Genomic DNA, 57,456 nt, shown 5'->3' with positions numbered 1-57,456 from the left:
CGAGTCACTGCACAACGTGGCACTCGCCACCACAGGTCAGGACGAGTTGCTGACCGGGGCGCGAGATCGATGACCCGGTCCGACGAAGGAGGAGGCACATGAACGCACGACACCGTGCTCGTCGCGCACTCGCGGCGACAGCGGCGCTACTGGCAGTCGTCGTCGTGACCGCCGGATGTGCCGGGCAGCAGCATGATGCAACCCGACCGACTGAGAGGACATCCTCCGTGGACGCAGACACTGCGAAGCGAAACATGATCGACATCGTCGATCAGACAACGGCCGCGCTCGGCGGCGAGTGGGAGACGCGGACGTCTCCCGATTACGTCGAGAGCTGCCAGCTGTCGAGCGACGAAGAAGGAGCTCGGTGGGTGTACCGGGTTGCTCGAGCAGAGTCCGCCGACGTCGAGGCGGGCGTCGCTGCTGCCTCCGATGTCTGGAGGTCCGCCGGTCTGACCGTCGACCGACTCGCTGACTCCAAGGGGCCGGCGGTGGTCGCTCGCGGCGGCGATCGCGTCGAGATGATCCGTTTCTTCGCTTTCACCGGCAACTACAGCATCCAAGCGCTCTCGATGTGCTTCGCTGGCGACGCAGACGAGATCGAGGAGCAGCAGGCCGACGAATGACGCGCGATCCCGGGTTCGTGGTGTCCTGGCCGTGCCGGATCAGGGCGCGCGACCTCGCAAGCCTCATCGTCGTCCTCGCGCTCGCGGGACTGAGCACCGGGTGTGCGTCGCGAGTGGTCGAGACGAGGACGGCCAGCGCAACGGATCCGATCGTGGACGCAGCGACCGCGAAGCAACAGATGATCGCCGCTGTGGACGACGCCACCGAGCTCCTCGGCGGGAAGTGGACGGCGCGGACCGGACCGGACGCAGCGGAGCCGTGCTCGTTGCCGGACGGGGAGCGCGGAGCACACTGGCGGTACCTGACGGGGAGCGCGATCGAGGGGCGGCCGGAGGAAGACGGCTCGGCGACGGCCGACCACTGGCGTGCGCAGGGCAAGCGCGTGACCGCGCGGGACACGAGCACCGGGCCGGTGGTCTTCGGTGGGGGAGGCGGGGACATCGCGTCCATCAGCTTCTACGCGGTCTCCGGCAACTACACCGTCCAGGCCGTCTCGCTGTGCTTCCCCGGCGACGCCGACCGCATGGCCGAGGACGACGCCGACGAGGTCGTGTGAGCCTCCGAGGACGAGACGCCGAAGAGTCTCGAGAGGGAGACGGATGTCTGCCGAGCTGACGGCGCGGCGCCTGACGAGCGTTGCCCTGACCTCCTTGGCGCTGATGATCACCATCAGCGGTTGCACGCAACACCCCTCGGAGGGCGAGACACCGTCCGACGACGGACGGACGTCCCGGGTGGACTCCGAGACTGCCCAGCGCACGATGACCGAGTTCGTCGACAGGACTGCTGCGGAGCTCGGCGGCGAGTGGGTCACCACGCAGGGTCCAGACTACGTCGACAGCTGCACGCTCCCCGACGGCGGAGAAGGAGCCAACTGGGTCTACCTCGTCACCAGGACGCACGGGGATGGCAACCCCGAGGACGATGCCTCGACGGTCGCGAGTGCATGGCAGTCCGCGGGCATGATCGTCGAACGAGTCGCGGACCCGGACGGCCCGGTGGTCGTCGGACGAGGTGGAGCATCGACGGCCTTGATCGACCTCTACGCCTTCCCCGGCAAGTACAGCCTCGAAGCCGAGTCGACCTGCTTCCCAGGGAGTGCCAGCGAGATCGAACAGGAGCAGACGGACCGGTCCTAGATGTGCAGCGCAGCGCCGCGGTCTGGTGCTTCCGTGCACGATCGACGGCAGGTCTCGCCCGCTGTAGCGCTCCACCACGAAATCCCCGAATCGTCCCCCGGACCGGGTCTCCGGGGGACGTCGGCGTTACGGGCGCGTTTCGTCGGGGTCGCGATCGGGTAACTGATCCCAGCAGTCCCACAGGTGCGTTCTGTACCGGCCCGACGGTCGTGTACTGTCGCCACGATCGCCCGGAACGCACGTGGTCCGGGCACCGCCCCCCGGAGGAACCAACCCGTGACATCTCGTACCCGTCAGGTCCTGCTCAGCGGCCTCGCGCTCGCCGGCACCATGGCCGTCCTGGCCGGCTGCTCGGCCGCCCCGTCCGACACCGCCTCGGCGAAGAAGACCGACTTCCGCCCCTGCATGGTCTCCGACGCCGGTGGCTTCGACGACAAGTCCTTCAACCAGCTCGGCTACGAGGGCATGGTCGACGCGGCGAAGGACCTCGGCGCCGAGTACAACAAGGCCGAGTCCAAGGACGCCACGGTCTACGACTCGAACATCGAGCAGCTCATCAACCAGAACTGCAACATGGTCATCACGGTCGGCTTCAACCTGGCGGACGCCACGAAGAAGCAGGCCGCGGCGAACCCCGACACCGAGTTCGCGATCATCGACGACAACTCGATCGACGCCAAGAACGTCAAGCCGATCACGTTCGACACTTCGCAGGCGGCCTTCCTGGCCGGCTACGCAGCGGCGTCCTACTCGAAGACCGGCGTCGTCGGCACCTTCGGCGGCATGCAGATCCCGACCGTCACCATCTTCATGGACGGCTTCGCGGACGGCGTCAAGTACTACAACGAGAAGAAGAACAAGGACGTCAAGGTCGTCGGCTGGAACGTCGAGACCGGCAAGGGCTCCTTCACCGGTGGCTTCGAGGCGGGCACGCAGGCCAAGTCGGTCGCGCAGACGCTGCTCGACCAGGACGCCGACGTGATCCTGCCCGTCGGTGGCCCGATCTACCAGTCGGCTGCCGAGGCGATCAAGGACGCGAACAACGGTTCGGTCCTGATCGGTGCGGACAGCGACCTGTACGAGGCCGACCCCCGCTACAAGGACATCGCCTTCACCTCGGTGATGAAGGGCATGCGCCCGGCGGTCAAGGACGTCGTCGAGCAGGCTGCGGACGACAAGTTCTCGAAGGAGCCGTACGTCGGCACCCTGAAGAACGACGGCGTCGGCATCGCGCCGTTCCACGACTACGAGTCCAAGGTCGACTCGGGTCTGCAGGACGAGCTCGACACGATCAAGTCGGGCATCATCGACGGCTCGATCAAGGTCGAGACCCAGTCGAACAAGTAGTCGGGTGAACGCGGGCGGGGGATCGATCCTCCGCCCGCGTTTCCGCGCGTCCACCGACGGGTGGCGCGTTGACCAACAGGAACGCAGTAGACAACATGAAGCTCGAGCTCCGCGGGATCACGAAGCGGTTCGGCCCCCTGGTCGCGAACGACCACATCTCCCTCACCGTCGAACCCGGCGAGGTGCACTGCCTCCTGGGCGAGAACGGTGCGGGCAAGTCCACCCTGATGAACGTGCTCTACGGCCTGTACCAGGCGGACGAGGGCGAGATCCTCCTGGACGACGTCGTCCAGGACTTCGACGGCCCCGGCGACGCCATGCGCTCCGGCATCGGCATGGTGCACCAGCACTTCATGCTCGTGCCCGTGTTCACGGTCGCCGAGAACGTCATGCTCGGTCAGGAGCAGACGACCTTCGGTGGACGTCTCGACCTGGCCGGCGCCCGCAAGCGCGTCCGCGAGATCAGCGACCGCTTCGGGTTCGACGTCGATCCCGACGCGCGCATCGAGGACCTGCCCGTCGGCGTGCAGCAGCGCGTCGAGATCATCAAGGCGCTGTCCCGCGACGCGAAGGTCCTCGTCTTCGACGAGCCGACCGCCGTCCTGACGCCACAGGAGACCGACGAGCTGATGGGCATCATGCGCCAGCTCCGCGAGGCCGGCACCGCCATCGTCTTCATCACGCACAAGCTGCGCGAGGTGCGCGAGGTCGCCGACCGGATCACGGTCATCCGCCTCGGCAAGGTCGTCGGCGAGGCCTCGCCGACCGCGACGAACAACGAGCTCGCCGCGCTCATGGTCGGCCGTGCCGTCTCGCTCGTCGTCGACAAGACGCCCGCGACCGGCGGCGAGGACGCCCTCGTCGTCGAGGGCGTGACCGTCACCGACCCGTCCGGCGTCGTGCTCGTCGACGACGTCTCGTTCACCGTCCGCCGGGGCGAGGTCCTCGCCATCGCCGGCGTGCAGGGCAACGGGCAGACCGAGCTCACCGAGGCGATCATCGGGCTCGAGCCCGTGCACGCGGGCCGCATCACGCTCGACGGCAAGGAGCTCACCGGTCGCACGGTGAAGCAGGTCCTCGACGCGGGCGTGGGCTTCGTGCCCGAGGACCGCAAGGAGGACGGCCTGGTCGGGGAGTTCACGATCGCCGAGAACCTCATGCTCGACCGCGCCGACCACGACGAGTTCGTCCGGGCCGGCACGATCCGTTCCGCCGAGCGCGACGCGTTCGCCGACGAGAAGATCGCCGAGTTCGACATCCGCACGCCGTCCCGCACCACCGCGGCCGGTCGGCTGTCCGGCGGCAACCAGCAGAAGATCGTCCTCGCCCGCGAGCTCAGCCGCGAGCTGCGGCTGTTCGTCGCCGCGCAGCCCACGCGCGGCATCGACGTCGGCTCGATCGAGTTCGTGCACAAGCGCATCGTCGCCACCCGCGACACCGGCGTCCCGGTCATCGTCGTCTCCACGGAGCTCGACGAGGTCGTGGCGCTCGCCGACCGGATCGCGGTCATGTACCGCGGCGGCATCGTCGGCATCGTCCCCGCGGACACCCCGCGCGACGTCCTCGGCCTCATGATGGCCGGGGAGATCCCCGAAGGAACGGAGCAGGTCGCATGATGGCCGGCGAACTCCACAGCACCACCACAGCAGGAACGGAGCTGGCAGCGTGAGCACCCCCACGCCAGACAACACGCAGCCGGCCACCCCGGCCGAGCACGACCGCACGTCGGCGACCCCGGCCGAGGCGCCCACCGACGACCGCCTGCAGGACGTCGAGGGCACCCCGCACCTCATGACGGACTCGGCCGACGACGCCGAGCGCCGGGCCGGCGGCGGTGACCGCTGGAGCACCGCGCTGCAGAGCATCGTCAACGGCTCCGTCCTCGTCACGGTCCTCGCCGTCGTGCTCGCCCTCGTCGCCTGCGGCATCCTGATCGCCGTCACCGACGAGAACGTCCGCGCGGCAGCCGGGTACTTCTTCGCCCGCCCGACCGACACCTTCCAGGCCGTCGGCACCGCGGTCGGCGGGGCGTACAAGTCGCTCTTCCAGGGCTCGGTCATCAACTTCGGTGCGAGCTCCTTCGCCCAGGCGATCGCCCCGATCACGCGCTCGGTGGACTACTCCGTCCCGCTGATCGCCGCCGGTCTCGGCATCGCCCTGTCGTTCCGCGCCGGCCTGTTCAACATCGGCGGCCAGGGCCAGATCCTCATCGGCGCCGCGGCGGCCGGCTGGGTGGGTTTCTCGTTCGACGGCCCCGCCGCGATCCACATCCCGCTGACCGTCCTCGCCGGCATCGTCGGCGGTGCGGTCTGGGGCGGTCTGGTCGGTGTCCTCAAGGCCCGCACCGGTGCCAACGAGGTCGTCCTGACGATCATGCTCAACTACGTCGCGCTCTACCTGGTCAGCTACCTGCTCCGTACCCCTGGCCTGCTGCAGGCCCCGGGGAGCTCGAACCCGATCTCGCCCGCCACGAAGGAGAGCGCCGTGTTCCCGGCGCTGTTCGGCCCGCGCTACGGGATCGACCTCGGCTTCGTCGTCGCACTCGTCGCCGTGGTCGTCGTGTGGTGGCTCGTCAACAAGTCGTCGCTCGGCTTCCGCTTCCGCACGATCGGTGAGAACCCCCGCGCCGCCCGCGTCGCCGGCATGAGCGTCCCCGCACTGACCATCTGGGTGATGGTGATCTCCGGTGCGCTCGTCGGCATCGCCGGTGCGTACCAGGTGCAGGGTGCCGTGACCTCGGGCTTCACCTCGGGCATCGACGCCGGCATCGGCTTCGACGCGATCACGGTCGCCCTCCTCGGTCGTTCGAAGCCGTGGGGCGTGTTCTGGGCCGCGATCCTGTTCGGCGTGCTGAAGAACGGCGGCTACGCCATGCAGGCCGCGAACGACATCCCGATCGACATCGTCGGCGTGATCCAGGCGCTCATCGTCCTGTTCATCGCCGCACCGCCGCTCGTCCGCGCGATCTTCCGCATCCCGCAGCCGGGTGCGCGTCGTCGCGGTCGTGCCGCGAAGAACTCCCGGAAGGCGGTCGCCGCATGAGCACCACCACCACGGCGCCCGCACCGGCGCTGTCCGACCGTCCGATCGAGACGACCCGGAGCTGGAAGGCCCCGATCGGCTTCGGCGTGTTCACCCTGCTGGCGCTGCTGTTCTTCGGCGTGCTGCACCGTGCCGGCGACACCACGTTCCGCCTGGCGAACGGCGGCGACTTCTTCGCGCTGCCGAACGTCCCGCTCCCCGCGACCGGCACGGGCATCGTCGTCATCGTCCTGCTGGCCCTGGCCACGGTGTACGCCGTCGTCGAGGTCCGTGCATCCCGTCGGATCCCGCTCTGGCTGACCGCGGTCTTCGCGATCGTCTTCGTCGTCGGCTTCCTGACCTGGTCGGCCGCCGGCGACACCATCCCGGTGCCGGGCCTGCTCGTCGGTGCCCTCGGCCTGAGCGTCCCGCTCGTGTTCGGTGCCCTCGGCGGCGTCATCTCCGAACGCGTCGGTGTCGTGAACATCGCGATCGAGGGCCAGTTCCTCGCCGGCGCGTTCACCTCGGCGATGATCGCCTCGCTCACCGGCTCGGCGTGGGTCGGCCTCGTCGGCGCGCTCATCGCCGGCGTGCTGGTGTCCTTCGTCCTCGCAGCGTTCAGCATCAAGTACCTGGTCGACCAGGTCATCGTCGGTGTCGTCATCAACGCGTTCATCTCCGGCCTGACCGGCTTCCTCTACTCGCAGGTGCTCTCGCCGAACGAGCAGACGCTCAACGTCGGCGTCCGGTTCCCGAAGCTCGAGATCCCGGTCCTGCACCAGATCCCGGTCATCGGCCCGGTGTTCTTCGAGCAGACGGTCGTCGTCTACCTGGCCTACGTGGCCGTCGCGGTCGTCACCTTCGCGCTGTTCAAGACCCGCTGGGGCCTCCGCCTGCGCGCGGTCGGCGAGCACCCGCAGGCCGCGGACACCGTCGGCATCAACGTCGCGCGGACGCGCTTCTGGAACGTGTCGCTCGCAGGCGCGATCGCCGGTCTCGGTGGGGCGTACTTCACGCTCGACGCGGTCGGGCCGTTCACCAAGGACATGACCGCCGGCGCGGGCTACATCGCCCTGGCCGCCGTCATCTTCGGTCGTTGGGACCCGATCCGGGCGACGCTCGCGGCGCTGCTGTTCGGCTTCGCGTCGAACCTGCAGAACATCCTCGGTGCGATCGACTCGCCGGTGCCGAGCGAGTTCCTGCTCATGCTGCCCTACGTCGTGACGATCTTCGCGGTCGCCGGCCTGGTCGGGCAGTCGCGCGGACCGGCGGCCGCCGGCAAGCCGTACACCAAGAGCTGACGGACGGGAGGCACGGCACATGACCGACACGAATCCCACAGGTGACCACACGGTCGCCACCGACCCCGTGACCGGCGAGCCGTCCTGGACGGACCCGGCCGCGAGCCTCCAGGCCGACACCGACACCGACACCGACACCGACACCGACAGCGACACGGACACCGGCGCCGTCGACGCGGGCGTCGACGTGGACTGGACCGCCCTGCGCGAGGCGGCGACCGCCGCGATGCGGCGCGCCTACGCGCCGTACTCGTCGTTCCCGGTGGGCGCCGCGGCGCTCACCGACGACGGACGGATCGTCTCGGGCTGCAACGTCGAGAACGCGTCGTACGGGGTCACCCTGTGCGCCGAGTGCTCGCTCGTGTCGCAGCTGCACATGACCGGCGGCGGCAAGCTCGTCGCGTTCACGTGCGTGGACGGCGACGGCGCGACGCTCATGCCCTGCGGCCGCTGCCGGCAGCTGCTGTTCGAGCACTCGACCGAGGGCATGCTCCTCGAGACGGTCTCGGGCATCCGCACGATCGACCAGGTGCTGCCCGACGCGTTCGGGCCCCGCACCCTCGCCACCTACCAGCAGGAGCACTGATCACATGGCCGTCGAGCCCTTCGACACCGTCGACCTCATCCGCACCAAGCGGTCCGGCGATGCGCTGAGCACCCCCGAGATCGACTGGCTCGTCGACGCCTACACGCGCGGCTACGTCGAGGACCCGCAGATGGCGGCGCTCGCGATGGCGATCTTCCTGAACGGCATGGAGCGCCGGGAGATCAAGGACCTCACGCTCGCGATGATCGCGTCGGGGGAGCAGATGTCGTTCGGCTCACTCGGCAAGACCACGGTGGACAAGCACTCCACGGGTGGCGTCGGGGACAAGATCACGCTGCCGCTCGCGCCGCTCGTGGCGTCGTTCGGCGTCGCGGTCCCGCAGCTGTCCGGGCGCGGGCTCGGTCACACCGGCGGCACGCTCGACAAGCTCGAGTCCATCCCGGGCTGGCAGGCGTCGATCTCGAACGACCGCATGATGCAGGTGCTGTCGGAGGTGGGTGCGGTCATCTGCGCCGCCGGCTCCGGGCTCGCCCCGGCCGACAAGAAGCTCTACGCGCTCCGGGACACCACGGGCACGGTCGAGTGCATCCCGCTCATCGCGTCGAGCATCATGTCGAAGAAGATCGCCGAGGGCACGGGCGCGCTCGTGCTCGACGTCAAGTTCGGCTCGGGTGCCTTCATGCCGACGTACGAGGCGTCGAAGGAGCTCGCGCAGACGATGGTCGACCTCGGGAACGACGCCGGCGTGGCGACCTCGGCGCTGCTCACCGACATGGAGGTCCCGCTCGGGCTGACGATCGGCAACGCGCTCGAGGTCCGCGAGTCGGTTGAGGTGCTCGCCGGTGGTGGGCCGTCCGACGTGGTCGCGCTGACCGTCTCGCTGGCGGAGGAGATGCTGCGGCTCGCCGGGCTGCCGGACGCCGACCCCGCGGCAGCACTGGCCGACGGTCGGGCGATGGACACGTGGCGTCGGATGATCGCGGCGCAGGGCGGCGACCCCGCTGCCGACCTACCGGTCGCGCGGGAGCAGCACGTCGTCACCGCGACCGAGTCCGGCGTGCTCGTGCAGCAGGACGCCCTGCCGTTCGGCATCGCCGCGTGGCGCCTCGGAGCCGGTCGTGCCCGCGCGCAGGACCCGGTGCAGGCGGGTGCCGGCATCGAGCTGCACGTCAAGCCGGGCGACGCCGTCACAGTCGGGCAGCCGCTCTGGACGCTCCACACCGACGAGCCGGCACGCTTCGACCGCGCGCTGGAGTCGCTCGAGGGTGCCTGGGCGATCGGGACGACCGCGCCCGAGCGCGGACCGATCGTGCGCGAGCGCATCACGGGCTGAGCGCCACGGCCGCGACCCGGCCACGTCGACGACCGGAGGCTCCCTGCACGGCTGTGGGGAGCCTCCAGTCCGTCCGCCCGTCTGTTGTGCACAGGTACGGACGCGGCGTCGGCGACCACCGATAGCCTGGGGGCATGAGCGCCGACGCCCCCACCCACCGCCTGCCCGACGCCGGAGCGGTCATCGACGACCTGCCCAAGGTCTCGCTGCACGACCACCTCGACGGCGGCCTGCGCCCCGCGACGGTCGTCGACCTGGCGGACCAGGCGGGCATCGAGCTGCCGGTGACGGACCCCGAGGCACTCGGGGCGTGGTTCGCCGACCAGTCGAACAGCGGTTCGCTCGTCGAGTACCTGAAGACCTTCGACGTCACCACCTCGGTGATGCAGACCGCACCGCAGCTGCACCGCGTCGCGAAGGAGTTCGTGGAGGACCTCGTCGCCGACGGCGTCGTCTACGGCGAGATCCGCTGGGCACCGGAGCAGCACCTGCGGGGCGGGCTGACGCTCGACCAGACCGTCGAGGCGGTGCAGGCCGGCATCGAGGAGGCCGTGGACGCCGCCGGCGGCTCGATCCGGATCGGCCAGCTCGTCACGGCGATGCGCCACGCCGACCGGTCCCTCGAGATCGCCGAGCTCGCCGTCCGGCACCGCGACCGCGGCGTGGTCGGCTTCGACATCGCGGGGGCCGAGGCCGGGTTCCCGCCGGCGAACCACCGCGCGGCGTTCGAGTACCTGGCGTCGGAGCTGTTCCCGGTGACGGTCCACGCGGGTGAGGCCGACGGGCTCGCGTCGATCCGCTCGGCGCTGGTCGACGGCCGCGCCCTCCGCCTCGGGCACGGCGTCCGGATCTTCGAGGACATCACCCTGTCCGACGCCGGCGACGGTTCGACGCTCGCGTCGCTCGGCGAGGTCGCGTCGTGGGTCCGCGACCGCGAGATCCCGCTCGAGGTCGCGCCGCAGTCGAACCTGCAGACCGGCGCGATCGCGGCGTGGGGCGACGACCTCGCCGACCACCCGTTCGACGTGCTGTACCAGCTCGGGTTCCGCGTCACGGTGAACACCGACAACCGCCTGATGAGCAACACCTCGCTGTCGAAGGAGCTCGCGCTCCTCGCCGGCACCTTCGGGTACGACCTCGACGACCTCGCCGCGTTCCAGATCAACGCCGCCCTCGGCTCGTTCCTGCCGCTCGAGGACCGCGAGGAGATCATCGCGACCATCACGGCCGGACACCAGGAGGCGTAGCGATGGCCCTCCCGCCGCTGCCGGACGACGCCGTCGTGCTCGGGGCGAGCGCGTCCTCGTGGCGCGACGCGCTCCGGCTCGCCGGTGGTGCGCTCGTGACCTCGGGCGCCGCGACGCCGCCCTACACGGACGCGATGATCGACCTGGTCGAGGAGCACGGACCGTACATCGTGATCTCGCCCGGGCTCGCGTTCGCGCACGCCCGGCCGGGCCCCTCGGTGCTGCGTGACGGATTGGCCGTCGTGACACTGCGGGAACCGGTGTCGTTCGGGCACCCGCACAACGACCCGGTGTCGGTCGTGCTCGGGCTCGCGGTCGCCGAGGTCGGCACGCACCTCGAGTCCATCGGCGACATCGCGAACACCTTCAACGACGACACCGTGACCGCTCGCCTCGCAGCGGCGACCTCGGCGGACGAGGTCCGGACGATCATGGGGGTGCCGGCGTGAAGATCGTGACGATCTGCGGTGCGGGGATCGGGTCGAGCGGCATCCTCAAGGTGAACGCCGAGAAGGCCCTCGACGCGCTCGGGCTGTCGGCGTCGGTCGTCGCGGCGGACGTCGCCTCGGTGCGCGCCGTGGCCGAGGACGCCAACGTGATCCTCACCAGCCAGGAGTTCGTCGAGGCGATCGGGGACACCTACGCCGAGGTCATCGTGATCCGGAACCACTTCGACCAGGGTGAGATCACCGCCGCGGTGGACCGGGCGCTCGGGGAGCACTGAGCGGCTCCCGACGCTGCCTCTAGAGTTGGGGCATGAGCACGGAGAACCCGCTGAACGACCCCGCCGCCGACCCGTTCGAGGTCGCCCGCGACGCCGCCGCCGTCATCGCCGACCGGTCCGGCATCGAGCGGCACGACATCGCCCTGACCCTGGGGTCCGGCTGGGGCAAGGCCGCCGACATCATCGGCGAGACGGTGTCCGAGATCCCCGCGGCCGAGGTCCCCGGCTTCAGCGCCTCGGCGGTGCCCGGGCACTCCGGCACGGTCCGGTCGATCCGCCTGCAGGACGGCCGGCACGCACTCGTCATCGGTGCGCGGACCCACTACTACGAGAACCACGGCGTCCGCCGCGTGGTGCACAGCGTCCGCACCGCTGCGGCGACGGGTGCGTCGGTCATGGTGCTCACGAACGGCGCCGGCGGCATCAAGGAGCACTGGAAGCCGGGCACGCCGGTCCTCATCAGCGACCACATCAACCTGACGGCGGACAGCCCGCTCGAGGGCGCCACGTTCGTCGACCTGACCGACCTGTACTCGGCGCGTCTGCGCGCGGTCGCGAAGTCGATCGACCCGACCCTCGACGAGGGCGTCTACACGCAGTTCCGCGGCCCGCACTACGAGACCCCGGCCGAGGTCCAGATGGCCAAGACCATCGGCGGGCACATCGTCGGCATGTCCACCGCACTCGAGGCGATCGCCGCACGCCAGGCCGGCATGGAGGTCCTCGGCTTCTCCCTCATCACGAACCTCGCCGCGGGCATCCAGAAGACCCCGCTCTCGCACGCCGAGGTCCTCGAGGCCGGGCGCGAGGCCGAGCCGGTCATCGCCGACCTCCTCGCCCGCGTGGTGGCGGCGCTGTGACCCGGCACGAGGGCGCCTCGGACGGCGCGATCGCGGACGGCGACCTCGGCGAGGGGACCGAGCCCGCGACGGACGGCGCCGCTGCTGACGGCCTGGAGGCGGTGCTCACCGCCGCCAGGTCCTGGTCGGAGCAGGACCCGGACGACGAGACCCGCGCCGAGCTGGACGCGCTCGTCGCCGCCGCCACGGGCGACCCCGTGGACGAGACCGCGGTCGCGTCGCTGCGCGAGCGCTTCTCCGGGCGGCTGGCCTTCGGCACCGCGGGGCTCCGCGCCGAGCTCGGCGCCGGTCCGCAGCGGATGAACCGTGTCGTCGTGACGCAGGCCGCCGCGGGCCTGGCACGCTTCCTGATCGACACCGGGCGCGACCGCAGCGTCGTGATCGGCTACGACGGCCGGGTCAACTCGGACGTCTTCGCCCGGGACTCCGCCGAGGTCATGCGCGGCCTCGGGCTCGAGGTCACCCTGCTGCCGTCGGCGCTGCCCACCCCGGTGCTCGCGTTCGCCGTCCGCCACCTCGGTGTCGGCGCAGGCGTGATGGTGACCGCCAGCCACAACCCGCCGCGGGACAACGGCTACAAGGTCTACCTCGGGGGTGAGGACGACGGCTCCCAGATCGTCCCGCCGGTCGACGGTGAGATCGCCGCGGCGATCGACCAGGTCGCCGCCGGCGACCTGCGCGACCTCGTCCGCGCGACGGACTACACGGTGGCCGGTGAGGCCCTGGTGCGGGCGTACGTGGACGCGACGGCTGCGACGGTGCCGGCCCCGCGCCTCCCGGCCGACGCGCAGCCGACGGTCGTCTACACGGCGATGCACGGGGTCGGGTGGGAGACCGCACGCGCGGTGTTCGCCGCTGCGGGCTTCGCGGAGCCGGTCGTCGTCCCTGAGCAGATCGAGCCCGACGGGGCCTTCCCGACCGTGTCGTTCCCGAACCCGGAGGAACCCGGCGCGATGGACCTGTCGGTCGCGCGGGGCGTCGCCGTCGGCGCCGACCTCGTCATCGCGAACGACCCCGACGCGGACCGGCTCGCGCTCGCGATCCCGGACGGTGCCGGGTCCTTCCGTCGCCTGTCCGGCAACGAGGTCGGGTGGCTGCTCGGCTGGCGTGCGGCCGAGGCGTTCGCCGCCGGGTCGCCGGACACCTCTGGCACGCTCGCCGCGTCGATCGTGTCCTCGCCCGCGCTGTCCCGCGTGGCCGAGCGGTACGGGCTCGAGTACCGCGACACGCTGACCGGCTTCAAGTGGGTGTCACGCGTGCCCGGGCTGGTGTTCGGCTACGAGGAGGCCCTGGGCTACCTCGTCGACCCGACGGTGGTCCGTGACAAGGACGGCATCTCGGCGGCCCTGGCGCTGCTCGACCTCGCCGTGTCCCTGGCGGCGGACGGGCGGACGATCGCCGACCAGCTCGACGCGTTCGCGGCCGAGTTCGGAGCGTTCGCCTCGGGCCAGGTGTCGACCCGCGTGGACGACCTGTCGCGCATCGGGGCGATCATGGCGGCCCTGCGGTCGTCGGCGCCCTCGTCGCTCGGTGGTCTCGGCGTCACCGGCGTCACCGACTACTCGGACGGGGTCGAGGGCTTCCCGCCGTCCGACATCCTGCGCTACGACCTCGAGGGCGGCGCGCGGGTCATCGTCCGCCCGAGCGGCACCGAGCCCAAGGTGAAGGTCTACATCGACACCGTGGCAGGCACCCCTGCCCAGGCCCAGGCGCTCGTCGACGCCCTCGCCGCCGACGTGCGCCCGCGCGTGTCGTAGCGCGGCGCGGCGGCGGCGGCGGCGGCCCGCTCTGCGTCACCTCTGCACAACCGAAAGCACCTCGCGCCACCGTCTTCCCCGGCGCGGGGTGCTTTCGGTTGTGCCCGAGCAGCCGGCGCCGCGCGGAGACGTTCGCGCATCCCGGCACCACCGACGGCTGCTCGGTGTCGAGGACGAGTCCGGAAGTCCTCGTCGGTCGGTCCTCCTGCACAGACTCGAGACGAAGGGGATCCGCTCACAGGTGGTCCGAGCAGGCGGGGCAACAGCCTCCGGACGAGGCACGCTCGTGACATGGCGAGGTTGGAGATCCTGGTCGGTGGCGGCGCTGACGAGACAGGGCGACGCGGAAGGGCGCATCGTGAGCGCGCGTTGCGGGGCGAGCTCGTCCGACTCGCGCCGGGTCGGTTCGTCGTGGCGGACGAGTGGCGACGCGCGACCCCGGGTGAGCGGCACATCGCTCGGGTGAAGGCGTTGCACGATCGTCTCGCCCCGTGGTTGGTGGTCTCGCACGCATCCGCTGCGGCGCTGCACGGGCTGCCCTGGCCCGGCGAGTTCCCCGTGACGGTCGAAGTCATCGACCCGCTCCGTGCCACTGGCCAGTCACTGCGGTCGGTGCACAAGCGGGCGGGTCTCGGCCGGACGCTCCGGACGTCGTCCATGGTGGCGAACGGACGCGCACTGACCGACCTGGCGAGCACCGTGGTCGACCTCGCGGTGTCGTGCCCGCTCCGCACGAGCGTTCCGGCGGTGGACCAGGCGCTCGCTCGTGGATGCAGCCCGGAGGAACTCTGCACGGCGCTCGACAGCAGCGCCGCCGTCCAGTTCCGCGCCCGGGCCGAGCGTGCCCTCGTACTCGGGGACGGGCGCTCCGGATCACCGGGCGAATCGGTGGCTCGGGTGGCGCTCGACGAGGTGGGGGCCCCGCCGCCGGTGCTGCAGCACGAGTTCCGGGACGGATCCGGCACGATCGGCTTCGTCGACTTCTGGTTCCCGGACCAGGGGGTCGTCCTCGAGTTCGACGGACGGGTGAAGTACGCCGATGCCGCGATGCGCGCCGCCGGCATGACGGCTGCCGACGTGCTCGTCGCGGAGAAGCGGCGTGAGGACCGTCTGCGCCGACACCCCGACATCCGAGCAGTCGGCCGGATCGGTGTCGCCGAGACCGACGACACTGATCAGTTGCGAGCGGTCTTGCGCTCCCTTGGTGTGCCGACTGCGCGAGCCCGTTTCACGACGGTCCGATGAGTCGACGTCGAGCGCACGTCACACGGTGTGACGTGCCGGAGCACAACCGGAAGCACCTCGCGCCAGGAATTCGCGTGGCGCGAGGTGCTTCCGGTTGTGCTGAGGGCGCTGCGGCGCACCCCGCATTCGGCGGGGTGTGCTGCGGCGGCGCCGCGGGCGCGCTACGCGAGCTCGAGCAGCACGTGACCGGACGAGACCGTCTGGCCGACGGGGGCGTTCAGGCCGGTCACGACACCGTCGCGCGGGGCCTGGACGGGCTGCTCCATCTTCATGGCCTCGAGGACGACGAGCAGGTCGCCCTTCACCACGGTGTCGCCCTCGGCGACCGCGAGCTTCACCACGGTGGCCTGCATCGGCGACGTCACCGAGCCCGAGGAGGCGAGCCCGCCCTTCACGCCGGACGAACGGCGCTTCGGGGGAGCTGACGGGCCGGCGGGACGACGACCGGTCGCACCGGCAGCGCCACCACCGACGATCGAGGGCATGGTGACCTCGATGCGCTTGCCCTGGACCTCGACCACGACGCTCTCGCGCGCGGCCGGGGCGGGGAGCTCCTCGGGGGAGCCGCTCCACGCCGGGATGTCGTTCTGGAAGTCGGTCTCGATCCACTGCGTGTACACGGAGAACGGCGTCTCGTCGTCCGTCGCGAACGCGGGGTCGGACACGACCGCACGGTGGAACGGCAGCACGGTCGGCAGACCGGTGACCTCGAACTCCGCCAGGGCCCGACGCGACCGCTCGAGCGCCTCCTCGCGCGTGGCACCCGTGACGATCAGCTTGGCGAGCATCGAGTCGAACGAGCCCGAGACGACGTCGCCCGAGACCACGCCGGAGTCGACGCGGACGCCGGGGCCGGAGGGAGCGGTGAAGGCGTGCACGGGGCCGGGGGCCGGGAAGAAGTTGCGACCGGGGTCCTCGCCGTTGATGCGGAACTCGAACGAGTGGCCGCGCGGCGCGGGGTCGTCGTAGTCGAGCGTGCCGCCCTCGGCGATGCGGAACTGCTCGCGGACGAGGTCGATGCCCGTCACCTCTTCCGAGACGCAGTGCTCGACCTGCAGGCGGGTGTTCACCTCGAGGAACGACACGGTGCCGTCGGCGCCGATGAGGAACTCGCACGTGCCGGCGCCGACGTAGCCGACCTCGCGCAGGATCGCCTTCGACGACTCGTACAGCCGCGCTTCCTGGTCGGGCGTGAGGTAGGGCGCGGGCGCCTCCTCGACCAGCTTCTGGTGGCGGCGCTGCAGCGAGCAGTCACGGGTCGAGACGATGACGACGTTGCCGTGCTGGTCGGCGAGGCACTGGGTCTCGACGTGGCGCGGCTTGTCGAGGTACTTCTCGACGAAGCACTCGCCCCGACCGAACGCCGCGATCGCCTCGCGCGTCGCCGACTCGAACTGCGCGGCGACCTCGTCGCGCGTCCGGGCGACCTTCAGACCACGGCCACCGCCGCCGAAGGCAGCCTTGATGGCGACCGGCAGCCCGACCTCGTCCGCGAACGCGATGACCTCGGCGGCGTCCGCCACCGGCTCGATGGTGCCCGGCGCGAGCGGCGCGCCGACCTTCTCGGCGACGTGACGCGCGGAGACCTTGTCGCCGAGCTGCTCGATCGACTCCGGCGACGGGCCGATCCAGGTGAGCCCGGCGTCGATGACGGCGCGAGCGAAGTCGGCGTTCTCGGCGAGGAACCCGTAGCCGGGGTGCACGGCGTCCGCGCCGGAGCGACGGGCGACCGAGATGATCTTGTCGATCACGAGGTACGTGTCGGCGCTCGTGGTGCCGTTCAGCGCGTAGGCCTCGTCGGCGAGACGGGCGTGGAGTGCGTCACGGTCCTGGTCGGCGTACACCGCGACCGAGGCCTTGCCAGCGTCGCGAGCCGCGCGGATGATGCGGACGGCGATCTCGCCGCGGTTCGCGATGAGGACCTTGCTGATACGGGGCATGGTACGTCAGCGTATTCGTGCAGCGGCGACCGGATTTGACCGGCACGTACAAAGAAACGGTGCCGAGCAGTGTGGATGTCTACAGTGCCCACAGATCGTGCCAGGCGACACCGAAGCCGCGGAGCAGCATCGACCGCAGTACCGGCAGCGACAACCCGACCACGGCGGACGGTGCCCCGTCGATCCGGGTGATGTAGGCGGCGGCCCGTCCGTCGATCGTGAAGGCGCCCGCGACCTCGAGCGGCTCGCCCGTCGCAACGTACGCATCGATCTCGTCCAGGGACACGTCCTCGGCGAAGGTCAGCACCGCGCTGTCCACCGCGACGACGTGGTCGCCCGCGGCGACCAGCGTGGACCCACCAGGCGCGACGTCGCCCAGGTTGCCGGCGATGCCGAGCGGCCCGCCGCCCGGCGCGTCCACCCGTCGGACGGGAGGCACGGTGCCCGCCCGCCCCGCGCCTCCAGGCCGGTCGGTGGCCGCGTCGGCAGCCGTGTCGGCTCCGCGGTCCAGCCTCCTGTCGACGACGCAGTGGCCGCTCCACAGGGTGCCGCCGCCTGCGGCGAGCATCTGCCGCCACCGCTCCTCCGCCACCTCGGGGTCGTGCGGCTTGCCGTGCAGGACCCCGTCGACCTCGAACGCGGAGTCGCCGCCGAACACGAAGCCGTCGACGGCGGACCCGGCGATCCGGGCGTCGGCGACCGCGTCCGCCTTGGCGACCGCGAGGAGCCCGACGAGCTCCGGACCGGTGAGCTCCCGGCCGAGCTCCGCGCGGGCGGCGTCGACCGCGGCGTCCTCGTCCACCCCCGGTGCGACGAGCACCGGCTCGATGCCGGTCTGCGCCAGGAGGGCACGGCGGGCGGGGGACGTACTCGCGAGGTACAGACGCATGGGAACATCGAACCATGGGTGAATCCGTCGGAACGCTGCTCGAACTCGACGTCACCGGGATCGCCCACGGCGGCATCTCGGTGGCACGGCACGAGGGACGCGTGGTCTTCGTCTCGGACGCGGTGCCGGGCGAGCGCGTCGTGGCGCGGGTGACCGAGGACCGCAAGAAGTCGTTCTGGCGCGCCGACACGGTGTCCGTCCTGACCCCGAGCGAGCACCGCGTGGAGCACGTCTGGCCCGAGGCCGCGCTCGACCGCGACCCTGCCGTCCGCGCCGGTGGGGCCGAGTTCGGGCACATCGCCCTGCCGCACCAGCGCACGCTGAAGCACGACGTGCTGGTCGACGCGTTCTCGCGCTTCGCCCGCACGGACCTGACCGAGGTCCTCGGGCACGACGTGGTGGTCGAGGCCGCCCCCGGCGACGACGAGGCGAACGGCCTCGGATGGCGCACGCGCGTCCGGCTGCACGTCGACGAGGACGGCACGGCCGGTCCGTTCGCCGCGCGCTCCCACACAGTGGTGCCGGTGACCTCGCTCCCGCTCGCGACCCGGGTCGTGCAGGAGAGCGCGCCGCTCGACCGCGGAGCGATGCCGGGCTCGAGCGTCGTCGATGTCCTCGCACCGAGCGGTGCCGAGGGGGCCCGCCTCGTGATCGACGAGCAGAAGCCCACCGTCGTGACCGAGGCCGTGGGGGAGCGCTCGTTCACCGTCGACGACAACGGCTTCTGGCAGGTGCACCGCCAGGCCCCTGCCGTGCTGACCGCGGCGGTGCAGGACCTGGTGGACCGCGATCGGCTCGACCCGGAGGGGCAGCACCTCGACCTGTACGGCGGCGTCGGACTGCTCGCCGCGGCGCTCGGCGACGTCGTCGGCGCGAAGGCCCGGATCACGAGCGTCGAGAGCGCGCCCCGGGCCACCGAGCACGCGCAGGAGAACCTGGCGGAGTGGATCGGCGCCCGCGCCGAGACCGGTCGGGTGGACCGCTGGCTCGCCAGGACGGCCGCGGACGCGTCCCGGCCCGAGCTGCAGCGCTTCCGCGCCGGCACCGTCGTGCTCGACCCGCCGCGTTCGGGTGCCGGTCGCGAGGTCGTCGTGCAGATCGCCGCGCTGCAGCCCGCCCAGGTCGTCTACGTCGCCTGCGACCCCGTCGCCCTGGCGCGGGACGTCGCGACGTTCGCCGACCTCGGGTACCGGCTCGAGGCGCTGCGGGCGTTCGACCTGTTCCCGCACACCCACCACCTCGAGGCCGTCGCGCGCCTGGTGCCGATCGCCTGACCCGCGTCGGCGCGGCGGTCCCTGCCGCTGTGTGACGCGGTGTCCCAGAAAGCCGAGTCTGGGTCCGACCTGGGTATCCTTGGTCGGTGATCGCTCCCGGCGACAGGGGCTCGGAGCGCATCGGAACGAGAGGCCACCGTGGCAGCAGACACGAACACCAGCAGCGGAGCGACCGGACTGGCCACCAGGCCCGTCCGCGTCGCGATCGTCGACGACCACGAGTCCGTGCGGCTCGGCATCCAGGCGGCGTGCCAGAACGAGGGGTTCGAGGTGGTGCTCACCGCCGCGAGCGTCCCCGAGTACGTCGCGCAGCTCGGCGGCCGTGAGGTCGACGTCGTCGTGCTCGACCTGTCGCTCGGCGACGGCTCGACGGTCACCGCGAACGTGAAGGGTGTGCAGGGCACCGGTTCCGCGGTGCTCGTCCACTCGATCGCCGACCGCGTCGCGAGCGTGCGCGAGGCGCTGGCAGCAGGGGCAGCCGGGGTCATCCCGAAGTCGTCCGCGACGAAGACCGTGATGGCGGCCGTCGCGACCGTCGCCCGCGGGGACGTGCTGAACAACCTCGAGTGGGCGAGCGCGATCGACGCCGACCGGGACTTCGCCAAGGCGCAGCTCGGCCGTCGCGAGCGCGAGATCCTGCACCTCTACGCCTCGGGCCTGCCGCTCAAGCTCGCGGCTCAGCAGCTCGGCATCGGGTACTCGACCGCGCGCGAGTACCTCGACCGCATCCGCGTGAAGTACGTCGAGGTCGGCCGGCCGGCTCCGACCAAGGTCGACCTGCTGCGCCGCGCGGTGGAGGACGGCATCCTGCCCGGGCTCGACTCGGGCATCGACCCCGACACCGACGGTCGCTGACCCCGATGGCCACCACGGCCGGACCAGCACGTCCGTCGGGCGCGCAGCCGCGGGCGACCGGTGTCGCGGGTGCCCCGACGGACGGTGCGGCAGCGGTCGGGTCGGCGCCGTTCGGGGTCGACCCGCTGCGCGGCGTCCGGCCGACCATCACGCAGGCGTCCGTCGAGCGGCTCTTCGCGATCCTCATCGCGCTCGCCGCGGTCGGGTACGGCGCGGTCTACGCGCCGCAGGTGGTCCGACAGCTGCCGTACCTCGACCCGGTGTGGGGGCCCGTGACGGCGATCGCGTTCGGTGCCGCACTGGTGTTCGTCGGGGTGTCGGCGTTCGTCCAGCGCCTGGCGCAGGTCGCGCAGATCGTGTGCGCGCTGCTCTTCCTCGTCGTGCTCGTGACCTGGCCGCTCATCGCCAGCAGGCCGATCCCCGACGCCCAGTACCCGTGGCCGTGGTGGTTCTGCACCGTGGCGTCGACCGCGGCGGCGATGGGCTTCGCGCCGTGGCGGGCGACGGTGTACACCGCACTCGTCCCGGCCGTCTACGTCGTCGCGCGCCTGAGCCCGGTCGGCGGGGACGCCGGGCAGGCTGCGTTCCTGCAGGGCGTGTACACGGCGATCCTCAGCGGCGGGGTGCTCGTGATCGCGGTGCTCCTCCGCCGCGCCGCGGCCGCCGTGGACACCGCGCAGGCCACGGCGGTCCGCCGCTACTCGTCCGCGATCCGCGAGCACGCCACCGAGGTGGAGCGCGTGCAGGTCGACGCGATCGTCCATGACAGTGTGCTGACGACGCTGCTCTCGGCAGCGCGCGCGCACAGCCCCGAGGCGAAGGCGCTCGCCGCCCGGATGGCGCGGAACGCGATCGACCACCTGGCCGCTGCCGCCGCGGACCTGCCCGGCGAGGCCCCGCCGGTGACGGTGCACGAACTCCGCGGGCGGATCACCGCCGCGGTGGGCGCGCTGGCGGCACCGGTGCACCTCCGCGACGCGCCGGTCGGCGGGATGCGGGTCCCCGCGACGGTGGCCGACGCGCTGGCCTCGGCGGCACTGCAGGCGTCGGTGAACAGCGTGCAGCACGCCGGTGGGCCGGAGGTCGACCGGTGGGTGCGCGTCGAACAGCGCGGCGCCTCGGTCCACGTGGAGGTCGGTGACGACGGCGCGGGGTTCGACCTCGGCGCGGTCCCGGCCGCCCGCCTCGGCGTCCGTCGGTCGATCATCGAACGTGTCCAGGCCGTGGGCGGCACGGCCGTGGTCGCGAGCAACCCGGGCGCCGGCACCCGGATCCGACTCGAGTGGCACGCGGGGACGCAGGCATGAGGGTCTCGCTGCCCGCGGGCATCGCCATCGGACTCGCCGCGCTGTTCTCCGTCTTCCACCTCGTCCTGGGCGTGGCGTCCTTGGCGACGGTCAGCGAGGTCGGCCCGGTGCTCACGTGCATGGCGCTCTACGCGGCCGCGAGCGGTGTCGCGATCTTCCTCCCCGGCCGACCCCTCCCCGTCTGGGCCGCATGCTTCTCGCTCGCCACCGCCCTGGTCATGCCGGTCATCGCCGCCCCGGTCGTCGACCTCACGGACAAGAACGACTCGACCACCTGGTGGGTGGCCGCCGTCGGGACGCTGATGGTCGTGCTCGTCGTGCGGGGCCGTCGGGCCTTCGCCTGGGTCGGCGTCGTGTTCGTCACCCTCTTCGTCGTGGTCTGGGCTGGCCCCGGTGCCTTCGGCGACCTCGGCCTGGTCGGCGACCTGACGTGGGTGGCCGTCGCCACCGGGTTCGCCGTCGCGATGGACCGGGCGACCCGGACCACGCAGGAGTTCCTGCGCGCCGAGCAGGAGACGGCGGACTGGCAGGCCGCGCAGGACGCGCACGTGTTCGAGCGGCAGTTCCGGCTGAGCCAGACGACGAGGATGGCGCTGCCGATGCTCGAGCGCGTCATCGAGCGGGACGGCGACCTGACCGACGACGAACGGGCGGAGTGCCTGCACCTCGAACAGGCGATCCGCGACGAGATCCGCGGTCGGTCCCTGCTGTCGGACGACGTGCGCGACGAGGTGATGCGCCTGCGGCGTCGCGGCGCCACGGTGCAGCTGCACGACGACGGCGGGCTCGACGACCTCGAGGTGGACGACCTCCGCCGTGTGCACGCCGAGATCGCAGAAGCCCTGCGTGGTGCCCGCGACGCGGACAACGTCATCGTCCGCACGGTGGCCGAGGGGTCGGAGGCCGCGGTCACGATCGTCGGGCTGCGACTCGACACCGCCGCGAGCGAGTCCGCGGCGCTCGGCGCCGGTCTCGACGACGAGGACGAGGACGAGGACGACTCCGTGGTGCTCTGGACCGAGATCCCGCGCCGCGCGGCGGTCTGAGGCTGCACCGGGTCCGAGGCTGCATCGAGTCCGAGGCCGCACCGGGTCCGAGCCGGCTCGGACGGGCAGACGGAACAGGCTCTGGGGAGGACAGGGTCCCGGGAAACGGGGAACGGGCCGGTCCGAGGGACCGGCCCGTTCACGACCCGAGCCTGAGCGACAACCCGAATGTCGCCCTGGCTCGCAGCTGGTCGGAGGCGTCGTACCCTAGTCGGCCACCGACCAACGATGTTCTTCTGTGAAGGACACCGAACACGAACAATGATGCCCCCGGTGCGCTGCTGTGTCAGTCGTCATTATGGGGGACAAATCACGCACATCCTGCGCTCCGGCAGGGGCATTGTCCCCCGATCGAGGGGAGACCGACCGGGAAGTGCACCGTGCAACCGTGCGGCTCGGGCCGGGTTGCGTCGTGCGACAGGGGTACATCGTGCCTCCGGTACCCCCGGGCGCACAAGACCCCCGTCGGTGAACGACGGGGGTCCTGCGGCTGACGTGCGGGGTCCCGCAACCCAGCGGGGGCCGGCCCAGCGGGGGGGGGGGGGGGGGTCAGCGCAGGGACCGGCTCCAGGCGCCGTACCCGTGCTCGAGCGGCCGGCGGAGGCCCCGAGCGGACGCGTCCCAGCCCGAGCGCGGTGACTCGGTGACCTCGGCCCGGCCGAGCGCAGCGGCCTCGTCGGCCTGTCGCTGGAGGACGGCGACGACGGCCGCGAGCTCCTCCGGCGACGGGTCACCGGCGACGACGCGGACGTCCGCGACGACCGGACCGGTGGTCCCGTCCGGCCCGGAGCCGCCCGCCCCCTCGGGCACTGCGGTGTCGGCGGGGACGTGTGCTGCGTGCCTGCCCATCAGAGCGGGATGTTCCCGTGCTTCTTCGGCGGCAGCGACGCGCGCTTCCCCCGGAGTGCTCGCAGCGCCTTGATGACCGAGACGCGGGTCGCGTGCGGCTGGATGATGCCGTCGAGCTCACCGCGCTCGGCCGCGAGGTACGGCGACGCCACGTTGTACGTGTACTCGTTCGCGAGCCGGGTGCGGACCGCGGCGACGTCCTCGCCGGCCTCCTCCGCACGCTTGATCTCGGCGCGGTACAGGATGTTGACGGCGCCCTGGCCGCCCATCACGGCGATCTCGGCGGTCGGCCACGCGAGGTTGATGTCGGCGCCGAGCTGCTTCGACCCCATGACGATGTAGGCACCGCCGTACGCCTTCCGCGTGATGACGGTGACGAGCGGCACGGTGGCCTCGGCGTACGCGTACAGCAGCTTCGCGCCACGGCGGATCACACCGGTCCACTCCTGGTCGGTGCCCGGCAGGTAGCCGGGGACGTCGACGAGCGTCAGGATCGGGATGCCGAACGCGTCGCAGAACCGGACGAAGCGGGCGGCCTTCTCGCCGGCGTCGATGTTCAGCGTGCCGGCCATCGCCTGCGGCTGGTTCGCGATGATGCCGACCGTGCGGCCCTCGACGCGGCCGAAGCCGACCATGATGTTCGGGGCGAAGAGCGGCTGGACCTCGAGGAACTCGCCGTCGTCGACGATGTGCTCGACGATCGTCGTGACGTCGTACGGCTGGTTCGTCGAGTCGGGGATGACGACGTCGAGCTCGTGGTCGGCGTCGGTCGTCTCGAGCTCCGGGGCGACGTCGTACGCCGGTGGGTCGGACAGGTTGTTGTCCGGCAGGAACCCGACGAGCGACCGCGCGTAGTCGAGGGCGTCGGACTCGTCCTCGGCCAGGTAGTGCGCGACACCGGAGACGGCGTTGTGGGTCTGCGCGCCGCCGAGCTCCTCGAAGCCGACGTCCTCGCCGGTGACGGTCTTGATGACGTCCGGGCCGGTGACGAACATGTGGCTCGTCTTGTCCACCATGATCACGAAGTCGGTGAGGGCGGGGGAGTACACCGCGCCGCCGGCCGCCGGACCCATCACGATCGAGATCTGCGGGATGACCCCGGACGCCTGGGTGTTGAGGCGGAAGATCTCGCCGTACTTGCCCAGGGCGACGACGCCCTCCTGGATGCGGGCGCCGCCGGAGTCGAGGATGCCGATGATCGGCACGCCGGTCTTCAGCGCGTGCTGCATCACCTTGACGATCTTCTCGCCGGCGACCTCGCCGAGCGACCCGCCGAAGACGGTGAAGTCCTGCGCGTAGACCGCGACGTTGCGGCCGTGGATCGTGCCGACGCCGGTCACGACGGCGTCGCCGTAGGGTCGCTTGGCGTCCATGCCGAACGACGTGGTGCGGTGGCGCACGAACTCGTCGAACTCGACGAAGGAGTTCTCGTCGAGGAGCTGCTCGATGCGCTCGCGGGCGGTGCCCTTGCCCTTCGCGTGCTGCTTCGCGATGGCGGCCTCGCCCGCGGCGGTCACGGCCTCGTGGTAGCGGTCGCGCAGGTCCGCGAGGCGACCGGCCGTGGTCGAGAGGTCGGGGGTGTCTCCTGTGGTCACCCGCTCACCCTACCGGCGGGCGGGACGGGGCCGGTTGGAGGACCCCCACGGTTCCTGCCCGTAGATTTGCGTGCATGTCCACACCCGTCCCGCCGCTCCTGCCGCGTGCCCGTGCCGTCGTCGAGACCGCGGGCGGGGTGTTCGAGACCGTCGGGCGGACCGGCTCCACGAACGCCGACCTGCTCGCCGTGGCGGGAGGTCGGCCGCACGGCAGCGTCGTGGTCACGCTCGACCAGACGGCCGGGCGCGGACGTCTCGACCGCTCCTGGAGCGCGCCGGCCGGGCAGACGCTCGCGGTGAGCCTGCTCGTCCGCGCCGAGCTGGACGACCGCGACCGAGGGTGGCTGCCCCTGGTGGCCGGCACCGCGATGCGCGACGCGGTGTCCGCGGTGGTGACGGACGTCGACGAGCCGGGTCGGGCCTCCCGTCCGGACGACGACGCCGAGGCCGACCGCACGCCCGCGACGGAGCCGCGCGTCCTGGTGAAGTGGCCGAACGACGTGCTGGTCGACGGACGAAAGGTCTGCGGCATCCTCTGCCAGGTCGCACCCGACGGCAGCGTCGTCGTCGGTGCCGGCGTCAACCTGACCATCCCCGCGGACGCGTTGCCCACGCCGACGTCCACGTCGCTCGTGGTCGCGGGCGCGCGCGACGACGCCGTGATGCTCGCGGACGCGGTCCTGTCGGTCTGGGCCGCGGCCGTCCTGGAGGCGGTGGGCGCGCTGGTCGCCGGTGGTCCCGGTGCCGACGTGGTCCGGTCCCGCGTCCGCGCGGCCTGCGGCACGATCGGTCGCCGCGTCCGCCTGGAACTGCCCGACGGCACCGTCGACGAGGTCGACGCCACCGGCATCGACGACGACGGTCGGATCACGATCCGGGATCGGGACGGACGATCCAGGGGCGTCGCGGTGGGGGACCTCACCCACCTGCGGTATGCATGACGGCATGACCGCCGAGCCGCCGCCCGAACGCGTCGTCGCGCGGCTCCGGCCGCACGCACGGCGGCTGGTCCGGCCGGCGGTCTTCGTCGTGCTCGTCGCGCTCGCCGGGGGTTCGGCTTCGGCGTCTTCCGCGCGCAGCTCGCCTGGTTGAACGCGGTGGTCGCCGGGCTGACGGTGCTGCTCGTCGTCCTCGGTGGGCTCGTCCCGCTGCTGCGCTGGATGTCCGAGCGGTACGTGGTGACCACCCGGCGCCTCGTCGTGGTGCACGGCCTCGGCACGCGCACGCGCCGGGAGCTCCTGCACTCGCGGGGGTACGATGTCACGGTGCGCCGCCGTGGGCTCCAGGGGGTGTGGCGGTCCGGCGACGTGCTCGTCTTCCCGGGCGACGAGCCACCCGTGGTGCTGGGGGACGTCCCGCACGCGGACCTCGTCGTGGCCGTGCTGCACGACCTGGTCGAGGCGCACGAGGCCCGGCGGCGGCACCGCGAGCCGGACTGGGACGAGATCGTCGGCGGGCTCTGACCGGAGCCGAGTGCACCTCACGATCGCCGTGTCCCGCCAGCGATGGGACCACCGCGTCCGGTAGCGTCGTCCCGTGCGTATCTCCGTCATCGGCTGCGGGTACCTCGGTGCCGTGCACGCCGCCTCCATGGCCAAGCTCGGACACGAGGTCGTCGCCGTCGACGTCGACCCGGTGAAGATCGGACAGCTCGCCGCGGGACAGGCGCCGTTCTTCGAGCCCGGACTGCCCGAGACCCTCGACGAGGCGCTCGCCTCCGGTCGGATCGAGTTCACGACCGACACCGCCCGGGTCGCCGGTGCGCGTGTGCACTTCCTCGCCGTCGGCACACCGCAGGGGCCGACGGGTGCGGCGGACCTGACCTACGTCGACGCCGCGGTGACCGACCTCCTGCCGCACCTCGCCCCCGGCGACCTGGTCGTCGGCAAGTCGACCGTCCCGGTCGGGACCGCGGCACGGCTGGCCGAGCGCGTGCGCGAGGTGCAGCCCGAGGCGACCCTCGTGTGGAACCCCGAGTTCCTCCGCGAGGGCTTCGCGGTGCAGGACACCGTCGCGCCCGACCGGTTCGTGTACGGCGTACCCGCGGGCGAGGTCGGAGCGTGTGCCGTGGCCGTCCTCGACGAGGTCTACGCGCAGGCGCTCGCCGCCGGCACCCCGCGGCTCGTCGTCGACCTGCCGACCAGCGAGCTCGTCAAGATCAGTGCGAACGCCTTCCTCGCGACGAAGATCTCGTTCATCAACGCGATGGCGGAGATCGCCGAGGTCGCCGGAGCGGACGTCACGGCGCTCGCCGACGCGATCGGGCACGACGACCGGATCGGCCGCAAGTTCCTCAACGCCGGACTCGGGTTCGGTGGCGGGTGCCTGCCGAAGGACATCCGCGCGTTCCAGGCGCGGGCGGACGAACTCGGCGTGGGGCGGTCCCTCGGGTTCCTCGCCGAGGTGGACGCGATCAACCTCCGGCGTCGCGCCCACGTCGTGACCCTCGCCGGTGAGCTGCTCGGCGGTGCCGTCGAGGGACGGCGCGTGGCCGTGCTCGGTCTCGCGTTCAAGCCGAACTCCGATGACGTCCGCGACTCCCCGGCGCTGGACATCGCCGCGCGGCTCGTCGAGCTCGGCGCGACGGTGCGGGCGTACGACCCCGCGGCGAACCGCACGGCGGCCCGGGTGCGCCCGGAGGTCGGCACCGTCGACTCGGCCGCCGAGGCGCTGCGCGACGCCGACCTCGTGCTCGTGCTGACCGAGTGGGCCGAGTTCCGCGAGCTGGACCCGCGGGACGTCGCCGAGCTCGTGGCCGCGCCGGTGGTGCTCGACGGCCGGAACTGCCTCGATCGCGATGCGTGGACCGCCGCCGGCTTCACGGTGCGCGGCATGGGGCGGTGACCCGCGCGACGGTTCGGTGACGGTCCCACCGGGACCGCGTCGACGGTCGTGCTGGTGGTCGGTACGTCCGCTGCCGGGTGCCGGTGTGCTGCCGGTGTGCTGCCGGTCGTGCTGGTGGTCAGTCGGTGTGCTGCCCCGCTGCGGCCCGCAGCACCGCGCGGTACCGCGCTCCGATGCGGTCGCCCGTGTACGGCTCGGCGGCCCGTCCGGCTCCGGCCTGCCACCGCTCCCGCCCGTTCCGGTCGGTGAGGGCGCGCCGCAGCGCCGCGGCCAGCGCGTCCACGTCCCCCGGGGGCACGAGCAGGCCGGACACGTCGTCGCGGACGACGTCGCGGATGCCGGGCAGGTCGCTGGCGACGACCGCGGCCCCCACCGCCGCCGCCTCGAGGAGCGTCACGGGGAGTCCCTCCTGGTCGCCGTTCGACGCGGGGACGGACGGCATCGCGACCACCGTGGCGGACGCCAGCGCGTCGAGGACCTCGTCCTTCCCGAGCTGGCCGGCGAAGGTCACCGGCAGGCCCGCTGCCCGGCGTTCCAGCCCGGCGCGGAGCGGACCGTCCCCGACGACGACCAGCTGCCACGGGACGTCGTCGATGCGTCGCAGGGCGTCCAGGAGGACCGCGAAGCCCTTCTTCTCGACGAGCCGCCCGACCGCCACGATGCGTCCCGGGACGCGTGCCGTGCGCGCCCTGGCGGCTGCGGCGGGCCCGGGTTCCACGCCCATCGGGACCACGCTCGTGCCCGATCCGGGGACACCCCACGCGGTGAGTCGCTCGCGCATCTCGCCGTTCACCGTCGTCACGTGTGCGGCCCGGCGCAGCACCCAGCGCTTCAGCCGGACCAGGGGTGCGGCGCGTAGGGCGTAGACGTCGCCGCCGTGCGTGGTGACGACCATCGGCACCTGCGGTGCAGCCAGGGTCGCGACCAGCGCCTGCGGGACGGCCCAGTGGGCGTGCACGACGTCCGGTCGCCCCGCCCGGACGGCGCGTCGGACCGCGAGGTACTGCGCCGCGAGCAGCGCCGGGACCTGCAGGACGCGGCTGCGACGCGCCCGGAGGTTGTCGAGGATCGCCCCGTCGGCGAGGTCCTCGTAGCGTCGCGGGAAGTAGGGGTAGCGCACGACACGGACACCGTCCACGACCTCGGTGGCGGCGGCTCCCGGCACCCGGGGCGTGAGCACGACGGTGTCGAACTCCTCGGCCTCGTGCCGTGCGAGGTCGAGCACGAACGCGGGCACGCCGTCGTCGGGGTGGGCCGGGAACGTCGACGCGAGGACGAGGAGCCGCGGGCGACTCATCGGGTCGCCCCGTCCGCGCGGAGGTCGCGGTCCGGTGCAGCCGGCACCGCGGACCGCATCGCTGCGACCCGGGTGACCGTCGCGACGATCCCGACGAGCACGAGCACCGCCAGCACCGCCACGGTCCACGGCGGGACCGGCCCCAGTGCCGCGTACCGGGCGAGGCCGCCGTGCCCGGGCCACGGCACCGCCCCGTTCCAGAACCAACTCGTGACCACCACCGCACCGTACAGGCCGACGGCGGGACAGACGACCGCGAGCACCGTGGCGGTCCGGTGCCGACCGCACGGTGTCCGGGGGATCCGTCGCCAGGCGACGGCGGAGAGGGCGACGAGGCAGAGCACCGCGGGGAAGGCGTACCGTCCCTGCGTGCCGGCGACCTCGGTGGTCGTGAGGTAGGCGCGGGCACTGGTGGCGGTCTGGATGAGCAGGACCGCGGCCGGGAACGAGGCGAGCACGACCGAGGTGCCCAGGCCCGCCCGTCGGAAGGCGAACAGCAGGATCGCCGCGAGGGCGACCGCCGTGAGCGCTGCGGTCAGGCCGTCACCGATGCTCACCTGCGCGCGGGCGCCCGGGCTGCCCCAGAACGTCCGGGCGAGCGTCCCCCAGCTGACGTCGACGAAGTGCGCGACCGACGGGTGCTCACCCGGCGGGAAGGCCTTCGGCGGGCGGATCGCGGCGTACCCGTCCGGCTGGAGGCGGTGGTACGCGACGAGGTTGTGCAGCCACCACCACGCGCCGACGGCGCCGGCGACCCCGAGTGGGACCACCGTCCGGAGGAGCCGGCGGGACACCGGCAGGACGCCGGCCCCGGCGACGAGCACGGCGAGTCCGACGAAGGGGACGGCGGGCAGGGCGGTGCCCTTCACCCAGCAGGCGGCGCCGAGCGCGAGACCGAGCCAGACGATGGTGCGCCAGCGGTGGTCGCCGGTGAGCAGGCGGACCGCGAGCCACACGACGACGCCGGTCAGCAGCATCGTCGGGGCGTCGTTCGTCACGGAGGCCCCGATCGAGGCGAGCTGCGGTGTCGCGAACAGCGCGAGCGCACCGACGAGGGCAGCACGCGGCGACCGGGTGACCCGGCGCACCGTGGCCCAAGCCAGGAGGGCGAGCGGCGTGACCGCCAGGGCGTCGGCCAGCCGCAGCGCGAGCACGGCCTGGTCGAGTCGCAGGTCGCCGAAGTGCACGACCCGGAGGACGAGGGCGTCGGCGAGGTACGCGGTCGGCGGGTGCTGCGTCATCTGGTTCACGGTGGTCGACTCGCCGGGCGCGGCGGCGAGGAGTTCGCTGACCGTCGACCGCCGGTCCTCCGGCACCGACGCCTGCTCGCGGGCGCCGGCGAGCACGGCCTCGAGCACGCGCATGTCACCCGGGGCGGACCACGGGTCACCGAGGGCGACGTGCACGGCGGCGTCGACGTGCGCGGTCTCGTCGGGCGCCTGGAAGGTCGGCACGACGAGTGCCCACACGGCGAGCCAGAGTCCGAACGTCACGGTGACGATCGCGACGGCGATCCGCTCGCGTCGACCCACGGCGGGGTGCGGCTCGTCCGCCGGGACGCGGTCTCGTGCCGCCGGCGGGCGGGGCGTCGGTTCTGCGCGCATCCGACGATCCTACGGACGCACCGGACGGACGGGAGGCTCCGCGCGGGTCGCTCCCGGGGCCGTCCGGTTCAGACGCGGTCCGGCAGGCGCGTGTCCTCCGGGGCCGCCGAGCGTGCGGCCTCCCGCTGGACGCGGTCGGGGTGGTAGACCCAGACCTTGTACAGCCAGAACCGGAACGCGGTGCCGAGCACCAGGCCGATCACGTTGCCGGAGACGTTGTCCGCGAACGCCGAGGTGAAGCCGAGCACGTAGTGCGAGATCCCGAGGCAGCCCAGCGAGATCACCATGCCGCCCAGGGAGACGACGAGGAACTCGACGCCCTCGCGCGCCGCGACCGACCGTCGCTGGTTCCGGAAGGTCCAGTACCGGTTGCCCAGCCAGTTCACGACGATCGCGATGACCGTCGAGACGACCTTCGCCCAGAACGGGCCGGAGTGCACCTCGTCGGGGGAGAGCACCGTGGCGCGCAGCAGGTTGAACACGCTGAAGTCCACGACGAAGCCCACGGCCCCGACGACTCCGAAGCGGGCCAGCTGCGCGATGAGTCGCCGCACGTCGTCTCCAGGATCCGTAGAGTTGTCCCTGTCCGGGCGGGTCCCGGAACGGGCCGGTCGACGACCGGCAGGACCACGATTGTAGACAGCACGCTCTCCCGTCCCGGTGAGAACGGCGGAAGGAACACACAGCATGGCCTTGCGTGTCGGAGTCGTCGGCGGCGGACAGCTCGCCCGGATGATGGTCCCCGCTGCCGTCGAGCTCGGTCTCGACATCCGGGTCCTCGCCGAGGGCCCGGGCATGTCGGCGGCGATCGCAGCGACGGCCGAGGGTGACTACCACGACCTCGACACGGTGCTCGCGTTCGCCCGTGAGGTCGACGCCGTGACGTTCGACCACGAGCACGTTCCGCAGGACGTCCTCCGGGGCCTCGTCGACGCGGGGGTCGCCGTGCACCCCGGACCCGATGCCCTCGCCGTGGCGCAGGACAAGATCACCATGCGGCAGCGGCTCGGCGAGCTCGGGTTCCCGGTCCCGGACTGGGCCGCCGTGCACGACGCCGACGAACTGCGTGCCTTCCTCGCCGAGCACGGTGGGCGCGCGGTCGTGAAGACCGCCCGCGGCGGCTACGACGGCAAGGGCGTCCGGGTCGTGTCGGACGCGACCGAAGTCGAGGACTGGTTCGCCGCGGTCGCCGAGGCCGGCGCAGACCAGGCGCTGCTCGTCGAGGAGCTCGTGCCCTTCACGCGGGAGCTCGCACAGTCCGTGGCGCGCCGCCCCTCCGGTGAGGTCGTGGCCTGGCCCCTCGTCGAGACGGTCCAGCGCGACGGCGTCTGCGCCGAGGTCATCGCTCCCGCACCGGCCAGTGCCGGTCGGCTCGCCGACGCCGCCGAGTCGCTCGCGGTCGGGATCGCCGAGGCGCTCGGGGTCACCGGCGTGCTCGCCGTCGAGCTCTTCCAGACGGCCGACGAGCGCATCCTCGTGAACGAGCTCGCCATGCGACCGCACAACACGGGCCACTGGACGATCGACGGCGCCACGACGAGCCAGTTCGAGCAGCACCTCCGCGCGGTGCTCGACCTGCCGCTCGGCGCGACCGGCTCGCACGACCCGGTCGCCGTCATGGTGAACGTGCTCGGCGGCCCGGCGGACGGCGACCTGGCTGCTCGCTACCCGGCGGCGCTCGCGGCCTTCCCGGAGGCCAAGCTGCACTTCTACGGCAAGGCACCGCGTCCCGGTCGCAAGGTCGGCCACGTCACGGTCACCGGCGACGACGTGGACGACGTCGTGTACCGGGCGCGGTCGGTGGCAGCGCACTTCGACGACTGATCCCGCGCTCGACTAGCCTCGTGACGTGACCGACACCACCGCGCCCACCCCGCTCGTCTCGATCATCATGGGGTCGGACTCCGACTGGCCGACCATGCGCGCCGCCGCGGAGATCCTGACCGAGCTCGACATCCCGTTCGAGGCGGACGTGGTCTCGGCGCACCGCACGCCGGACAAGATGGTGCGCTACGCGCGGGCGGTAGCCGACCGGGGCGTGCGGGTGATCGTCGCCGGCGCCGGGGGAGCGGCGCACCTGCCGGGCATGGTCGCGTCGCTCACGACACTGCCGGTCATCGGTGTGCCCGTGCAGCTCGCGCGGCTCGACGGGCTCGACTCACTGCTGTCGATCGTGCAGATGCCCGCCGGCATCCCGGTCGCCACGATGGCGATCAACGGCGCCGCGAACGCCGGCCTCCTCGCGGCACGCATCATCGGCTCAGCCGACCCGGAGGTCGCCGTCCGGCTGGCGGAGTACGCCGCCGGGCTCGAGCAGGTCGTCGAGCGGAAGGCGGCCGCGCTGCGCGAGCAGCTCTGACGGTTGCCGCCTCCGCGACCTGGTGGTCGTGGGCGCCCGGGTCAGCTCGCGGTCGCGGCGCCGGTGATGCCGTCGACCGTGACGGTCCGCTCGCCCTGCGCGGTCGACACGGTCGCCGTCCACGTCGGCGCCGAGCCGGATCCGCCGAGCACGATCGAGGCGAGGGTCCCGCCCCCGACCGCCTTCGTCGCCGCCGCTGCGGCGGTCGCCGCCGACGTGCGCACGGCAGCTGCCTGCGCGGTGGTGGCGGCCTGGGCAGCCGCGTCGACCTGCTTCGGGAACGGGCCCGAGGTCACACGGCCGAGGGTCGCGGACACCACCGACTGGGTCTGGGAACCGTCCGGGCCGGCCACGACGACGGTCCACGAGTCGCCGGCACCGACGATGGACACGACCGTGCCGCCCCCGGCCGCCGCGGTGCCCTGCGCAGCGATCTTGCCGAAGTCGACGGAGTCCGGCTGCTCGACGCCGCTGCCGTTCCCGGTACCGGTCGCGGTGCCGTCGTCGGCGGGGCCGGTCTGGTCGTCGTCGGGCGTCGCGGTGGCCGACGGGCTGCCGTCCGAGGGGGCACTGCTCGACGCCGGGCCGGTCGCGGTCGCGGTCGCGGATCGCGACGACGTGGCCGAGAGGGTGGGGGCCTCGTCCCCGCCCGAGCACGCCGTCAGGGTCGTCGTGAGCCCGACGGCGAGGACGATCGATGCGGTGAGGACCGGAGCGGAGCGGCGCGACATGCGTCGATGATGGCAGCCGCTGCGTCCGCGGGGCGCGCACGGCGCGGTGGGTCGGCGCATCGATGCCCAGCCGTGACCGAGCCGTCGCGGCTCAGAGGTCGGCGTGCAGCTGCCAGGTCTCGAACGCGGAGTCGCGCCAGTCGAACATGCGCGCCCGGTCGGGCCCGGCGACCGCGAGCTGCTCCGCGAGCAGCGGGTCCGCGACCACCTGGTAGACGGCCTGCGCGAGTCGCTCGGCGTAGGACTCCCGGGGGTCGCGGGCGACGGTGACGCCGGCGTCGGACGCGACCTCGCTGACGGCCGGGTCGTCCGAGTGGACGACCGGCGTGCCGAAGCTCATCGCCTCGATCACCGGCAGTCCGAAGCCCTCGGCGAGACTCGGGAACACGAACACCGTCGCACGGTCGTACACGACCGCCAGGTCGGCGTCGTCCACCCGCCCGAGCACCTTGACCCGGTCGGCGGCGAGGCCGGCGCGCTCGGCCGTGCCGAGGACGTCGACGTCGCCCCAGCCGTCCGGCCCGGAGACGACCAGCGGGACGTCCTGCGGAGCGTCGGGGTGGGCCATCGCCTCGATGAGGTGCCGCAGGCCCTTCCGCGGCTCGAGCGTGCCCACCGCGAGGACGTACCGGTCGGGGAGACCGAGCCGTTCGGCACGCACGTCGGCGTCGACGGGTACACGGAGCCGTCCGGTCGGTGCGCCGCCGATCACCCGCAGTCGGTCACCGAAGCGGTGGATCTCGTCGAGCTGGCCGGCGACCGCGTGCGTGGGGACGACCACGGCGTCCGCGTGCTTCCACGCCCGCTTCACCATCGCCTTGTGGAAGTGCACGCCCCGGGGCGTGAGGGTCTCGGGGTGGGTCCACGGCACGGTGTCGTGCACGGTCACCACGGTCTGGCGGCCGGGCTCCTGGAAGCGGTCGTGCTTCACCAGGGGAGCGAGCACGCTGGGCGCGTGGACCATGCCGTGCGAGGCGCCGTGCGCGAGTCCGCCCTGCCAGGCGAGCGACAGCTCGCGGCGGGGCAGTGCGAGTCGCTCCACGCCGGTCAGGCCGGGCAGCAGCGTCCGCAGTCGCTCGACGTCGGCGCGCGGTGCGGCGGAGACGATGCCCTCGACGTCGCACCCTGCCGGAGCGGTCTCGACGAGCTGCCGGGTGAGTTCCTCCGCGTAGCGACCGATGCCACCCGGGACCGGTGCGATCACCTGGTCGACGACGACGCGGAGAGTGGTCATGCGGAACGGCTCCTCGTGTCGGTCGGTCGGTACTGCGCGCAGTACCGGCGCGACACTACCAGGCGCGCTCGGGAGGTCAGGCCGAGCCCGTGCGACGGCGGTGGCGCACCGCCAGCCCGGCACCGACCGCGGCCAGCAGGACGTCGCCGAGCGTCATCAGCGCACGACTGACGACGGCGAGGGCCAGTGCGCCGGACACCCCTGCGACCGGTCCGAGGAGCAGTACGAGGACGCCCTCGCGTGCCCCGAGGCCGGCGGGCGCGACGACGACGAGGAAGCCGACGAGCCAGGCGACCGCGTAGGCGCCCGTCGCGAGCGGGGGGACGGCCGGGCCGTCGGCGCCGAAGGCCCGCAGCACCGTGGTGGCCTGGACGCCGTACGCGAGCCACATCGCGGCGGACCAGGCGATCGACGCGGTCGTCGCGCCCCAGGAGAGCGTGACGACCTGCCGGGGTCGGCGCAGGAGCCGCATGGCGAGGGCGATGAGTCGCGCGAGCACCGGCGGCACCAGGGCGACGAGGCCGAGCGCCGCGACGAGGGCGAGCCACCAGAAGGTCGCCAGGCCGTCGGGCGCCCCGACGAGCAGTCCGACGATCCCGACCAGGGCCGCCGTGACCATGCTGACGAGCATCGAGGCGAGCGACGCGGCGGCACTCGTCGTCCGCGCGAGGCCGTGGGCGCGGCCGAGCTCGGCCTGGGCCGCGATCGACCACACACCGCCGGGGACGTACTTGCCGAGCTGTCCGACGAAGAACACCGACGACGCTGCCGCGACCGGCAGGCGGGTCCCGGTGGCAGCGGTCATGGCACGCCACGACGCCATGTTCGCGACGAGGGCGACGAGGGTCGCGAGCACCCCGACCACCACCGTGCCGACGGAGAGCCGGGCGAAGTCGCGGACGATGGCGTCCCACTGCTGCACGACCCCCACGACGAGGAGCGCGACCGCCAGTGCGGCCGCGCTCCACTTCACCGCGGTGACGATCCGGGCGCGGCGCCCGGGGGCCGGCCGGGGGTCGGCTCAGGCGTCGAGGACACCGGCCTCCACCGCCGCGTGCAGCGCCTCGCGCCAGTCACGCATCGGGGCGAGACCCGCTCGGCTCCACGCGTGGTGCCCGAGCACGCTGTACGCCGGGCGGGGCGCCGGGCGGACGAACGCCGCACTGTCGGTCGGCAGCACCCGTTCCGGGTCGAGGCCGACCTCGGCGAAGATCGCCTTCGTGAAGTCGAACCACGAGCCCTGACCGCCGTTGGTGCCGTGGTAGGTGCCGGCGGGCGCGTCGGCGTCGAGCATGGCGACGATCTGCCGCGCGAGGTCACCGGTCCACGTCGGCTGCCCCACCTGGTCGGTCACGACGCTGACGGTGTCGTGCGAGCCGGCGAGCCGGACCATCGTCTTCGCGAAGTTCGGCCCGTGCGCGCCGTACAGCCACGCCGCGCGGACGATCCAGGACGAGTCGGGGGCCGTGGCGCGGATCGCCTCTTCCCCCGCGGCCTTCGTCCGTCCGTAGGCGCCGAGGGGGGCGAGCGGTGCGTCCTCGGCGTACGGCGCGGTGCCGGTGCCGTCGAACACGTAGTCCGTGGAGACGTGCACGAGCTTCGCGCCCGCCGCGGACGTCGCGGTGGCGAGGACCGCCGGACCGCGGGCGTTCACGGCGTACGCGTCGTCCTCGTGGGACTCGGCGTCGTCGACCTTCGTGTAGGCGGCGCTGTTGATCACGACGTCGTGGCCGGCGACCGCGGCGGCGACCGCGGTGGCGTCGGTCACGTCGAGGTCGGCCCGGCCGAGGGCCGTGACGTCGCGGCCGGCGAGGGCGTCCTGCAGGTCACGGCCGAGCATGCCGGCCGCGCCGGTGATGAGGTAGCGGGTCATCGTGGTCGACGGGCTCAGCTGAGCGCCGCACGCTCCTTCAGCGGCTCCCACCACGAGCGGTTGTCGCGGTACCACTGCACGACGTCTGCGAGGCCCTGCTCGAACGGGACCTGCGGCTCGTAGCCGAGCTCGGCCTGGATCTTCGAGATGTCGACCGAGTAGCGCAGGTCGTGGCCGAGGCGGTCCTGGACCCGGTCGACGTACGACCAGTCCTTGCCGGTGGCGTCGAGGAGCAGCTGCGTGAGCTCCTTGTTGGTCAGCTCGGTGCCGCCGCCGATGTTGTAGATCTCGCCCGCACGGCCCTTGACGAGCACCATCGCGATGCCGCGCGTGTGGTCGTCGACGTGCAGCCAGTCGCGGACGTTGTTGCCCTCGCCGTAGAGCGGCACGTGCCGGTCGTCGATGAGGTTGGTGACGAAGAGCGGGATGACCTTCTCGGGGAAGTGGTACGGACCGTAGTTGTTCGAGCAGCGCGTGATCGACAGGTTCAGGCCGTGCGTGCGGTGGTAGCTGCGCGCCAGCAGGTCGCTGCCCGCCTTCGACGCCGAGTACGGCGAGTTCGGCTCGAGCGGGCGATCCTCGTCCCACGAGCCCTCGCTGATGGAGCCGTAGACCTCGTCGGTCGAGACGTGCACGAAGCGCTCGGTACCGTGGCGCAGCGCGGCGTCGAGCAGGCGCTGGGTGCCGACGACGTTCGTCTCGACGAAGATGCCGGAGTCGCGGACCGACCGGTCGACGTGCGACTCGGCCGCGAAGTGCACGATGGCGTCGACGCCCGGGATCACCTCGTCGAGCTTCGCGGCGTCACGGATGTCACCCTGCACGAAGGAGTAGCGCGGCGACTCCGCCACCGGGGCGAGGTTCTCGAGGTTGCCCGAGTAGGTCAAGGCGTCGTAGACGACGACCTCGGCCCCTTCGAGGCCGGGGTAGGCGTCCTCGAGGGTTCTGCGGACGAAGTTCGAGCCGATGAAGCCGGCCCCTCCGGTGACGAGGATCTTCACGCTGGTTTCCTTTTCGTGGCCGATGGACGTCGGCTCTGGCCGACGACGGTCGGCAGGCAGTCTAGCGGCGTCCCGTGCCCGTCAGTCCCCGTACCGCGCCAGCTTCTGCAGGTCGAGCTGTTCCTCCGCCAACGTCCGGTTCAGCCGGGTCAGGTCGGCGACCACGCCGATGGTGATCGAGAGCAGGGCGCTGATCACGAGCACCACGCCGAGGATGAGGGACTGCAGGTGGTTCCCGCCGGAGTCCGCGAGCATGAGCACCAGGTACCGCACGAAGGGCACGAGACCGGCGACGCCGAAGACCGCGCTGACCCAGGCGAACAGCGCCATCGGCCGGTACATGAGGTACACGCGGGCGATCGCCGACCCCGACTGGAACATGTGCTGCCAGATGTTGTCGAACAGTCGTGACTCGCGCGTCTTCGGGTTCGTCGTGATCGGGACGCTCTCGATCGCGAGCCGCTTGTAGCCGGCCTGCACGATCGTCTCCATGCAGTAGCTGAAGCGCGTGACGATGTTGAGCCGGATCAGCGAGTACTTCGAGTAGGCCCGGAACCCGCTCGCGGCGTCCGGCAGGTCGAGGCCGGCCGCCCGCCCGGCCACCCACGACCCGAGGCGCTGCATCGCCTTCTTGAACCCGGAGAAGTGCTCGATCGTCCGTGTCTGGCGGTCCCCGATGACGATCTCGGCGCGACCCTCGACGATCGGCCGCACGAGTTCCGCGATCTGCGCCTGCGGGTACTGGTTGTCGCCGTCGGTGTTGACGACGATGTCCGCGCCGTGCAGCAGCGCGTAGTCCACCCCGTCGCGGAACGACCGCGCCAGACCCATGTTCGCGGTGTGCCGGACGACGTGTCGGACGCCGTGCGCCCGCGCGACCTCGACCGTGCGGTCCGTCGACCCGTCGTCGATGACGAGCACCTCGACCTCGTCGATGCCGTCGATCGACGTCGGGATGGACTCGAGCACGGCGGGGAGCGTCTGCTCCTCGTTCAGGCAGGGGATCTGGACGAACAGTTTCACGCGGGACGGTCCTGGTCGGGTCGGGGGTACGGGCGCACCGCGGGGAGCGGCCGCCGCTGCGGGGCGGTGGCGTCGACGGCACACGTCGCCGGGCAGTTCATCCTACGTTCCGGGCGGGACGGACCCGGTGCCGTGCGGTGTCAGGATGGGGGCATGCCTGGCCTCCGCTCCGTCGCCGCCCGACTGCTCCGCCGCGTGCCCGGAGCGCGCGCCGCCGGACCGACCGGCTCCGACGCCGCCGTGACAGACGCACCCACCACGGGCGGCGCACCGGCCGCGACGCCGACCCCGCTCGTCGGTTTCGTGGTGCACGGTGCCGGCGGGGTGCACCCCGCGTCGGCCCACGTCCGCGTCACGGGTCGGATGTCGGCGCTCGCCGCGTCCGGGGCGGCACGCGTCGCGCAGGTGGACCCGGTCCGGTGGGCGGACGGCACCGACTCCGCGCACCTCGACGTGCTCCTGGTGCAGCGCGACGCGTTCCCGGCACACCGGCTCGACGCGGCCCTTGCGCGCGCTGCGGCAGAGGGGGACACGCGTCGTCGCGGAGGTCGACGACGACTTCTTCAGCCAGGAGGCCCGTACCCGGCTCGCGCGCGCCGAGTACGACCCGGAGCGACTCGCGTCGGTCGACCGGCTCGTCCGGGCAGCGGACGCGGTGGTCACCTCCACGGAACCGCTGCGAGCGGTGCTCGCCGCGCAGGGCGTCGACGCCGTCGTCGTCCCGAACGCTTTGCAGCCCGGCATGTGGGGCGACACCGCGGTCCGGCCCGACCCGGCCGGCCCGCGACGGGTCCTCTACATGGGGTCGGCGACCCACGGCGACGACCTGGCGCTGCTCCGACCCGTGTTCGACGGCTTCACCGACACCGACGGTCGGCCGGTCCGGCTCGAGGTCGTCGGCGTCACCGCCGACGCAGCCGACCAGGAGTGGTACGACCGTCTCGACCTCGGCACCGCCGCCCACTACCCGGACTTCATCGCGTTCCTGCGGGCTCGCGCCGAGCGGTGGTCGGCCGGCGTCGCGCCGCTGACCGGGGACCGCTTCAACGACGCGAAGAGCGACCTGAAGTTCCTGGAGTACTCGATGCTCGGGCTGCCGTTCGTCGGTTCGGACCGGCCGTCCTACGCCGGTGTCGACGCGCACGGCGGGCTGCTCACGACCGACGACCCGTCGGCGTGGCGCGCAGCGCTGCTCGAGGCGTTCCGCGAGCCGGCGCCCCGCGTCGCCCGGGCGCAGGCCTACGTCCGGGCCGAGCGGCTCGTCGGCGCGGAACCGACCTGGCGCACGGCGCTCGGGCTCTGACCGTGCGTCAGTAGACCACCCAGACCCAGGTCGCCAGGGCGGCGACGAGCGCCGCGACGCCGACGGACGAGAAGGTCACCGCCGCCGCGCGTTCGCTCATTCCGACGCGGATCGGCAGGAGCATGCCGAGCCCGGCGGCCAGCGGGACGAAGAGCGGGAGCCAGTAGCGCCCCTGCACCCCGTTCGCGTTCGCGGCCCCGACCGTGGAGAAGGTCAGGTAGAGCGTCGCGATCACCGCGACGACCGACACCGCCGCCACGGCGATGAACACCAGTCCGGCGATCGGGGCCCGGCCGTCCCCCGCAGCGCGGCGAGGACGAGCACGACGATGAGTGCCACGGCGACCGGTTGCGGCACGAACACCGAGTTGGTCCCGAGCATCGTGATCGACCCCTCGACCCACGACGAGCCGTACTGCACGAAGGTCCGGGCGACGACGCCGACCAGGTGCAACGGATCGGCGAGGATCCCCTGCAGCTGGAGGTGCCGGTCGACGCTCGGCCAGTCCGGGACCTGCGTCCGGATCGCGTCGGCGATGTCGGCGGCGCCCGAGGACAACGCAGCGCCGACCCCGGCGACGAGCGCGACCGCCCCGGCCTCGACCGCGAGCGCCCACCGTCGCCGTCGGAGTCCCAGTGCGACCGCCGGCACGGTGAACAGGAGCGGGAGCAGGAGGATGTACGTCGGCTTGGCCGCCACGACCCCGAGGGCGGCGACGATCGTCACGGCGAGCAACGGCCACGTGGCACGCGCGGTTCGGTTCCGGAGGGCGAGCACACCGGCGACGAACAGCAGGGCGGTGCCGTTGGAGAGGGTGTCCGCCGTGATGATGGAGGCCTGGAAGACGCTCTGCGGCAGGAGCGCCACCAGGGCGACGAGCCACCGCCAGCGGGAGCCGCGCAGGACCACGGCCGCGGCGGCGACGAGGACCACGTAGACGAGTCCGCTCGCCGCCTTGCCGAGCAGGACGATCCCGGCGACGTCCAGTCCGAGCACGGTCCCGATCCGCATCCCGAGGGCGGCCGGCGCGTAGGCCACGAAGCTCGACGCCCCGGCGTTCGTGAAGTCCTCGAGCTGGGTCGGGCTGTCGGGACGCAGGTGGACCGCCCCGAAGCGCTCGAGGTCGGGCCCGAGGTCGACGTCGGCGCGCTGCCAGTACTGGCCGCTCGTCCGGCCGGCGTTCGAGGCGTCGGTGCCCTCGAGCTCGTAGTCGACGAGGGCGACGGGGATCTGCCCGCCGTACTGCAGCTTCGGGGTGATCGTGTCCACCTCGAGCTGACCCCGGGACACCTGCCAGGCCCGGTAGGTGTGGTGCATCTCGTCGAGACCGAAGCCCGCGGGGACGACGGCCACGAAGGCGCCGACGAACAGGGTCGCGACGAGGGAGAAGAGGAGGGGGAAGGAGAGCAGGACGCGCAGCATCCGCGGCCGACGGCGCTCTGAGCGCCGGTGGTGGGCGCCCGTGTCGGCTGCTCCGGTCCGGTCGTCGCGGGCCGGCGCGGTGGTCGTGTCACCGCTCACGCGCTCGTCGGCGACGGTCGGGTGCTCGTCGGTCACGGGCCGGGCGGGGTTCCCTGTCTGGTCCACCGGGACACTCTACGGCGTGAGGGTTCGTTACGATGATCGGGCCGCAGCAGCCGCCCGACCCGAACGGGCACGACGAGGACCAGGGGCCCCGTGTCGACCGAGACCGCACCAGCACGCCGCCGTTCGACCGACCGGAGGACCCGTCCGACCGCAGTGTGGTCCTGGACGCGGCGCTGGTGGCAGTCCGTCGCGTTCCTCGTGGTGTTCCTCCTCGGCGGAGCGGCCTTCATCGCGGTCACGCCCCCCGGCCTCAACCCCGACGAGCCGGCGCACGTCTTCCGCGCCTACCAGGTCGCGCACGGTGGCCTGGTCGCCGACGAGGCGCGGGGGATCGAGGGCATCTCCGACGGCGACCCCGGTGGGTACGTCCCGACCGCGTGGCCCCGGCTGTTCGACGACGCCCACTTCACCCGTGGCTTCGACGACCCGACGTCCTTCCGTGACCTCGACTGGGCCGCGCTCGGCAGCATCCACGACGACGGCGACCGCGCGTGGCAGACCTTCACCAACACCGTGCAGTACCCGCCCGTCGCGTACGTGCCCCAGGTGGTGGCCCTGCGCATCGGCGAGGCGCTCGACATGGGCGTGCTGGCGCAGCTCGAACTCGGTCGGGCACTGGGACTCCTCGTCGTCGCCGGACTCCTGCTCGCCGCGGCCCTGCTCGCCCCCGTGGGCCGGTTGCTCTTCTTCGTCGTCGGGCTCCTGCCGTCGGTCGTGGCGCAGGCGGCGTCCTTCAGCGCCGACGGCGTGACCATCGGGCTCTGCGTCCTGGCGACGGCGCTGGCACTCCGTTGGGCCCTCCGCGAGGGTGCACCGGGTTGGTGGCGATGGGTGGTGCTCGGTGGTCTCTTCGTCGCCGTCGCACTCGTGAAGCCCACCTACGCGCCGCTCGCCGTGATCGTCGCAGCGATCCCCGTGCTGAACCGTGCGGCCCGTCGCCCCGCGTCGCTCGTCAGCGCCGCCGCCGTCGTCGCGGTCGCGGGCGTGGTGACGCTGGGCTGGCTCCGCGCGACGTCGTGGGTGACGCAGGGCGTGAACCCGCTGAACGACCCGGCGACCCAGAAGACCTTCCTCCTGCACCACCCGTTCGTGTTCGTGAAGGCGGTCTTCCGGTCCCTGTTCCTCGACTACCCGACGGGGCTGACGACCGAGAAGGGTGAGATCTGGCGCGGCGTGTTCGGCGCGTTCGCCTGGTTGCGCGCCCCGCTGCCGATGGTGTTCGTGCTCCTCCTGACGGTCGCGCTGGTCCTGGCGCTGCTCACGGTCGAGCCGCGGGAACGCGACGCGGTCGAACGGCTGCGCACGGGCGTGCTCTGGCGGGTCGCCGTCGGCGTCGGTGCCCTCGTCGCGGTGCTCGGCGTCTGCCTGGCGCTCTACGTCTACTACACGGTGAACGAGGGGCAGTGGCTCCAGGGGCTGCAGGGGCGGTACTTCCTGCCCGTGCTGCCCGCCCTGCTGCTCCTCTTCGTCGGAGGACGACTCGTGTCCTCGCGCGGCATCCGCGTGGCGGTGTTCGCCGTCGCTGCCGCATCGGTGGTCGCCGGGATCGTCACGGTGGACCTGCACTTCTACCAGAGCGTCCTGCCCTACTGGGGCTGATCGCCGGACCGGAGCTGATCGCCCGACCGGGGCAGATCGGGCAGCGACGCCCGTTCCGGCCCTTTGCTAGGGTTGCCCGGTGCAGATCCGCGAACTGAAGATCCCCGGAGCGTGGGAGTTCACGCCCGTCCAGCACGGCGACGCACGAGGGGCGTTCCTCGAGGCGTACCGGGCCGACGTGCTCGAGGAGACGGTCGGGCACCCGCTCGACCTCCGCCAGGTGAACATGTCCATCTCGTCGGCGGGTGTCGCCCGTGGCATCCACTACGCCCTCGTCGCGCCGAGCCAGGCCAAGTACGTGACCGCCGTCCGCGGGGCGTTCATCGACTACATCGTCGACATCCGTGTCGGCTCGCCGACCTTCGGCCAGTGGGACTCGGTCCGCATCGACGACGTCGACCGCAAGGCGGTGTACCTGTCCGAGGGGCTCGGCCACGCCATCGTCGCGCTCGAGGACCACAGCACGGTCAACTACCTCGTCAGCGCCCACTACGACCCGCAGCGCGAGAAGGGGATCACGATCCTCGACCCGACCGTCGGACTGGCGCTCCCCGAGGGCATCGGCGACCCGGTGCTGTCGGAGAAGGACACCACGGCGCCGACGCTCGAGCAGGCCGCCGAGCAGGGGCTGCTGCCGACCTACGAGGAAGCGGTGGCCTACACCGAGTCCCTCCGGACGAAGAAGTAAGGGGGCCCGCACCGTGAAGGGCATCATCCTCGCCGGGGGTTCCGGCACCCGCCTCTGGCCGATCACCAAGGGCATCAGCAAGCAGCTCATGCCGATCTACGACAAGCCGATGGTGTACTACCCGCTGTCGACGCTCATGATGGCCGGCATCCGCGAGGTCCTCGTCATCACGACCCCGGAGTACAACGAGCAGTTCAAGTCGCTGCTCGGCGACGGCTCGTCGCTCGGCATGGACATCCAGTACGCGGTGCAGCCGTCGCCGGACGGCCTGGCGCAGGCGTTCGTCATCGGCGAGGACTTCATCGGCGACGACAGCGTCGCGCTCGTCCTCGGCGACAACATCTTCCACGGCACGGGCCTCGGCACGAACCTGCGGAAGAACACCGAGGTCGACGGCGCGACGATCTTCGCGTACCACGTCGCCGACCCGAAGGCGTACGGCGTCGTCGAGTTCGACGACTCGTTCACGGCGGTGTCCATCGAGGAGAAGCCGACCGAGCCGAAGTCGAACTACGCCGTCCCCGGCCTGTACTTCTACGACAACTCGGTCATCGAGATCGCGAAGACCATCGAGCCGAGCGCCCGCGGGGAGCTCGAGATCTCGACCGTGAACGAGCGCTACCTCGACGCCGGCAAGCTCGGCGTGCAGGTGCTCGACCGCGGGACCGCCTGGCTCGACACCGGCACGTTCGAGTCGATGATGCAGGCGTCCGAGTACGTCAAGGTGATCGAGGACCGGCAGGGCTTCAAGATCGGCTGCATCGAGGAGATCGCCTGGCGGAACGGCTGGATCGACGACGCGCAGCTCGCCGACCTCGCCGCGCCGCTCGTCAAGGGCGGCTACGGCGTCTACCTGCAGAACCTCCTGCAGGACTGATGCCGCGGAACCGGCTCGGTCGGCTGCTCGGTCGGTCCGGACCCGCTGACGAGCCGGAGCCGACCGACGTCGCTGAGCCGCGCCTCCCGGTCGACACGTCGTTCCCGTCGGCGGAGCCCCAGCTCGACCCGGGTGCGGAGGGCACGTTCGACGTCGTCGTCACGGTGGCCGAGTCGACACTGCGGGTCGGTGGTCACCTGGACACCGTCCGCGCAGCGCGCGAGGCGGGCGCCGCCACGGTGGTCGTGAGCGCCCACGACGTGCACGCCGGGCCCACCAGCACGTACCCGCCGGTCGCCGCGGGGCCGGACGCCGTCGTCGCGCGGGCGACGGTCGCCGCGACGTGGGGCGGCGCGGTCGCCGCAGCGCGACCGCTGCTCCGGAGCGCCGTCACGGTCGTGCAGGACGCGTCGATCGCGCTCCCGGACACCGCGTACGACCAACTGGTCGCCGTGCTCGGCACGCCGACCGCGGACGGACGGGAGGCGCGGGTCGCCGTGGCCGTCGTCCGCACGCCGGACGACGTGGTGGCGAGCGCCGGCGCGGTCCTGCCGCAGGGATCGGCCCCCGTCGCCGCGCTCCTCCGCGGTCACCCCGCGGAGGACGCGGACCGGCTGGACGGCGCCGTCGTCTTCGCCGCGGACGAGCCGTGCTTCGCCGTCCGGACGGCCGACCTCGCGGTGCCGGTGCCGACCGTGGACACGCGGACCGCGGTCGCCCGGTTGACCCGGGACACGGCCGACGCCGGCGCGGGGGACTGCGTGGTCGTCCCGGTCGGACGGGCGTACCGGCGGTCGGTGCTGCGGGAGCGACGGTACGACACCGACGCTGCATCTGCTCTCTCGGTGTGGCGCGACGTCCGCGACGACACCGCTCCGCGTGCCCTCGAGCGGCTCGGGTTCGTCCCGGGTGCGCGCACCGCCGACGTCGCGGGGGCGCCGGTCGCCCTGCGGGAGCCCGTGGTGCGGGCGGAGCGCGGTGTCGAGCGCCTCGCGCTGCGGGACCGGGGCGAGCGCCTGCGCTGGTCGGTGCGGATCGCGGCGCACCCCGGCGCCCGGGGCGACGACTGGGGCGACACGTTCTTCGCACGCGACCTCGCGCGGGCGCTGCGGTCGCTCGGCCAGGAGGTCGTCGTGGACCACCGGGAGTCGCACGTGCGTCCGGCGTCCGAGCACCTCGACGACGTGGCGCTGACGCTGCGTGGTCTCGACGACACCCCGGTCCACCCCGCGGCGACGAACGTGCTCTGGGTGATCTCCCACCCCGACCTCGTCACTCCTGCGGAACTCGCCCGGTACGACCTGCGCTTCGCTGCCGGACCGGTGTGGGCCGAGCGGGTGGGCGCGGAGACCGGCCTCGCGATCGCACCGCTCCTGCAGGCGACCGACCCGGAGCGGTTCCACCCGGGCGCGGTCGCACCGGACACGCCCGACGACGTCGACACGCTCTTCGTCGGGAAGACCCGGGCGGTGTTCCGGCCGGTGGTCCGCGATGCCGTCGCGGCGGGCGTCGACCTCGCCGTGTGGGGTGAGGGCTGGGAGGGCCTGCTGCCGGACGGCGTGCACCGCGGCGTGTTCGTGGCGAACGAGGCGCTGCCGGCGCTGTACCGCCGTGCGCGCGTGGTGCTCAACGACCACTGGGACGACATGGCCCGGGACGGCTTCGTGTCGAACCGGCTGTTCGACGCTGCGGCGTCCGGAGCACTCGTGGTGACGGATCCGGTGCCGGGCGTCGAGGCGCTGTTCCGCGGCGCGGTCCGGACCTACGCCACGGTCGACGATCTGCGGGCGCTCGTCACGGCGGGGGAGCAGCTGTCCGACGACGACCGTGCGGCGCGTGGCGCGCGGATCGGTGCGGAGCACTCGTTCACCGCCAGGGCCGAGGTCCTGCTCGACGCGGTGCGTCGGCTGCGGGGCGTTCAGCGCTGACGACCCCGCAGTCGTCCCCGTGGCGGCGGTGACCGGTGCGGCTAGGACCGCCGCAGTCGGCGGGCCACGTCCCCGGCGCGGTCGGCGATGCGCACGACCCGCCGGGCGTGCATCGCGGCGAGCTCGGCCTCGCGGGCGTCGATGACCGCCTGGCGTTCGGTGGCCGTCCGGATCGCGGCCTCGGCCCGGTCCCGTTCGAACTGCACGGTCGCACGCAGCGTGTTCGCGGTGGTCTCACCCGCCTGCACGGCGTCCTCGAGCTCCTCGATGCGCCGGTCGCGGCGCACGAGGGCACGGCCCGCTGCGCGGAGGCGTCGGAAGCGGTCCTCGGGGACGAGCGGGTCCTCGGTCGCGCCGGACAGCACGGCCGAGCCGGCACGCCGGAGGCTCTCCGCGACGCCGTCGTCGCGCGTGAAGGGGCCGTCCGCGGCGTCCGTGTCGGTGACGAAGCGGAGCGAGAACGTCGACTCGAGCACGCCCTCCTGCAGTCGTCGGTAGTCCCGCATGCCGTGGTGACGCGGGCTCGGCGTCAGGTCGGGGTTCGCGTCGTAGGCACGACCGGACACCTCGACCCGGTGCGCGTACTGGTGCCACGACCGCCACGGCAGGTGCAGCACCTCGAGCTCGAGTCCCGCGGGCACGGGTGCGCCGTTCGCGACGCTCACCTGGTGGTTGCCCTGCACGACGACGACCTCGGGGTCGCCCACGTGCACCGCGTTCGCCGTCGGCGGCGCGAGCAGGCCGACGGCGTGCAGCTCGTCGATCGAGCGCTCGTCCCGCCAGTGCAGTCGCTCGACGCCGGAACCCGACTCGGCCATCGCTCCGGTCAGGTTCACCACGGGGACGGTGAAGGCGCCGACCACGGGATCGAGCTGCTCGAAGACCCGGCGGACGGTGAGCGTCCGGTCGACGGGCAGGATGAACTCGTCCGCGTCGGCGTTCACGACCCAGTCGGCGTGGTGGAGCGCGGCGGCGTCACGGGCCATCCCGGTCACGACGGTGCCCTGCTGCTTGCGGTGCACCGGGTCGTGCCGCAGGTCGACCACGACATCGTCCCGCTCGGCGAAGGCGGTGAGCAGCTCGGTGGTGCCGTCGACGGAGCCGTTGTCGGTGATGACGAACACGTCGAAACCCTGGGCGACGTGGTGGTCGAGCCAGGCGGGGATGACGTCCGCTTCGTCGCGGACCATCAGGGTGACGGCGAGGATCATGGTGCTCTTCCGGATCGGGGAGGGGAGGGGCGAGCGTGACTGTACCGCGTCAGCGGGTGTGCGTGAGGTGGGCGCGCACGGCCAGGGCCACCCGGAGCGCGGCGCGCAGCGGCCACAGCCACCAGGCGCGGTACTTGCCCGCGAGGAACCGGTAGGCGCTCTCGTGGTGGGCACGCCGCATCCGCTCGGACGACCCCTGCGTCGCCGTGCCGCCGACGTGCGTCGCGGTGGCGGCCGGTTCGTACACGTTCCGGAGCCCGAGCCGTCCGAGTCGCCAGCCGAGGTCGACGTCCTCGAAGTACATGAAGTACCCCTCGTCGAACCCGCCGAGCCGGTCGAACACGTCTCGGCGGACGAGCACGCAGGCACCGGACAGCCACCCGGCGTCACGGCGCGTGTCCTGTTCGCCCTCCTGCCGGTAGCGACGGCTCCAGGGGTTGCCGGGCCAGACGTTCGCGAACAGCGCGTGCCCGAGGCCGGTGCGCAGCGACGGCACGAGTCGCGCGGACGGGTAGACCTCGCCGGTCGGTTCGAGCACCTTCGGGCCGACCGCGCCGATGGTCGGGTCGGTGGACGCCGTGTCGATCATCCGGTCGAGGGCCAGCGGCCCGAGGACGACGTCGGGGTTCGACACGAGCACCCACCGGACATCGGGGTCGAGGGTCGCGACCGCGCGGTTCACGGCGGCACCGTACCCGCGGTTCTCGCCGAGCTCGAGGAACCGGGCACCGGACTGCTCGGTCACGCTGCGCAGCGCGCCGGCGTCGGCGGAGTCGTTGTCGGCGACGACGACCTCGACCGGCGACGCGCTGGCCGCCGGCGTCGATGCGAGGAACGGGGGCAGGACGTCGTGCGAGTTGTACGAGACGGTGACGATCGCGGCGCGACGGGCACCGTCGGTGACCGTGGCGTCCGGGCCGTCGTCGCGCGGGACGTCGGTCCCGTCGGCGCCGGTCACGCGTACACCCCGAGGTGGGCACGGGCGCACGCCGACCAGGTGAAGCGGGCGGCTCGGGCCGTCGCGCGGTCACAGCGCTCGGCGCGCGCGGCAGCAGCGTCGGGCCCCGGCGCCAGCAGCGTCGCGAGCGAGGCGCGGATCGCGTCGGCCTCCGGCTCGGTGTAGGTGACGGCGTCGCCGCCGACCTCGGGGATCGCGAGCCGACGGGTGGTCAGCACGTCGCCGCCGGACGCCATCGCCTCGAGCACGGGCAGTCCGAAGCCCTCCGCGGTGCTCGGGTAGACGACGACGCGGGCACCGCCGAGGAAGGCGCGGAGCTCGTCGATCGGCAGGTACCCGAGGTGGCGCAGGGGCTCGCCGGGACGGTCCCCGGCGGCCTCGAGCTCCTGCGCGGCAGCCGTGTCCCAACCGAGCCCGCCGGCGACGAGGAGCGTCGGTGTCACGGCGGGGTCGGCTGCCCGCAGCGCTCGGTGCGCGGCGATGAGCGCCGGCACGCGCTTCCGTGGCTCGACGGTCCCGAGGAAGGCGATCCAGTCCTCGTCCGGGCCGATGCGGTGCGCGGCGCGGAAGGCAGCGACCTCGTCGTCGTCCGGCACGTGGAAGACCGCCTGGTCGACGCCGAGGTGCGCCACGACCGTCGGCCGCGCGGCTCGCCCGGCCAGACGGTCGAGCTCGGCGACGGTCGCGGCGCTCGGGGCGACCGTCGCGGCCGCGCGACCGCGCGCGAGACGCGTCCACGCGCGGAAGAACGCGACCTTCAGCCGGGAGTGTGCGGCGGGGTCGCTGAAGAACGTCGCGTCGTGCAGCGTCACCACCGTCCGGGAGGCACGGCTCACCGGGAACGTGTAGTGCGGGCTGTGCAGCCTGGTCGCCCCGACCCGACGGATCAGCCCCGGCAGGCCGAGCTGCTCCCACAGCAGCCGGGCCGGACGACGGGCCGTCCACGCTGGGGCGGCGTGGTAGCGGTGCGCGGGAGCGAGCGCGCGCAGCCAGTCCAGGTCACCGGGCTTCGCCACGACGTCGACGGACACCCCGACCTCGCCGAGACCGGTGAGCAGCCCGGAGATGTACCGCGCGACACCGCCGCGGTTCGGTGGGATCGACGTGGCGTCGACCAGCACCGGCAGCGGTCGCACCCTCAGGCCCCGATCTGGCGTTCGGTCGACCTGGTCCAGGCGATGCCGGACTGCGTGTCCTCGTCCTGGACGACGAAGCGTGCCGCCTCGCGCTGGATCACGATGTGCTCGCCGTTCGGCTTCGCGAGGAAGACGTGCACGAAGTACTGGCCGCCGCCCAGGCGCAGGTCCTCGAGGCGCCACTCGACGGTCGCAGTGCCGCGGAGCGGGGCGTGCGTCGTCTGTAGCTGGCGGCTGTCGACGCCGAACGCCGGGTGGCCGAGGTGGTTCTCGATCTTGATGCCGGCGCGCCACTCGGGCAGGACGTCGGTGTGCGAGAACGTCGCGCGCACCACGAGGTCGTCGCCGTGGTGGTGCTCCTCGCCGGGGGCACGGCCGGGGATCTCGAGCTCGACGTGCTCGACCTTCGCCGGGTTGGCGTCCTCCTCCGGGTGCGCCGCCTCGGCCTCGGCGATGCGCCGGCCCTCGAGGATCTCGCGGAAGTTCTTGACCGCGAGGCGGGCGGAACCCTGGAACTTGACCTCGCCGTGGTGCAGCACGACGGCGGAGTCGCACAGCTCCTGGACCTGGCCGAGGGAGTGCGACACCAGGATGATGGTGCGGCCCTGCTCCTGGAACTCGCGGATCTTGTCGAGGCACTTCTTCTGGAACTGCTCGTCACCGACGGCCAGCACCTCGTCCACGAGCAGGACGTCGGGGTCGGTGTTGATCGCGACCGCGAAGGCCAGTCGGACGTACATGCCCGACGAGTAGAACTTGACCTGGGTGTCGATGAAGTCGCCGATGCCGGAGAACTGCAGGATGTCCTCGAACCGGGCCTCGGTCTCCTCCTGCGTCTGGCCGAGGATCGCGGCGTTGAGGTAGACGTTCTCGCGACCGGTCAGGTCGGGGTGGAACCCCGCGCCGAGCTCGATCAGAGCGGCGAGCCGTCCGCGACGTTCGACGGACCCGGTCGTGGGTTCGAGGATGCCGCCGATGGTCTTCAGCAGCGTCGACTTGCCGGAGCCGTTCGGGCCGAGCAGCCCGATGGTCGTGCCGGCCGGGATGTCGAGGTTGATGTCCTTCAGCGCCCAGAAGTCCTCGCTGTGGCGGCGTCCGGCACGGCCGAGGGTGACGACGCGCTCCTTGAGCGAGTTGTCCTTCCGGATGGTGAAGCGCTTGGAGACGTTCCGCACGGTGACGACGTCCGGGGCGCCGTCGAAGGGGGAGCGGGTCTCGCGGTCGATCTCGTTCTCGGTGCTCATCGGGTGGGTCAGATCTCCTGGGCGAAGTTGCCCTGCAGCTTGGCGAACACCCGCTGGCAGACGAGCAGCGCCACGAGTCCGACGACCGCGGCGATCGCCATGCGGACGAGGAGGTGCGAGGGGTACTCGGAGTCGGCACCGGCGGTCCAGAAGGCCCGGTGGATGCCGAGCACGGCCAGGGTGATCGGGTTGGACGTGTAGAGCGTGAGCAGCCACTCCGGGGCACGGGTCGCGACCATCTGCCAGCTGTAGACGATCGGCGACGCCCACATGAGCAGGAGCACGAGCACCTCGACGAGGTACTGCATGTCGCGCAGGTAGACGTTCAGCGCCGCGAGCAGCAGGGCGAGGGCCGTGGCCCAGATGAGGATCACGACGACGGACGGCAGGAAGTAGAGCAGGTCGAGCCGGACCCACGCGAAGCCGCTCTGCAGGATCGCCGCGGCGAGCAGGACGACGAGCTGGACGCCGAAGTTGAAGAGCGCAGCACCGACGCTCGCGAGCGGGTAGATCTCGCGGGGGAGGTAGATCTTCTTGATGAGACCGGCGTTGCTCACGATCGAGGCCGTGCCCGCGGCGACGATCTCGCTGAACAGGCCGTACAGCGTCAGGCCGGAGAACACGTAGATCGCGAACTCGGGGATGTTCCGCGACGCGCCGAGGATCTGTCCGAGCACGAAGTAGTAGATCGCCAGCTGCACGAGCGGGCGGATCAGCGTCCACGCGAAGCCGAGTGCGCTGTCCTTGTACCGGGACTTGAGGTCACGACGGATCAGCAGGTCGAGCAGCTGCCGGTGCGAGACGATCTCGCGCAGCGAGCCGATGACGGCGGTGGCCGGGCGACCGGCCGGGACCATCTGTTCCTGCCGGAGGCGCTCGAACCGCTCGGTGACGATGTTGCTCAAAGGGGGTCCTCACATTCGGAGCGGGCGACGGACAACTGTACAACGGCGACCAGGAGCGGCCGCCGGACCTCAGCGTCCGTTCTTGCTCTCCCGCATCAGTCGGGCGCGGTTCTGCACCTTGTCGCGCAGCCCCGAGACGCCGTTCTCCCGCAGGTACCAGGCGGCGAGGCGGGCGTCGCGGACGAGTCCGTGGCGGCTGTTCGCGATCTGGTGGAACTGCAGCTCGCGGGCGCGGGCGGGGCTGAGCTGCACGCGGGGGCGGCCCGCTGCCGCGAGGGACCCCGCGGGGACGGCGGCCTCGTGGGCGCGGTCGGCGGCGACGTGCGGGTCCTTGCAGAACTCGACGAGCGGCGCGAGCGCGCGCTCCCACGTGAAGTCCTCGCGGACGCGGCTGACCGCGGCGCGGGCGTCGGCGGCGGCTGCGGGGTCGTACAGCATCGACTCGAGCGCAGCGGCGAGTCCGTCCACGTCGCGTTCCTTGACCGCGACGCCCATGCCCTCGGCCGCCACCAGGTCGCCGAAGCTGTCGCCGTCGGTCGTGACGATCGGCAGGTTCGCCCACATGTAGTCGAGGATGCGCGTGCGGAACGAGAACGTCGTCTCGATGTGCGCGAAGTGCGTGCTCACACCCGCGTCCGCCTCGAGCAGGTAGTTCTGCCGGTCGTCGAGGGCGACCCACTGCTCGTTGAAGAAGACGTGCTTGTTCGTCAGGCCGAGGTGGTCGCTGATGCGCCGGGTCTCGGACACGATCGCCATCTCGGGCACGTCCGGGTTCGGGTGCGCGACGCCGAGGAAGAACAGGCGGATGTCGTCGTGCGTCTCGGCGACCTTCGCGACCGCGCGGACGAGCGAGGGCGTGTCGAACCAGTTGTAGATGCCACCGCCCCAGATGACGACCTTGTCGTCCTCGCCGATCCCCGGCGTGACGCCGCGGATGGCCTTGCGCTCGTGCTTCGGCGGCGTCGAGTCCATGCCGAACGGCGCGATCGCGATGAGCTTCTCGAGGTTGTCGTCGGCGAGGTAGTTGTCCGGGTTCACGCGGCCGACCCCGGCGAGCTGCCCGAGCCAGAACAGCCGCTGGCGCTCCGAGGCACACAGGAAGAAGTCGCCGCGCTCCAGCTGGCGGTTGATCACCTCGGTGGTCGAGGTGACCTGGTTGCGCCAGCCGACGTCGCCGTTGTCCCGGGCCTGCTCGAGCTGCTCGAGGTGCATCGGGTCGTAGAGGTCGACGACCATGATCTTGTTCGAGTTCTGCAGGGTCTGGAAGTGGTGCAGCGCGTAGCCCTGGAAGAAGATGACGTCCGCCCACTCCTCGTGCTCCCGCATCGTGCGCTCGTGCTGGAGCGGCACGCGGGACACCTCGAAGGCGTCGGACTTGCGGTTCGCCACGTTCCAGGTCACCAGGCGGACGTCGTTGTGCGGTGCGAGCGCCTCGGCGATCTTCCACGCGCGCATGCCCGGGCCGGCCATCTTCTCGCCGAGCGCGTCGCCCGTGATGATGAGGACCTTCGTGCGGTGCATGGGCTGCTCGACGTCGAACGCCTCGATGATCGCCTGGTAGCCCTCGAGGAAGTACCCGTCCTCGAACAGCGGCTTGAAGGCGTCGCCGAACAGGCGGAAGACCTCCTTGTCGGAGCGCACGCGCTGCGACTGGATCCGACGACGCTCCTCGCCCAGGCGGGGGAGGTCGGCGACGAACTGGTCGAGGGCGTAGAGACCTGCGACGGCCTCCTTCGACATCGGCGTCGTCGGGTCGAACTCGTCCGGGGCGCCGGTGAAGCGACGGATGTCGAACTCCTCCGAGTCGCGCCCGCTCTTCGCGACGGCACGGCGGGCCAGCAGCGCGAGGGCGGCGGGCAGGAAGGTCCCGAGGTTCTCGTCCGACAGGTTCTTGTAGAGCAGGTGCAGGGCGTTCCGCTCGAGCAGGTACATCTCGCGGTGGTCGCCGAACGGCTTCATCGAGCCGTGGTGCTTGTGGAAGACGACCGACCGCGGGGCGAACCGGACGCGGTACCCGAGCAGGTTGAGGCGCCAGCCGAGGTCCACGTCGTCGTAGAACATGAACAGGCCCTCGTCGAAGCCGCCGACCTCGAGGAAGACCTCGCGTCGGACGAACAGCGCGGAGCCGGTGCCGAAGAGCAGGTCCTGCGGGGTGTCGAAGCGACCGTCGTCGATCTCGGTGACGTGGGCCTTGTAGCCCATGCCGAACCAGCTCAGACCGGACTCGACGAAGTCGATCGCCTTGCCGTCCCAGTCGAGGACCTTGCTCGCCACGGCGGCGACCCGGGGGCTCGGGGCGAAGCCGGCGATGCCCTCCTTGATCCAGTTGACGTCGGGCTTCGCGTCGTTGTTGAGGAACGCGACGACCTCGCCGGACGCCTCGCGCGCACCGAGGTTGCTGCCGCCGGTGAACCCGAGGTTCTCGTCGGAGACGACGATCTTGACGTTCTTCCGGTCGCCGAGCTCGGCACGCAGGCGCTGCTCGCTGTCGTCGCCCGACCCGTTCTCGACCACGACGATCTCGAGGCGGTCGGCGGGCCAGTCGACCTCGGTCAGGCGTGCGATGCACTCGAGGGTGTCGTCGGTCCCCCGGAAGTTGATGACGACGACGGACACGCGAGGCGCGAAGGTGGACACGGACGGACTCCATACGTCGGCTGGCGGTGGTGCCCCGGAGAGCGGGACCACTGTACCGGACGTGCTCCGGGTCCCCTCCGCGACCTACGACGCTCAGCGACCTGCGACGCTCCGCGACCTGGGACACTGGAGGGCGTGGACGTCTCCGTGGTCATCGTCGACTGGCACCAGCCCGAACTCACCCGACGCGCACTCCGGTCCGTGCTCTCGCAGCGCGTCGACGCGTCGGTCGAGGTCGTGCTCGTGGTCAACGAGGCCGACGACGCCACGGTGGCCGCGTACCGAGCCGACCACCCGGACGTGGTGGTGGTGCCGGAGCCGACGAACGCCGGCTTCGCCGGTGGCGTGTCGCGGGGGATCGCCGCGTCGACGGGCGACGTCGTCGTCCTCGTCAACAACGACGCGGTGGCTGACCACGGGTTCCTCGACCGCGGGCTGGTCGCCCTCGCCGCCGGTGGTCCGACGGTCGGCGCGGTGTCCGCGACCGTCGTGCTCGAAGGTCGGTTCCGCCCGGTGGCGGACGGTGCGCCGACGTCGCAGGACGACCTGGTCGCGGGGGACGGGCGTCGCTGGCGCCGGGCGGAGACCGGGGAGACCCTCGTCAACGGCACCGGGGTCGTGCTCGACCGGTCCGGCAACGGCCGTGATCGCGACTGGTTGCGACCGGTCGACGACGCCCCGGAGCACGCCCCGCTCTTCGGGTTCTCCGGCGGAGCGGCGTTCCTGCGCCGCGCGGCACTCGAGGCGGTCGGCGGCTTCGACGAGTCCCTCTTCATGTACTACGAGGACCTCGACGTCGCGTGGCGGATGCGGCTCGCGGGCTTCGACGTGCGACACGCCCCCGAGGCTGTGGTCGTCCACCGGCACGCCGCGAGCTCCGGCAGCGACGGTCCGCTCGTGCGCACGCAGAGCATGCGGAACCGGCTGCTCGTCGTGGCCCGCAACGGATCCGGCGGACTCCTGGCGCGCGTCGTCGTGCGGACGGTGCTGCGCCTGGTGCGCGACCTGCTGCGCCCGTCCGCCGCCCAGCTGCGACCCGCGGCGTGGTTGCGGCTCGTCCGGGAGGCTCCTGCCGCCCTCCGCCGCGCCCGCCGGCTCCGCCGGACGGACCGGATCGACGACACGGCGCGTTGCCGCGTCGAACGTCTGCTCGACGCGGCAAGCTGAGCGACGGCACAGGTGACCACGAGCCGCCCGCGTCCGTCGGGGCGGGCGCGCCCGTGCCTCCCGGACGGGGTGCACGTCGGGGGCTGTGTGATCGCTGTGATCCCTGTAGCCTGATGTGACAGACGTGACTCGCCGGATCAGGGCCCGGCCACGCGCGGTCGGGACGGCCGTGCGGCAGACACCGAGTCGCCGCCACAGGGAGGCCCCCGTCGTGAAGAAGGTCATCGCCGCGTTCGCGAGCGTGCTCGCGGTCGCGAGTGTGCTCGTCGGCGTCCAGCTGTCCGGCGTGGGGGCGCCGGACGCGGACCGCGCATCCGCGCTCAGCGGGTCGCAGTTCGACCCGGGCAACATCATCCCGGACGCCGAGTTCTACAACGGCGGCGGGATGGACGAGGCGCAGGTCCAGACGTTCCTGAACGCACAGATCGGCACCTGCCGGTCGAGCTCGTGCCTCAACGTCGGGCGGTACTCGCTGAACAGTCACGGGGCCGACGCGATGTGCGGCGCGCTGACCGGCGGTTCCTCGCTGACGGCGGCACAGATCATCACGCGGGTCGGCGCAGCGTGCGGGATCAACCCGAAGGTGATCATCGTCACGTTGCAGAAGGAGCAGGCGCTCGTCAACGGCGCGACGGCGCGGAACCCCTCCGCTGCCGTGCTCGAGCGTGCGATGGGCTACGCCTGCCCGGACAGCGCCAACGGCGGGTGCGACCCGGCCTACGCGGGCGTGGGCAACCAGGTCTTCTGGGCATCGTGGCAGTGGAAGCGGTACGGCAACCCGGCGGGCACGAGCAACTACTTCACGTGGTTCGCCCCGGGCGGCAACCGGAGCGTGCAGTACAACCCCAATGCGGCGTGCGGCACGAAGAGCGTCTACATCCAGAACAAGGCGACCGCCGCGCTGTACTACTACACGCCGTACACGCCGAACCAGGCGGCCCTGAACAACCTCTACGGCACCGGTGACGGCTGCTCGGCGTACGGCAACCGGAACTTCTGGCGCCTGTACAACGACTGGTTCGGCGTCTCGACGGCGGACAACCCCTTCGGTGGTATCGACGTCAAGCAGTTCGGGCCCGGCTACGTGCAGGTGAACGGTTGGGCGCTCGACCCGAACGCGAAGACCCAGACCGTGCAGGTGCAGTGGTACTCGGACGGCAAGCTGCTCGGCACCCTGCCGGCGAACGCCTCGCGTCCCGACGTCGGACGGGTGTACCCCGGGGCGGGGAACGACCACGGCATCCTGAGCACCCTGACCGTCGGGGGCGGGACGCACACCATCTGCGCCGTCGGTGTGAACATCGGTTCCGGATCGAACGCGCAGATCGGCGCCTGCCAGACCGTCGA

At 72.2% G+C, this 57,456-nt stretch carries 54 protein-coding genes (2 of these 54 running past the window's edge); 33 read left to right on the top strand and 21 right to left on the bottom strand.

Annotation, left to right across the window (positions count from 1 at the left end):
* From LCG91_RS10510 to LCG91_RS10435, 16 genes are all read left to right on the top strand, one after another.
* Positions 1-73, top strand: the 3' portion of a protein-coding gene (locus tag LCG91_RS10510) for an alpha/beta hydrolase (protein ID WP_224441345.1). 1,874 nt of this gene lie to the left of the window's left edge; only the last 73 of its 1,947 coding nucleotides appear in the window; the start codon falls outside the window, past its left edge; its stop codon occupies positions 71-73.
* A 181-nt stretch (positions 74-254) separates the two neighbouring features.
* Entirely contained in the window at positions 255-626 is a 372-nt protein-coding gene (locus LCG91_RS10505) for a hypothetical protein (RefSeq protein WP_224441344.1), read from the top strand.
* Positions 627-778: 152 nt separating this feature from the next.
* Complete coding sequence (locus LCG91_RS10500) at positions 779-1,183, top strand: hypothetical protein (protein WP_224441343.1); 405 nt, start codon at positions 779-781, stop codon at positions 1,181-1,183.
* Between the two features lie 43 nt (positions 1,184-1,226).
* Positions 1,227-1,766, top strand: a complete 540-nt coding sequence (locus LCG91_RS10495) for a hypothetical protein (RefSeq protein WP_224441342.1) — start codon at positions 1,227-1,229, stop codon at positions 1,764-1,766.
* A 276-nt stretch (positions 1,767-2,042) separates the two neighbouring features.
* Entirely contained in the window at positions 2,043-3,113 is a 1,071-nt protein-coding gene (locus tag LCG91_RS10490; RefSeq protein ID WP_224441341.1) for a BMP family protein, read from the top strand.
* A 95-nt stretch (positions 3,114-3,208) separates the two neighbouring features.
* Positions 3,209-4,729 carry an ABC transporter ATP-binding protein gene (locus tag LCG91_RS10485; protein ID WP_058749341.1) on the top strand — a complete coding sequence of 507 codons (1,521 nt, stop codon included), beginning with the start codon at positions 3,209-3,211 and terminating at the stop codon, positions 4,727-4,729.
* 49 nt (positions 4,730-4,778) lie between these two features.
* Positions 4,779-6,155 (top strand): ABC transporter permease, encoded by a 1,377-nt coding sequence (locus tag LCG91_RS10480; protein WP_224441340.1) that lies wholly within the window; start codon positions 4,779-4,781, stop codon positions 6,153-6,155.
* Positions 6,152-7,435, top strand: coding sequence for an ABC transporter permease (locus LCG91_RS10475; RefSeq protein ID WP_058749342.1), 1,284 nt, complete (start codon positions 6,152-6,154; stop codon positions 7,433-7,435). The genes LCG91_RS10480 and LCG91_RS10475 overlap by 4 nt, the downstream gene beginning before the upstream one ends.
* Before the next feature lie 187 nt (positions 7,436-7,622).
* Entirely contained in the window at positions 7,623-8,021 is a 399-nt protein-coding gene (locus tag LCG91_RS10470) for a cytidine deaminase (RefSeq protein WP_058728885.1), read from the top strand.
* Between the two features lie 4 nt (positions 8,022-8,025).
* Positions 8,026-9,315: a thymidine phosphorylase gene (locus LCG91_RS10465; protein ID WP_224441339.1), complete on the top strand. Its 1,290-nt coding sequence runs from the start codon at positions 8,026-8,028 to the stop codon at positions 9,313-9,315.
* A gap of 134 nt (positions 9,316-9,449) precedes the next feature.
* Positions 9,450-10,562 (top strand): adenosine deaminase, encoded by a 1,113-nt coding sequence (locus LCG91_RS10460; RefSeq protein WP_058728863.1) that lies wholly within the window; start codon positions 9,450-9,452, stop codon positions 10,560-10,562.
* Positions 10,563-10,564: 2 nt separating this feature from the next.
* Positions 10,565-11,011, top strand: a complete 447-nt coding sequence (locus LCG91_RS10455) for a PTS sugar transporter subunit IIA (protein WP_224441338.1) — start codon at positions 10,565-10,567, stop codon at positions 11,009-11,011.
* Positions 11,008-11,286, top strand: a complete 279-nt coding sequence (locus tag LCG91_RS10450) for a PTS sugar transporter subunit IIB (RefSeq protein ID WP_058728861.1) — start codon at positions 11,008-11,010, stop codon at positions 11,284-11,286. The genes LCG91_RS10455 and LCG91_RS10450 overlap by 4 nt, the downstream gene beginning before the upstream one ends.
* 32 nt (positions 11,287-11,318) lie before the next feature.
* Positions 11,319-12,146, top strand: a complete 828-nt coding sequence (locus LCG91_RS10445; RefSeq protein WP_058728860.1) for a purine-nucleoside phosphorylase — start codon at positions 11,319-11,321, stop codon at positions 12,144-12,146.
* A gap of 92 nt (positions 12,147-12,238) precedes the next feature.
* Entirely contained in the window at positions 12,239-13,903 is a 1,665-nt protein-coding gene (locus LCG91_RS10440) for a phospho-sugar mutase (protein ID WP_224443130.1), read from the top strand.
* A gap of 291 nt (positions 13,904-14,194) precedes the next feature.
* A complete protein-coding gene (locus LCG91_RS10435; RefSeq protein ID WP_224441337.1) occupies positions 14,195-15,148 on the top strand; it encodes a hypothetical protein in 954 nt (317 codons plus the stop codon).
* Positions 15,149-15,309: 161 nt separating this feature from the next.
* Here the strand turns inward: LCG91_RS10435 and LCG91_RS10430 are convergent, their stop codons facing one another.
* Complete coding sequence (locus tag LCG91_RS10430; protein WP_058749347.1) at positions 15,310-17,088, bottom strand: acetyl/propionyl/methylcrotonyl-CoA carboxylase subunit alpha; 1,779 nt, start codon at positions 17,086-17,088, stop codon at positions 15,310-15,312.
* 79 nt (positions 17,089-17,167) lie between these two features.
* Complete coding sequence (locus LCG91_RS10425) at positions 17,168-17,977, bottom strand: Maf family protein (RefSeq protein WP_224441336.1); 810 nt, start codon at positions 17,975-17,977, stop codon at positions 17,168-17,170.
* A gap of 14 nt (positions 17,978-17,991) precedes the next feature.
* Between LCG91_RS10425 and LCG91_RS10420 the strand changes: the two genes are divergently transcribed.
* The 4 genes from LCG91_RS10420 (at position 17,992) to LCG91_RS10405 (ending at position 22,459) form a co-directional block, all read left to right on the top strand.
* Positions 17,992-19,251 (top strand): class I SAM-dependent RNA methyltransferase, encoded by a 1,260-nt coding sequence (locus LCG91_RS10420; protein WP_224441335.1) that lies wholly within the window; start codon positions 17,992-17,994, stop codon positions 19,249-19,251.
* A gap of 138 nt (positions 19,252-19,389) precedes the next feature.
* Positions 19,390-20,106 (top strand): response regulator transcription factor, encoded by a 717-nt coding sequence (locus tag LCG91_RS10415; RefSeq protein WP_058728855.1) that lies wholly within the window; start codon positions 19,390-19,392, stop codon positions 20,104-20,106.
* A 5-nt stretch (positions 20,107-20,111) separates the two neighbouring features.
* A complete protein-coding gene (locus LCG91_RS10410; protein WP_224441334.1) occupies positions 20,112-21,413 on the top strand; it encodes a sensor histidine kinase in 1,302 nt (433 codons plus the stop codon).
* Positions 21,410-22,459: a hypothetical protein gene (locus LCG91_RS10405; RefSeq protein WP_224441333.1), complete on the top strand. Its 1,050-nt coding sequence runs from the start codon at positions 21,410-21,412 to the stop codon at positions 22,457-22,459. The genes LCG91_RS10410 and LCG91_RS10405 overlap by 4 nt, the downstream gene beginning before the upstream one ends.
* A 549-nt stretch (positions 22,460-23,008) precedes the next feature.
* Here LCG91_RS10405 and LCG91_RS10400 read toward each other — a convergent pair.
* Together LCG91_RS10400 and LCG91_RS10395 are read right to left on the bottom strand one after the other, a co-directional pair.
* Entirely contained in the window at positions 23,009-23,308 is a 300-nt protein-coding gene (locus LCG91_RS10400) for an acyl-CoA carboxylase subunit epsilon (protein WP_152999056.1), read from the bottom strand.
* A complete protein-coding gene (locus LCG91_RS10395) occupies positions 23,308-24,903 on the bottom strand; it encodes an acyl-CoA carboxylase subunit beta (RefSeq protein ID WP_058750667.1) in 1,596 nt (531 codons plus the stop codon). The genes LCG91_RS10400 and LCG91_RS10395 overlap by 1 nt, the downstream gene beginning before the upstream one ends.
* Positions 24,904-24,977: 74 nt before the next feature.
* Between LCG91_RS10395 and LCG91_RS10390 the strand changes: the two genes are divergently transcribed.
* The 4 genes from LCG91_RS10390 to LCG91_RS10375 all read left to right on the top strand — a co-directional run bounded on the left by LCG91_RS10390 (position 24,978) and on the right by LCG91_RS10375 (position 27,747).
* Positions 24,978-25,844 carry a biotin--[acetyl-CoA-carboxylase] ligase gene (locus LCG91_RS10390; protein ID WP_224441332.1) on the top strand — a complete coding sequence of 289 codons (867 nt, stop codon included), beginning with the start codon at positions 24,978-24,980 and terminating at the stop codon, positions 25,842-25,844.
* 4 nt (positions 25,845-25,848) lie between these two features.
* Positions 25,849-25,995: a hypothetical protein gene (locus tag LCG91_RS10385; protein WP_224441331.1), complete on the top strand. Its 147-nt coding sequence runs from the start codon at positions 25,849-25,851 to the stop codon at positions 25,993-25,995.
* 5 nt (positions 25,996-26,000) lie between these two features.
* Positions 26,001-26,366 (top strand): PH domain-containing protein, encoded by a 366-nt coding sequence (locus LCG91_RS10380; protein ID WP_224443129.1) that lies wholly within the window; start codon positions 26,001-26,003, stop codon positions 26,364-26,366.
* Between the two features lie 73 nt (positions 26,367-26,439).
* On the top strand, positions 26,440-27,747 hold the full coding sequence (locus tag LCG91_RS10375) for a UDP-glucose dehydrogenase family protein (RefSeq protein ID WP_224441330.1): 1,308 nt from the start codon (positions 26,440-26,442) through the stop codon (positions 27,745-27,747).
* 118 nt (positions 27,748-27,865) lie between these two features.
* Here the strand turns inward: LCG91_RS10375 and LCG91_RS10370 are convergent, their stop codons facing one another.
* The 3 genes from LCG91_RS10370 to LCG91_RS10360 all read right to left on the bottom strand — a co-directional run bounded on the left by LCG91_RS10370 (position 27,866) and on the right by LCG91_RS10360 (position 31,202).
* Complete coding sequence (locus LCG91_RS10370) at positions 27,866-29,044, bottom strand: glycosyltransferase (RefSeq protein WP_224441329.1); 1,179 nt, start codon at positions 29,042-29,044, stop codon at positions 27,866-27,868.
* Positions 29,041-30,648 carry an ArnT family glycosyltransferase gene (locus LCG91_RS10365; protein ID WP_224441328.1) on the bottom strand — a complete coding sequence of 536 codons (1,608 nt, stop codon included), beginning with the start codon at positions 30,646-30,648 and terminating at the stop codon, positions 29,041-29,043. Before LCG91_RS10365 ends, LCG91_RS10370 begins: the two co-directional genes overlap by 4 nt.
* Positions 30,649-30,716: 68 nt before the next feature.
* On the bottom strand, positions 30,717-31,202 hold the full coding sequence (locus LCG91_RS10360; protein WP_114849613.1) for a GtrA family protein: 486 nt from the start codon (positions 31,200-31,202) through the stop codon (positions 30,717-30,719).
* Positions 31,203-31,335: 133 nt separating this feature from the next.
* On the opposite strand from LCG91_RS10360, the gene LCG91_RS10355 reads away from it, so the two are divergent.
* Both LCG91_RS10355 and purE read left to right on the top strand, forming a co-directional pair.
* Positions 31,336-32,472: a 5-(carboxyamino)imidazole ribonucleotide synthase gene (locus LCG91_RS10355; RefSeq protein WP_224441327.1), complete on the top strand. Its 1,137-nt coding sequence runs from the start codon at positions 31,336-31,338 to the stop codon at positions 32,470-32,472.
* Positions 32,473-32,497: 25 nt separating this feature from the next.
* Complete coding sequence (gene purE, locus LCG91_RS10350; RefSeq protein WP_224441326.1) at positions 32,498-33,007, top strand: 5-(carboxyamino)imidazole ribonucleotide mutase; 510 nt, start codon at positions 32,498-32,500, stop codon at positions 33,005-33,007.
* 41 nt (positions 33,008-33,048) lie between these two features.
* Here purE and LCG91_RS10345 read toward each other — a convergent pair whose 3' ends face one another.
* The 6 genes from LCG91_RS10345 to LCG91_RS10320 form a co-directional block, all read right to left on the bottom strand.
* Positions 33,049-33,738: a hypothetical protein gene (locus tag LCG91_RS10345; protein ID WP_224441325.1), complete on the bottom strand. Its 690-nt coding sequence runs from the start codon at positions 33,736-33,738 to the stop codon at positions 33,049-33,051.
* Between the two features lie 91 nt (positions 33,739-33,829).
* Entirely contained in the window at positions 33,830-34,972 is a 1,143-nt protein-coding gene (locus LCG91_RS10340; RefSeq protein WP_224441324.1) for a glycosyltransferase family 4 protein, read from the bottom strand.
* Positions 34,973-35,048: 76 nt separating this feature from the next.
* Positions 35,049-35,945, bottom strand: coding sequence for a YbhN family protein (locus tag LCG91_RS10335; protein ID WP_224441323.1), 897 nt, complete (start codon positions 35,943-35,945; stop codon positions 35,049-35,051).
* A 48-nt stretch (positions 35,946-35,993) separates the two neighbouring features.
* Positions 35,994-36,845: a dTDP-4-dehydrorhamnose reductase gene (rfbD, locus tag LCG91_RS10330; protein ID WP_224441322.1), complete on the bottom strand. Its 852-nt coding sequence runs from the start codon at positions 36,843-36,845 to the stop codon at positions 35,994-35,996.
* A 14-nt stretch (positions 36,846-36,859) separates the two neighbouring features.
* Positions 36,860-37,846, bottom strand: coding sequence for a dTDP-glucose 4,6-dehydratase (gene rfbB, locus LCG91_RS10325; protein ID WP_224441321.1), 987 nt, complete (start codon positions 37,844-37,846; stop codon positions 36,860-36,862).
* A gap of 81 nt (positions 37,847-37,927) precedes the next feature.
* On the bottom strand, positions 37,928-38,869 hold the full coding sequence (locus LCG91_RS10320; protein ID WP_058729015.1) for a glycosyltransferase family 2 protein: 942 nt from the start codon (positions 38,867-38,869) through the stop codon (positions 37,928-37,930).
* 505 nt (positions 38,870-39,374) lie between these two features.
* On the opposite strand from LCG91_RS10320, the gene LCG91_RS10315 reads away from it, so the two are divergent.
* The gene (locus LCG91_RS10315; protein ID WP_224441320.1) at positions 39,375-40,172 is read left to right on the top strand and encodes a hypothetical protein; all 798 of its coding nucleotides are present in this window, start codon (positions 39,375-39,377) and stop codon (positions 40,170-40,172) included.
* A 7-nt stretch (positions 40,173-40,179) separates the two neighbouring features.
* Here LCG91_RS10315 and LCG91_RS16430 read toward each other — a convergent pair whose 3' ends face one another.
* Positions 40,180-40,443, bottom strand: a complete 264-nt coding sequence (locus LCG91_RS16430) for a DUF2142 domain-containing protein (protein WP_263480162.1) — start codon at positions 40,441-40,443, stop codon at positions 40,180-40,182.
* On the bottom strand, positions 40,404-41,759 hold the full coding sequence (locus tag LCG91_RS10310) for a DUF2142 domain-containing protein (protein WP_263480161.1): 1,356 nt from the start codon (positions 41,757-41,759) through the stop codon (positions 40,404-40,406). Before LCG91_RS10310 ends, LCG91_RS16430 begins: the two co-directional genes overlap by 40 nt.
* A 90-nt stretch (positions 41,760-41,849) precedes the next feature.
* Here LCG91_RS10310 and LCG91_RS10305 point away from each other — a divergent pair, with 90 nt between their 5' ends.
* The 4 genes from LCG91_RS10305 (at position 41,850) to LCG91_RS10290 (ending at position 46,851) form a co-directional block, all read left to right on the top strand.
* The gene (locus LCG91_RS10305; RefSeq protein ID WP_224441319.1) at positions 41,850-43,358 is read left to right on the top strand and encodes a DUF2142 domain-containing protein; all 1,509 of its coding nucleotides are present in this window, start codon (positions 41,850-41,852) and stop codon (positions 43,356-43,358) included.
* A 79-nt stretch (positions 43,359-43,437) separates the two neighbouring features.
* A complete protein-coding gene (locus LCG91_RS10300; RefSeq protein WP_224441318.1) occupies positions 43,438-44,046 on the top strand; it encodes a dTDP-4-dehydrorhamnose 3,5-epimerase family protein in 609 nt (202 codons plus the stop codon).
* Positions 44,047-44,059: 13 nt separating this feature from the next.
* The gene (gene rfbA / locus LCG91_RS10295) at positions 44,060-44,923 is read left to right on the top strand and encodes a glucose-1-phosphate thymidylyltransferase RfbA (RefSeq protein ID WP_058729020.1); all 864 of its coding nucleotides are present in this window, start codon (positions 44,060-44,062) and stop codon (positions 44,921-44,923) included.
* Positions 44,923-46,851 carry a glycosyltransferase gene (locus tag LCG91_RS10290; RefSeq protein WP_224441317.1) on the top strand — a complete coding sequence of 643 codons (1,929 nt, stop codon included), beginning with the start codon at positions 44,923-44,925 and terminating at the stop codon, positions 46,849-46,851. The genes rfbA and LCG91_RS10290 overlap by 1 nt, the downstream gene beginning before the upstream one ends.
* A gap of 41 nt (positions 46,852-46,892) precedes the next feature.
* Here LCG91_RS10290 and LCG91_RS10285 read toward each other — a convergent pair whose 3' ends face one another.
* The 6 genes from LCG91_RS10285 to LCG91_RS10260 form a co-directional block, all read right to left on the bottom strand.
* The gene (locus tag LCG91_RS10285) at positions 46,893-48,062 is read right to left on the bottom strand and encodes a glycosyltransferase family 2 protein (protein ID WP_224441316.1); all 1,170 of its coding nucleotides are present in this window, start codon (positions 48,060-48,062) and stop codon (positions 46,893-46,895) included.
* Between the two features lie 49 nt (positions 48,063-48,111).
* Positions 48,112-49,020 (bottom strand): glycosyltransferase family 2 protein, encoded by a 909-nt coding sequence (locus LCG91_RS10280; protein ID WP_224441315.1) that lies wholly within the window; start codon positions 49,018-49,020, stop codon positions 48,112-48,114.
* Complete coding sequence (locus tag LCG91_RS10275) at positions 49,017-50,156, bottom strand: glycosyltransferase family 4 protein (RefSeq protein ID WP_224441314.1); 1,140 nt, start codon at positions 50,154-50,156, stop codon at positions 49,017-49,019. Before LCG91_RS10275 ends, LCG91_RS10280 begins: the two co-directional genes overlap by 4 nt.
* A gap of 2 nt (positions 50,157-50,158) precedes the next feature.
* Positions 50,159-51,400 (bottom strand): ABC transporter ATP-binding protein, encoded by a 1,242-nt coding sequence (locus LCG91_RS10270; RefSeq protein ID WP_224441313.1) that lies wholly within the window; start codon positions 51,398-51,400, stop codon positions 50,159-50,161.
* A gap of 8 nt (positions 51,401-51,408) precedes the next feature.
* Positions 51,409-52,305, bottom strand: a complete 897-nt coding sequence (locus LCG91_RS10265) for an ABC transporter permease (protein WP_224441312.1) — start codon at positions 52,303-52,305, stop codon at positions 51,409-51,411.
* 69 nt (positions 52,306-52,374) lie between these two features.
* Positions 52,375-54,942 carry a glycosyltransferase gene (locus LCG91_RS10260; protein WP_224441311.1) on the bottom strand — a complete coding sequence of 856 codons (2,568 nt, stop codon included), beginning with the start codon at positions 54,940-54,942 and terminating at the stop codon, positions 52,375-52,377.
* Between the two features lie 135 nt (positions 54,943-55,077).
* Here LCG91_RS10260 and LCG91_RS10255 point away from each other — a divergent pair, with 135 nt between their 5' ends.
* Positions 55,078-56,109, top strand: coding sequence for a glycosyltransferase family 2 protein (locus LCG91_RS10255; RefSeq protein ID WP_224441310.1), 1,032 nt, complete (start codon positions 55,078-55,080; stop codon positions 56,107-56,109).
* A gap of 211 nt (positions 56,110-56,320) precedes the next feature.
* A protein-coding gene (locus LCG91_RS10250) for a hypothetical protein (protein ID WP_224441309.1) crosses the window boundary here: on the top strand, positions 56,321-57,456 show its 5' portion. It continues 961 nt past the right edge of the window; 1,136 of the gene's 2,097 nt are visible here — the first part of the coding sequence; the start codon lies at positions 56,321-56,323; its stop codon lies off the right edge, out of view.

The organism is Curtobacterium sp. TXMA1, from assembly GCF_020162095.1.
Taxonomy (GTDB): domain Bacteria; phylum Actinomycetota; class Actinomycetes; order Actinomycetales; family Microbacteriaceae; genus Curtobacterium.
This window is presented reverse-complemented; position numbering and strand designations above follow the sequence as displayed.

What these genes read in the sequence shown, in the direction of transcription:
- LCG91_RS10495 (WP_224441342.1), top strand. Translation starts at nt 1,227, where the DNA reads ATGTCTGCCGAGCTGACGGCGCGGCGCCTGACGAGCGTTGCCCTGACC.
- LCG91_RS10270 (WP_224441313.1), bottom strand. Translation starts at nt 51,400, where the DNA reads ATGAGCACCGAGAACGAGATCGACCGCGAGACCCGCTCCCCCTTCGAC.
- LCG91_RS10400 (WP_152999056.1), bottom strand. Translation starts at nt 23,308, where the DNA reads ATGGGCAGGCACGCAGCACACGTCCCCGCCGACACCGCAGTGCCCGAG.
- LCG91_RS10390 (WP_224441332.1), top strand. Translation starts at nt 24,978, where the DNA reads ATGTCCACACCCGTCCCGCCGCTCCTGCCGCGTGCCCGTGCCGTCGTC.
- LCG91_RS10420 (WP_224441335.1), top strand. Translation starts at nt 17,992, where the DNA reads ATGGGTGAATCCGTCGGAACGCTGCTCGAACTCGACGTCACCGGGATC.
- LCG91_RS10290 (WP_224441317.1), top strand. Translation starts at nt 44,923, where the DNA reads ATGCCGCGGAACCGGCTCGGTCGGCTGCTCGGTCGGTCCGGACCCGCT.
- LCG91_RS10365 (WP_224441328.1), bottom strand. Translation starts at nt 30,648, where the DNA reads ATGCGCGCAGAACCGACGCCCCGCCCGCCGGCGGCACGAGACCGCGTC.
- LCG91_RS10465 (WP_224441339.1), top strand. Translation starts at nt 8,026, where the DNA reads ATGGCCGTCGAGCCCTTCGACACCGTCGACCTCATCCGCACCAAGCGG.
- LCG91_RS10370 (WP_224441329.1), bottom strand. Translation starts at nt 29,044, where the DNA reads ATGAGTCGCCCGCGGCTCCTCGTCCTCGCGTCGACGTTCCCGGCCCAC.
- LCG91_RS10505 (WP_224441344.1), top strand. Translation starts at nt 255, where the DNA reads ATGATCGACATCGTCGATCAGACAACGGCCGCGCTCGGCGGCGAGTGG.
- LCG91_RS10475 (WP_058749342.1), top strand. Translation starts at nt 6,152, where the DNA reads ATGAGCACCACCACCACGGCGCCCGCACCGGCGCTGTCCGACCGTCCG.
- LCG91_RS10345 (WP_224441325.1), bottom strand. Translation starts at nt 33,738, where the DNA reads ATGTCGCGCCGCTCCGCTCCGGTCCTCACCGCATCGATCGTCCTCGCC.
- LCG91_RS10405 (WP_224441333.1), top strand. Translation starts at nt 21,410, where the DNA reads ATGAGGGTCTCGCTGCCCGCGGGCATCGCCATCGGACTCGCCGCGCTG.
- LCG91_RS10385 (WP_224441331.1), top strand. Translation starts at nt 25,849, where the DNA reads ATGACCGCCGAGCCGCCGCCCGAACGCGTCGTCGCGCGGCTCCGGCCG.
- LCG91_RS10425 (WP_224441336.1), bottom strand. Translation starts at nt 17,977, where the DNA reads ATGCGTCTGTACCTCGCGAGTACGTCCCCCGCCCGCCGTGCCCTCCTG.
- LCG91_RS10460 (WP_058728863.1), top strand. Translation starts at nt 9,450, where the DNA reads ATGAGCGCCGACGCCCCCACCCACCGCCTGCCCGACGCCGGAGCGGTC.
- rfbD (WP_224441322.1), bottom strand. Translation starts at nt 36,845, where the DNA reads ATGACCCGCTACCTCATCACCGGCGCGGCCGGCATGCTCGGCCGTGAC.
- LCG91_RS10445 (WP_058728860.1), top strand. Translation starts at nt 11,319, where the DNA reads ATGAGCACGGAGAACCCGCTGAACGACCCCGCCGCCGACCCGTTCGAG.
- LCG91_RS10455 (WP_224441338.1), top strand. Translation starts at nt 10,565, where the DNA reads ATGGCCCTCCCGCCGCTGCCGGACGACGCCGTCGTGCTCGGGGCGAGC.
- LCG91_RS10355 (WP_224441327.1), top strand. Translation starts at nt 31,336, where the DNA reads ATGGCCTTGCGTGTCGGAGTCGTCGGCGGCGGACAGCTCGCCCGGATG.
- LCG91_RS10430 (WP_058749347.1), bottom strand. Translation starts at nt 17,088, where the DNA reads ATGCCCCGTATCAGCAAGGTCCTCATCGCGAACCGCGGCGAGATCGCC.
- LCG91_RS10410 (WP_224441334.1), top strand. Translation starts at nt 20,112, where the DNA reads ATGGCCACCACGGCCGGACCAGCACGTCCGTCGGGCGCGCAGCCGCGG.
- LCG91_RS10340 (WP_224441324.1), bottom strand. Translation starts at nt 34,972, where the DNA reads ATGACCACTCTCCGCGTCGTCGTCGACCAGGTGATCGCACCGGTCCCG.
- LCG91_RS10435 (WP_224441337.1), top strand. Translation starts at nt 14,195, where the DNA reads ATGGCGAGGTTGGAGATCCTGGTCGGTGGCGGCGCTGACGAGACAGGG.
- LCG91_RS10485 (WP_058749341.1), top strand. Translation starts at nt 3,209, where the DNA reads ATGAAGCTCGAGCTCCGCGGGATCACGAAGCGGTTCGGCCCCCTGGTC.
- LCG91_RS10285 (WP_224441316.1), bottom strand. Translation starts at nt 48,062, where the DNA reads ATGATCCTCGCCGTCACCCTGATGGTCCGCGACGAAGCGGACGTCATC.